Raw genomic sequence first — 54,143 nt, forward strand, 5'->3', positions numbered from 1 at the left:
GCCCGCCTGCCGGGCGGAAATCCGCAAGCGGGCCGGCATCGATCGGACATTCCTCGGCCGCGCGGCCGCCATCCGTGCCGGGCGGCGGCGGCGCTTCACGCCAGACGCGCACATCGAGGCCGTTTTCCGCCAGGAGCCGCGCGACGACGTAACCGTCTCCGCCATTGTTGCCCGGTCCGCACAGGATGTCGTAGCCGGCAGCGTCGGTGAAGCGCGACAGGATCTCGGCCGCCACGGCCGCCCCGGCATTCAGCATGAGCCGGTAACTGTCGCCGTCTTCCGCCGCTAGCCGGTCGGCGATCGCCATTTCGTCGGGCCGGAGAAGCTCGTGCATGAAAAATCATCCCTCAAAAAACATGGGGAGGGATATTGGCGCGCCCCGGCGCTCAGGTAAATGGCGCCATGCCATGCTCATTCCTTTTGCACCGTGCACATTATTTGATCACGCGTTAGAGTGGGCCTGCCGCGCCCGTCTCGCGCGTCGGAGAGATATGCGCGAGGGGTGCCGCCATTCAGACGCCGCCTGAAGGTGGGAAGAGGCGGAATACGGCCCCTCCCGCCGGTTGGCATGGTTCGTGCATATGAAGAGGCGAGCGGGGGGCGCACCCTGCTTTCAAGCAATCGGAGGCCGCCGAAACATGAAGAAGATCGAGGCGATCATCAAACCGTTCAAACTCGACGAAGTGAAGGAAGCGCTTCAGGAAGTCGGGTTGCAGGGCATTACCGTCACCGAGGCCAAGGGCTTCGGGCGGCAGAAAGGCCACACGGAACTCTATCGGGGCGCCGAGTATGTCGTGGATTTCCTGCCGAAGGTGAAGATCGAGGTGGTGCTTTCCGACGACATGGTCGACGCGGCGGTAGATGCCATCCGCAAGGCCGCGCAGACGGGACGGATCGGCGACGGGAAGATTTTCATCACCAATGTCGAGGAAGTCATCCGCATCCGGACGGGCGAAACCGGCCCCGATGCGGTTTGAACCGACCGGCACCGATTGTAGCAATGTGTCAAAGGACAGGATCTGAAAGAAGATGACGACAGCACAGGATATTTTGAAGCAGATCAAGGACAACGACGTGAAATTCGTCGATCTGCGCTTCACCGATCCCAAGGGCAAGCTGCAGCACGTGACGATGGATGTCGTGGCGGTCGACGAGGACATGTTCGCCGACGGCGTCATGTTCGACGGCTCCTCGATCGCCGGTTGGAAGGCGATCAACGAATCCGACATGGTGCTGATGCCGGAGCCTGAGACGGCCCATATGGACCCGTTCTTCGCCCAGTCGACGATGGCCATCGTCTGCGACATCCTCGACCCCGTCTCCGGCGAGGCCTATGGCCGCGACCCGCGCGGCACCGCGAAGAAGGCTGAAGCCTATGTGCGGGCGGAAGGCATCGGCGACCAGGTCTTCGTCGGTCCCGAAGCCGAATTCTTCATTTTCGACGACGTGAAATTCAAGGCCGATCCCTACAACACCGGCTTCAAGCTCGACTCGACCGAGCTTCCCTCCAACGACGACACGGACTACGAGACGGGCAATCTCGGCCACCGTCCGCGCACCAAGGGTGGCTATTTCCCCGTCCCGCCGGTCGACTCGTGCCAGGACATGCGCTCGGAAATGCTGACGGTGCTCACCGAAATGGGCGTCGTCGTCGAGAAGCATCACCACGAGGTCGCCGCCGCCCAGCACGAGCTCGGCATGAAGTTCGACACGCTGACGCGCAACGCCGACAAGCTGCAGATCTACAAGTACGTCGTCCACCAGGTGGCCAATGCCTACGGCAAGACGGCGACTTTCATGCCCAAGCCCGTCTATGGCGACAACGGCTCCGGCATGCATGTCCACCAGTCCATCTGGAAGGACGGCAAGCCGACCTTCGCCGGCAATGAATATGCCGGATTGTCGGAGACCTGCCTCTATTACATCGGCGGCGTCATCAAGCATGCCCGGGCCATCAACGCCTTCACCAACCCGTCCACCAACTCCTACAAGCGTCTGGTGCCGGGCTTCGAGGCGCCGGTCCTGCTTGCCTATTCGGCACGCAACCGTTCGGCTTCCTGCCGCATTCCCTTCGGCTCCTCGCCGAAGTCCAAGCGCGTGGAAGTGCGTTTCCCCGACGCGATGGCAAACCCCTATCTCGCCTTCGCGGCCATGCTGATGGCCGGCCTCGATGGTATCAAGAACAAGATCCATCCGGGCCAGGCCATGGACAAGGATCTCTACGACCTGCCGGCAAAGGAGTTGAAGGAGGTTCCGACCGTCAGCGGCTCGCTGCGTGAGGCGCTGATGAACCTTGACCAGGACCGCGCCTTCCTGAAGGCCGGCGGCGTGTTCGACGACGACCAGATCGACGCCTACATCGAGCTGAAGATGGCAGAGGTGCTGCGCTTCGAGATGACCCCGCATCCGGTCGAGTTCGACATGTACTACTCCGCCTAAAGGCGGCGATCCGCTCATATTGGGGGGCGGCAGCAAACCCCAGGCCTTTTGGGCCCGGGGTTTTTTGATGCGCGGAGGAAGGCGTTTACATCACACCGGCCGACCAGCCGACGATCTCGCCGGCCGCGCTCTGGAAGGCCCGGTTGAGCGCGGCAACGAAGACTTGCGCGCCGCTGCCGGCAACCGGCTCGGTGGCGGTGAAATCTCGCGAGGCGCGCACGACGCCGTTGCGGTCGTTGAGCACGCGTGCGTTGATTTCCACCCACGCCTGGTCACGGCCGGGCCCGAGCCTTATTTCGAAGGCGCGAATCTCGAGGATGATCTGGTAGTCGATGGCAAGACCGTCACCCGGACGGCCGACGCCGCCGAAACGGCCCGAGTCCTGATAGGCCTCGATCATTCTCGCCTGAACGAGCTTCGGAAGCCGGTCCGACCATCGGGCGCCGCCCAGCAGCTGCACCGCGCCGTCCGCCGTACGGATCACCAGATCCTCGCCGTCGAGCAGCCGCAGGGCGGCGGGCTCGGGCACGAGGATCTGCGTGCGGCTCAAGCGCCTGCCCTCGGTGGGCGGCATGGGCGCGCTGATCTCGTAGGCGTCGATCGGCGCCGGCCCGAATCCGGGGACAAGGGCACATCCGCTGAGCAGGGATCCGGCGAGAGCGAGCCCGCAAAGTGATAGCTTCATACGCAACGAAAAGCTCCCGACGGACTGCCCCACTCGTTCCGGTTACTTCTTGCGAAGCCGGCACACGCTTGTCAACGCCGGTTGCGGCCGTCGTAACGGCGAATCGAGCCCTCGCCGCCGGTTATGATGCGCTGCGGATTCTGTTCGAACTGCGTGATGGCGCTTTCGATCCGGCTGATGGACCGGCGGCTCTCGTTGACCAGTGCCTCGATGTCGCGCAGGCCTTGACCGGAAAAGCGGGCAAGCCCGTCGGTGATTGGGCCGACACGGGACTGCAGCGTCTCGGCAACCTCGCGGAACGATTGCAACGTCGCCCGCGCTTCGGCGACGAGATCGTTGCCGTCTCCCGAATCCAGCATGTTGTCGACCTTGGTCAGAACGCCGTCCACGCGCACGGACGCCTGATTAAGTCGGCTCGCCAACTCCCTGGCATCGCTGATGAATTGGTCGATGTCCTCTTCCCGCTCGCTGATCGTCTCGCTGACCCTGGCGATGTCGGCGGAAGCCCGGTCGATCGACGAGCTCGCCTGCTCGAAGTTGCGCACGGCGTCGGCGACAGTCTGTGGATCGACCCCCTCGACGATGTTATCGACCCTGTCGATGGTCTGGTTTGCCTTTTGCGAGAATGAGTTGATCGAGGCAACGGCCTCGTCGACGCCGGCGACGATCGTGTCCAGTTGGTCGCTCGCGCTGGATAGGCGTTGAGTGAAGTTGTCTACATTTTCGAGAATCTCGGCAACCCGGTTCCTATCCACAGAATTTATGAGTTGCTCGGCGGCGGCAAGCGTGGAATCGAGACGACCGGAAACCTCCGAGATCGTCTGCGACAGTCCGCTTACATTCTCCAGGAAGGTGTCGATTCCGTCGGCGTTGCGCGCCAGCCCGTCGGAAAAGCGCTCGACGTTCTGAAAGGTATTGATCAGGGGCTCTCCGGCATCCTCGACGAATCCCTCGAGGCGCCCGATCACCGAATCGGCCCGCGTAAGCAGGCTCTGCGTCGTCTGCAGCAGGTTGGCGATAGGCGACGGGGTGGCCATTATCACGGTGATCTCGCCCTGCTCCTCCGCGAGGTCGAGAAGATTGGGCTCGCCCGGGTCACCGCCCGACAGCTCGATATTGGCCTGCCCCGTCAGCCCGGCCAGGCCCACATCGGCCCTGGTCGAACGGGTGATCGGCGTCGACCGCCGAACGACCGCATCGGCGATGGCTACGCTCGGATTGTTGACATCCAGATGGACGCGGTTGACGTCACCCACCTTCACCCCGTTGAACAAGACCGCGCTGCCGGGACCGAGACCGGCGGCGGAGCCGGGGATGCGAAACTGGATCGGCGCGGTGGCGCCGCGATCTCCGAAGCCGGCAGTCCAGTAGATGAAGGCAAAGGCGGCGAGAATGGCCAAGACCGTGAAGAGACCGACGATGACGTAATTGGCTCTGGTTTCCATGTACTACCGTTCTCTCGATCCGCCTTCGGCTGGGACGATGCGCCGTGCGCGCTTGCCCCTGAAATAGGACTTCACCCACGGCTCCTCGCTGCGCATCATGTCTTCCACGGTACCTTCCACGAGGACCCGCTTCTTGCCAAGCACCGCAATGCGGTCGCATACGGTGAGCAAGCTGTCGAGGTCGTGTGTGACCATGTAGACCGTCAGGCCCATCGTATCACGCATCTTCGCCACAAGTTCGTCGAACTCGGCCGCACCGATGGGGTCGAGACCCGAGGTGGGCTCATCCAGGAACACGATGTCGGGATCGAGCGCCAGCGCCCTCGCCAGGGCCGCACGCTTGATCATGCCGCCGGACAGTTCCGAGGGATACTTGTTCGCCGCGTCACGCGGCAGCCCCACGAGCTCGATCTTGAGCAGCGCCAGTTCGTCCATCAGCCTGCGCGGCAGGTCGATGTATTCGCGCATGGGCACCTGGATGTTCTCCAGCACCGTCAGCGCGGAAAACAGTGCACCCTGCTGGAACAGGACCCCCTGGCGCATGTCGATCAGCAGGCGCTCCTCATCGTCGACCTTCGACAAGTCTTTGCCGAACAGGCGTATCGTTCCGCCCGCCTTCGGCACCAACCCCAGGATGGTGCGCAACAGCACCGACTTGCCGGCGCCCGACGCACCCACGAAACCGAGGATTTCGCCGCGATAGACATCGAGGGATAGATCTTCCAGCACGGTCGTCGTGCCGAAGCGCACGGTCACGTCCTCCGCACGCAGGATGACCTCGCGCTCTCTGGCGTCCCCGGAAGCGCCCTGTCCTTGGAGTTCCGCCGTCATCAGAAATCGATCGCCGCGTAAAAAATGGCGAAGACGCCGTCGACGACGATGACGATGAAGATCGCCTTGACCACCGACGCCGTGACGTGGGTTCCCAGCGACTCGGCGCTGCCGCCCACCTTCATACCCTCGACCGAGGCGATGATACCGATGATCATGGCCATGAAAGGTGCCTTTATCAGTCCCGCGAAGACGCTGGTCAGGTCGATTGCGCCCCGCAACCGGTCGATGAAGGCGGCCGGGGCAATGCCGGAATAGAGCCAGGCCACGCCCATGGCGCCGCCGAGTGCTGCGAAGTTGGCGATGATGGTGAGGCACGGCACGGCAATGACCAGCGCAACGAGGCGTGGAAAGACAAGGACGCCGATCGGATTGAGCCCGATCACGGTCAGTGCATCGACCTCCTCGCGCATCTTCATGGAGCCGATTTCAGCCGTGATCGCGCTGCCGGACCGGCCGGCGATCATGATGGCCGTCATGAGCACACCGAGTTCCCGCATAACGAGGATTCCCACCAGGTCCACGACGAAGATCTCGGCGCCGAAATAGCGCAGCTGGAACGCACCCTGCTGGGCGATGATGGCACCGACGATGGCGGACATGAGGACGATGATGGGAATGGCGCCCACGCCCATACGGTCGATCTGGCTGGTAATGGCGGCGGGATTGACGGCATGCTTACGCCCCAGCTTCATTTGCGCGCCGCTGATGGTGGCACCCAGGATGTTCAGGCCGTAGAGGATGTCGTCGCGTATGTCGTAGACGGAGCGACCTAGGTTCGCCAGGATGCGGACGATCAGGAAGCGGCGCCGCTCTTCCGCCGGGGGCTCAGGCTCCTCGGCGACCGGCTCGACCGCCGCAAGCAGGACCTTGGCCGCCTCCGTTTCTCCCGAAACCTCGGTCACCGCGCCGCGGTGCTGCTGATCGGCGATGAGCCGCCCGATGAGCCATGCCCCGGCGGTGTCCAGTTGGTTGACGTCGGAAAGGTTGACGCGCAGCACTTTCACGCCCTCCCGCTTCAAAAGGTCGCGCACCTGCCGGTCGACGTCCCCGACCGTTCTGGTCGTCCAGTTGCCCGCAAGACGGCAGTCGAGGACGCCCTCCCCGTTCTCCGCCAGGTTGATGCGCGGCCGGTCCGTATCGTCCTGCCCGCTCCTGCCGCGTGCTTGCCTCAATGCTCCGAACACCATAAGCACCATCCATAGAGTGGAGCGACCGCGAAAGAAACCGCTTTTACCGGCAGAACGCGGGTATAGTGGCCGGCAGCGATTTTGTATCCGAGGTGTTCATGACGCGCACGCTGACTGTCAAGATCGAAAGCTTTCCCATCGCCGGGGTCTTCCGCATCGCCCGGGGCGCGAAAACGGAAGCCGCGGTCGTCACCTGCATGATCGGCGAGGCCGGTGCGATCGGCCGTGGCGAATGCGTGCCTTATGCCCGGTACGGCGAAAGCATGGAGAGCGTCTTCGCACAGATCGAGACGATGCGCGGCGAGATCGCCGAAGGGATCGACCGGCAGGCGCTGATGGAGCGCATGCCTGCAGGCGCGGCGCGTAACGCCGTGGACTGTGCCCTTTGGGACCTGGAGGCCAAGCGAACCGGCCGGCGGGTCGAGGATCTCGTCTGCGTCGCGCCTCCGGCTCCTCTCGTCACCGCCCAAACCGTTTCGCTCGGCACGCCGGAGGAGATGGCTGCCCAGGCGCGTGACAGCGCCGGCCCGCTCCTTAAGATCAAGGTCGGCGCCGAGAACGACGCGGCGCGCCTGGCCGCCGTCGCTGCCGCCGCTCCGGACAGCCGCCTGATCGTCGATGCCAATGAAGGCTGGAACGAGGCCAATCTCGAGGAGAACCTGCGCGCGGCGGCGCAAATCGACGTCGCCCTCATCGAGCAGCCGCTGCCCGCCGGCAAGGACGCGATCCTCGGCGAGATCCGCCATCCGGTTCCGATCTGCGCGGACGAGAGCCTGCATACCGCCGACGATCTGCCGAGAATCAAGGATCTTTACGACGCCGTGAACATCAAGCTCGACAAGACCGGCGGGCTCACCGGCGCCATTCTCCTGCGCGACCGGGCGCGCGAGCTCGGGCTTTCGGTGATGGTCGGCTGCATGGTCGGCACGTCGCTCGCAATGGCGCCTGCCGTCCTGCTCGCCCAGGGCGCCGATTTCGTGGATCTCGACGGGCCGTTGCTTCTCAAGCGTGATCGCATCCCGGGTCTCGTCTATGCTGATTCGCACGTCTTTCCGCCCGAGCCCGAGATGTGGGGCTGATCAGGCCGCCTCGGACACCTCTTGCCTGACACGCACCTTCGCTGGCCGGGGTTCGGCCGCGGGCGTGGCGATTCCGGTCCAGGTGACGATGTCGAAACGGCCGTCGAAATCCTCCACCAGCGCGGTGCAGCTTTCCACCCAGTCGCCGGTGTTCATGTAGTCGATCCCGTTGATCTCCTCGATCGCGGCATGGTGGATGTGTCCGCAGATCACGCCGTCGACCTCGGCGCGCGCGGCCTCCTGCGCAAGCACGTTCTGGAAGGAGCTGATGAATTTGACCGCCTTCTTCACCCGCACCTTCGCCCAGGAGGAGAAGGACCAGTAAGGTCGGCGAAAGAGGCGGCGCACGACTCCGATCAGCCGGTTCACGACGATCGCGATGTCATAGGCCTTGTCGCCGAGATAGGCGAGCCAGCGGGCGTTATGGACCACGGCATCGAACTGGTCGCCGTGTACGACGAGGAAGCGCCGCCCGTCTGCGGCCTCGTGAACGGCCCGGTCGGCCACCACGATACCGCCGAAATGCACGCCCTGAAACGACCGCAGGAACTCGTCGTGGTTGCCGGCTATGTAATAGATATTGGTACCCTTGCGCGCCTTGCGCAACAGCTTCTGCACCACGTCGTTGTGCGCCTGCGGCCAGTGCCAGGAGCGTCTGAGCCGCCAGCCGTCGACGATGTCGCCGACCAGATAGATCGTCTCGGCATCGTGATAGCGCAGGAAATCGACGAGGAATTCCGCCTTCGCCGGTCTGGAGCCGAGATGGATGTCGGAAATGAAGATGGTGCGGAAGGTGCGGGGCGCGGCAAGGGGCATCGTGTCTTCCAGACAATGTGCGGTTGCGGTCCCTATGCCCCGATTCATGTCACAACCATGTGACGGTTGCCACGCGAGGTTCCTGCGGGTAGACGATCAGGGCATCTTGCAATCGGGGGTACCGGATGGATCTCGGCATCAAAGGCAAAAACGCCATCATCTGTGCGTCGAGCCGTGGCCTGGGGCGCGGATGCGCCGTGGCGCTGGCTGCGGCCGGCTGCAACGTCGTCATCAACGGGCGTGATGAAAAGACGGTGCGGCAAACGGCACAGGAGATTCGCGACGGCTTCGGCGTCACGGTTCACGAAGTCGCCGCCGACGTGTCGAGCCAGGCGGGGCAGAAGGCCCTGCTCGAGGCCTGCCCGGAGCCGGACATTCTCGTCAACAACAATGGCGGCCCGCCGCGCCGCGATTTCCGCGCGCTTTCGCGCCAGGACATGCTCGACGGCGTGACGCAGAACATGGTCGTGCCGCTCGAGCTCATCCAGGCGACGATCGACGGCATGGCCGAGCGCGGATTCGGGCGCATCGTCAACATCACCTCGCTGTCGGTCTATATGCCGATCGGGGGTCTCGACCTGTCATCGGGCGCACGTGCGGGGCTGACAGCTTTCCTCGCCGGGGTCGCGCGCGGCTTTGCCGGCAAGAACGTCACCATCAACAACCTGCTGCCGGGCAAGATGGATACCGAACGCCTGCAGAGCGGCATCCGCTACGGCGCCGAGAAGACGGGAACCAGCTATGCGGAGCAGGCAGAGCGCCAGGCAGCGGAAGTTCCGGCCAAGCGCTTCGGCACGCCGGAGGAATTTGGCCAAGCCTGCGCCTTCCTTTGCTCGACCCATGCGGGATATATCACCGGTCAGAATCTGCTGATGGATGGCGGCCTCTATACCAGCGCCTTCTGACGATCGCTTCTGCATTCGCATCTGCCGCGAACACTCCGGAAAACGAAGGAGAAGAAATTTGAAACTCTTGCGTTTTGGCAACAAGGGCTCGGAAAAGCCCGCCGTTCTGCACAGCGACGGCACCATACGCGACGTGTCCTCGCTCGTGCAGGACTTCACGCCCGAAACGATCTCCTCGGCCCTCACGCGCATTCTGGGCTCTGCCGACCTCAACAGCCTGCCGGAAGTGCCGGCCTCGGTCCGCATCGGCGCGCCGATCTCCCGCACCGGGCATTTCATCGCCATCGGCCTCAACTACGTCGACCATGCGGAGGAAGCCGGCATGCCGGTCCCGGACGAACCGGTCGTCTTCTCGAAAGCGCCAAGTTCCCTCTCCGGCCCCGATGACGACGTCATGCTGCCCAAGGACTCGGTCAAGACCGACTGGGAGGTCGAGCTTGCCGTCGTCATCGGCGAGCGCTGCGACTACATCAGCAAGGAAGACGCGCTTTCGGCCGTCTTCGGCTATGCGATCTGCAACGACGTCTCCGAGCGCGAATACCAGGCCGAGCGCGGCGGTCAGTGGATCAAGGGCAAGAGCGCACCCACCTTCGGCCCGCTGGGGCCGTGGATCGTCACGACGGATGAGATTCCCGACCCGCAGAACCTGGACATGTTCCTGGACGTCAACGGCGAGCGGCGCCAGACCGGCAACACCAGGACGATGATCTTCACGGTGGCCGAGATCGTCTCGTATCTCTCGCGCTTCATGGTTCTGGAGCCGGGCGATGTCATCACGACCGGCACGCCCCCCGGCGTTGGGCTCGGAATGAAGCCGCAGGTCTATCTCAAGGCCGGAGACGAGATGCGCCTCGGCATTGCCGGTCTCGGCGAACAGCACCAGCGTGTGGTTACCCGCCAGTCATAATCCGGCGGAAAGGGGGAACGGTCATGGCGGAGCGCAAGGAAATGGCGGAGAAGGGTTCGGACCTCGACGAGAGCGCCCTGTTTTTCCATCGCTATCCCATCCCGGGAAAGCTGGAGATCCAACCGACAAAGCCGCTCGGTAACCAGCGCGACCTCGCACTGGCCTATTCGCCGGGCGTCGCCGCGCCTTGTCTAGCCATCAAGGACAACCCCAAAATGGCCGCCGAATACACCTCCCGTGCCAATCTGGTCGCCGTTGTGTCGAACGGCTCCGCCGTGCTCGGCCTGGGCGACATCGGGCCGCTCGCCTCCAAGCCGGTGATGGAGGGCAAGGCTGTCCTCTTTAAGAAATTCGCCGGCATCAACGTCTTCGACATCGAGGTCGATGCCAGCGAGGTCGATGCGCTGGTCAATACGGTAGCAGCGCTCGAGCCCACTTTCGGCGGAATCAATCTCGAGGACATCAAGGCGCCGGAGTGCTTCGAGGTCGAGGAGCGGCTGAAGGAGCGGATGTCCATTCCCGTCTTCCACGACGACCAGCACGGCACCGCCATTATCGTCGCCGCCGGCATCCTCAACGGACTCGAGCTTGCCGGCAAGAACATCGAATCCGCCAAGATCGTCACCTCCGGCGCGGGCGCCGCGGCGATCGCCTGCCTCAACCTCCTCGTGTCGCTCGGCGCCAAGGTCGAGAACATCTGGATTACCGACCGCCACGGCGTGGCGTATCTCGGGCGCACGGAGGAGATGGACCGCTGGAAAGAGCCATACCTGAAGGACACGGACAAGCGTGAATTGGCCGAGGTCATCGGCGGCGCGGACGTCTTCCTCGGGCTGTCGGCCGCCGGCGTCCTGAAGCCGGAAATGCTGGCCGAGATGGCGGAGAAGCCGCTGATCATGGCGCTCGCCAATCCCGTGCCAGAAATCATGCCGGAGGCTGCGCGGGAAGCCCGCCCCGACGCCATGATCTGCACGGGGCGCTCGGACTACCCGAACCAGGTCAATAATGTCCTGTGTTTCCCCTATATCTTCCGCGGCGCGCTCGACGTCGGCGCCTCTGCGATCAACGAGGAGATGAAGCGCGCCGCCGTACAGGCGATCGCCGCCCTTGCCCGGGAGGAGCCTTCCGACGTCGCCGCGCGGGCCTATTCGAGCGAAACACCCATCTTCGGTCCGGAATTCCTGATCCCCTCGCCTTTCGACCCGCGGCTGATTTTGCGCATCGCCCCGGCAGTCGCCAAGGCGGCCATGGAATCAGGCGTCGCGGCGCGGCCGATCGAGGACATGGAAGCCTATCTCGACCGGCTCAACCGCTTTGTCTTCCGCTCGGGCCTGGTGATGAAACCGGTCTTCTCCGCCGCCAAGCAGGCCGGGCGCAAGCGCGTCATCTATGCCGACGGCGAGGACGAGCGGGTGATGCGTGCCGCCCAGGTGGTGCTCGAGGAAGGCATTGCCGAGCCGATCCTGATCGGCCGGCCGAGCGTCGTGGAGACACGGCTGAAGCGCTACGGACTGAAGATCAGGCCGGGCACGGACTTCGAGATCATCAATCCCGAAGATGATCCGCGTTACCGGGCCTATGTCGACCTTCTGATCCGCATCGCCGGCCGCCGCGGCGTGACCACCGAGGTTGCACGCACACTCGTGCGCACGAACACGACGGTGATCGCCGCCCTGGCGATGATGCGCGAGGAAGCCGATGCGATGATCTGCGGCTTGGAGGGCCGCTTCGAGCGCCACTTGCGCTATGTCGACGCGATCATCGGCCGGCGCGAGGGTGTACGCGAGCTTTCCGCCCTCTCGCTCCTGATCACGCAACAGGGCGTGATGTTCTTCACCGACACCTATGTGACCGTCGATCCCTCGGCAGAAGCGATCGCCGAGACCACCATCCTGGCGGCGGAGGAGATCCGCCGTTTCGGCATCGAGCCGAAGGCCGCGCTTCTGTCCCACTCGGATTTCGGCTCGCGCGATTCAAAGAGCGCGCTGAAGATGCGCGAGGCGGTCGCCATCCTCCACCGCATGGCGCCGGACCTAGTGGCCGACGGAGAGATGCATGGCGATTGTGCCTTGTCGGAGAGCTTGCGCCAGCGGGTCTATCCGCACGCGGAACTGCAGGGCGAGGCCAACCTTCTGGTGTTCCCGAACCTTGACGCGGCGAACATCACGCTGACGACCGTCAAGGCGATGACCGATGCCCTGCATGTCGGCCCGATCCTGCTCGGCCCTGCCCGGCCGGCGCACATCCTCACCCCGTCCGTCACCTCGCGCGGTGTCGTCAACATGACGGCCATCGCCGCTGTGGAGGCCCTCCAAAGCCAAAACCGCGCCGCGGCCCTCCCGGCCACCACCTGAAAGGCAGGTCCGGCGCAATCGCGCGGCAGCCTTCACTCGCGCTGCCGCAGCTCCGCCGAGATCGCTTCGGCAACGGCGCGCTTGCGCAGATCGCGGATGACTTCGGCCCAGGCGAAGCGGATCGAGTTTTCGACGATCTCACGGTCGTAGCGCTTGAGGCTTTCCTCGATCGGCGCCCAGCGATAAAGCGCCTTCGGGCTCTCCGTGAAACAGTCGTTTCCTACCGCAAGGTTCTCCCAGAGGATCCCGTCCAGCCGGTTGGAGAAATCGACATGCCAGGAGGCAAGCATCGCTTCATCCTGGAGGTCTTCGCGGTTGGCCGCCAACCCGGCCGCAAAACATTCCTGCGCGATACGGCGCGCGGCGGCCCCTTCGAGCCGCCCATTCCGCATCACGTGCGCGCCCGCGTGCACGGCAATGTCGGACAGGCATGCGGCAAAGACATGCCGCTTGGCAATGTTGATGGACTCCACGAAGACGTCGTCCTCGAACATGCTGGGATAACGCGTCCCGATGCGCGCCTTCAGATATCCGTAAAGTTTCTTCTGGGCGACGAAAGCGGCGCGGGTGTGCGCGAAGTGGCACAGCGCCTCCACGGTCTCGATCGGCCCCGTTTCGCGGCGCACACGCAGCCGCTGAAAGATCTGGTGGGCGAACACTTCCACCCGCCTCCGCCAAGAGGTATTCCCCGCGCTGGAGGGCTCAATTCCACTGGAACTCAACGTTTTGTTCCATTTTTGCGATAAATCGCTCAAAATACACGGTGCATCATTGTGATCGCGATTCGTGTTTCTTGCAATGGTGCAAGACATCGGCTCTGTCCGCTGTCTGGAGGACTTCGGTACTGAAACCGCAGCGGAAGAGGAGGAAGATCATGTCCGCTGAAAATACCGATGTACGAGATCGCTACTGGCATAAGACCAGGAACCTGACAATTCTTGTCTTGGCACTGTGGGCGTTTTTCTCGCTTGTCATCCCCGCAATGGTCGGAACACTCGACAACGTGACATTTCTTGGCTTCCCGCTTGGGTTCTACATGATCGCGCAGGGCTCACTCATCGCCTTTGTCCTGATCATCTGGTTCCAGAACTGGCGCCAGGATGCCATCGACGATGAGTTCGGCTTCGGCGACGAGCAGTAGGGAGGAACCGGCATGGCTCTGATTCAGGGACGTTTCCTAGACAATATCGGTCGTGTCTACGGCATCTATACGGGCGGGTTCATCGCCTTCATCCTTTTGATGGCAGTCCTGGAACAACTGGGTGTCGGCGCCGACACGATCGGAATCCTGTTCGTCGGCTTCACCATAGCCATCTACGCGCTGATCGGCTGGTTGTCGCGCACGATGGAGGTCGACGCCTACTATGTGGCGGGCCGGCAGGTGCCGGCAGTCTATAACGGCATGGCCACCGCTGCCGACTGGATGTCGGGCGCCTCGTTCGTGGCGCTCGCGGGAGGAGTCTATTTCGGCGGCTATGGCTACATGGCCTTCATCATCGGATGGACGGGCGGCTACGTGCTCGTCAATTCGCTGATGGCCCCTTATCTGCGCAAGTTCGGCTGTTACACCGTGCCCGACTTCATCGGCACGCGCTATGGAGGCAATCTGGCACGCTTCTGCGCGGTGGTAGTGCTGGTCGTTGCCTCCTTCACCTATGTGACGGCGCAGATCAACGCGACGGGAACCATCGCGGCACGCGCCCTGCATATCCCCTTCTCATGGGGCGTGTGGTTCGGACTTCTGGGCATCCTGCTGTGCTCGATGCTGGGTGGCATGCGCGCGGTGACCTGGACGCAGGTGGCGCAGTATATCGTGCTGATCATCGCCTATCTGGTGCCGGTGATCTGGATGTCCAACGTGCAGGGCTTCGGGATCGTTCCGCACTTCACCTATGGCGAGGCGGCCGCCAACATGGCGCAATTCGAGGCGCAATACGGGCTCAACCCGCCGGCCGAAGAGATACCGGGACTGTCGGTTCTGACGACACCGCATACCGGTCCCGTCGGCGAACTGGCTCAGTGGAAGTTCATAACCCTGGCACTGTGCATGATGGCGGGAACGGCGTCGCTGCCGCACATCCTGATGCGCTACTTCACGACACCTTCGGTGCGTGCGGCACGCAAATCGGTGGGCTGGTCGCTGCTGTTCATCTTCCTGCTCTATTTCACGGCGCCCGCGCTCGCCACGCTCACCAAGCTGCAGCTTCTCGATCCCAGCCTGCCGACGGCCATCATCGGCAAATCATTCGACGAGGTCGCCTCGCTCGCCTGGATCCAGAACTGGTCCAGCGTGGGCTTCCTGGCAATCGCCGACCAGAACGGGGACAATATCCTGCAGCTCAACGAGTTCTTCATGCGGCCGGATATCGTCGTTCTGGCGACACCGGAGATTGCCGGTCTCCCCTATGTCATCTCCGGCCTGGTGGCCGCCGGTGGCATGGCGGCGGCGATGTCGACGGCGGACGGCCTGCTTCTGGCCATCGCCAACGCGCTCAGCCACGATCTCTACTACAAGATGATCGATCCGAGGGCCGATACCTCGGTCCGGCTGATCGTCGCGCGCATCCTGTTGCTCGGCATCGGCGCGCTGGGTGCGCTGATTGCCTCTCTGCAACTGACCGGCATTCTGGGCGCGGTGGCATGGGCGTTCTGCTTCGCCTGCTCGGGCCTGTTCTTCCCGCTCATGCTGGGCGTGTGGTGGCGAAGAGCCAACCGGGAGGGTGCGATAGCAGGGATGATCGCCGGCTTCGTCGCCGGGACCGCCTACCTCTACTACGTCTACAATGGGGGAACGCCCTGGCTCGGCCTGGATCACCTGCGCTTCGGCATCGTTGGCATGGCAGCGAGCCTGACCGCCATGGTCGTCGTGACGCTTCTGACCCCAGCCCCGGACGAGGAGATCCAGCGCATGGTCGACGACACCCGCGTTCCCGTCGGCCCGCCGATTCTTGGGGCGGCGCACTGACCGGACTGTTGCCAGAATCACCGGGGGCGGGACATTCTCCCGCCCCCGGCACGTGGATGGAGCGGAACTGATCGATGCAGGATGCGCTGGCTGCCCACCCGGTCTGGGTGATCGTCGTCGACTATGTTTTGGGCGCGATTATGTGGACGTTGATCGGGCGGGCGGCGATGAACATCTTCCTGCCCGAGGATTCGAGCTTCTTCTTCATGCGCTTCTTCGTGCGCGCGACCGAACCGGTCCTGCGCCTCTTCCGGCCGGTCACGCCCGGTTTCCTGATCGACTTTCTGGTGCCGATCTACGTGGCGTGGTTCTTCTTCATGATCCGCTTTTATCTGATGCCCTGGTTGCTTGGCTATTCGGTGATGGGCATGCTGTCCTTCCCGCTGGAAAGCGAGATCGCCGCCCTGCTGTACCAGGCGTTCAACCGGTAAGCCCGGGCCGGAAGCGGTCATGGATCACGTTTGACCTCCTAACGAAGACGGCGGGCTGCTTGCAACCCATGCCCGCTTCACGGGCTAATCGTGATCGAGCGCTTCTACGAGCGCGGCCGCGCCGTGCATGTCGCGTTCGCGGGCGGTCCGGCGGGCGGTCGCTTCGGCGTCCTCCCCCCATTGGGAGATGTTCCAGTCTTCGTCGACATGCGCGGCGTTCCAGGCGGCCCCAACGTCGAGCGCCCGGGCCTCCACCGCCAGCGCCAGAAGAGCCGAACCGGTGAGCGACGTCATCACATGCATTGCGGCGATGCGCAGCGGCTCGCGGCGCGGCCGCAGATGGCTCCCGACGGCGGCGATGGTCGCGCGCGGCTGCTCCACATGCATCACGCCCTCGGCGAGCACGAAACGTGCCCCCAGCGTCTGCTCCGCCCAGTCGAGCACCGGGTCCCAGGCTTCCGCCTGAAGCGCAACGAGGCGCTCCGGCCCTTCGGCGCGATAGCACAGGAGGTCGCTCGAGGCGTAGCGCAAAATATCCTCGGCGACGGCCTGGACATCGTTGGCCACGCCGTCGATTGCCGTGTTGGCAAGGCGCGTCACCGGCATTGACATCGGATCGATATGGTCGCCCTGGGCGTCATATTCCGCCCTGACCAGACTTGCGGCCGCAGCGGTGGGCAAAACGAGTTCCGCACCCGCCGGCGTGCGCACGGCACGGCCGTCGAGCAGGATGCGATGTGCTGCGCCTTCGCCGGCCATGTCGACCTTGCCATAAAAGCGCTTGGGCAGCGGCTTGCGCATCTGCTTTTGCGCGCGGCGCATCGGATCGGGGTCGGAAAGGTGACGATGGTCGTCGAGATCGTTCAGGATATCACGCATGGCTCTCATATAGGGGATGGGCGGCGCCCCGTCACCTGACGGCGGAGAAATCAGGCCGCGGGCTCGGCGGTCGCCTCGTCAAAGCCGAGCAGGTTCCAGCTCTGTCGCATATGCGGCGGCAGGTCGGCCGTCACGTCGATGGCGCCGCGGTCGGGGTGCGGGATGACGATCCGTCGTGCATGCAGGTGCAGCCGATTCTGCATCCCGCCGGGAAAGTCCCAGTTCTGGTCCGCCTCGAAGTATTTCGGATCGCCGATGATCGGGCAGCCGAGCGCGACCGCGTGCACGCGCAGCTGATGCATGCGGCCGGTGACCGGCTCCATCTGGAGCCAGGAAAGTGCGGTACCCGCCTGCTCCACGAGGCGGTAAGACGACACGGCGTGATCGGCATCCGGCGTGCCGTGCCGCACGACCCGCATGCGGTCGCCGTCCGGGGTCTGCTCGCGCAGAAGCCAGCTGGAGATACGCCCTTCGCGCTTCTTCGGAACGCCCTTGACCAGCGCCCAGTAGATCTTCTGCGTCTCGCGGCCGCGGAAGGATTCGGTGAGCCGGACCGCCGCCAGCCGCGTGCGCGCCACCACGAGCACGCCGGACGTATCCCGGTCGAGCCGGTGGACCAGGCGCGGCTTCTCGCCCTTCCTGCTGCGCCAGGCCTCCAGCATGCCGTCCACGTGGCGGTTGATGCCGGAGCCGCCCTGCACGGCGAGGCCGGCCGGTTTATTGAAGACGAAGACCTTTTCGTCCTCATAGATGAGCATCTTGGCCAGCACCTCGCCGTCGCCCTGGTCGCGGATGGTGCGCATGGTGGTCGGTCCGGTATCCTTCCGGTCGACGGCCAGCGGCGGCACGCGGATCATCTGGCCGGGCTGCACGCGCGTGTCCGCCTTCGCCCGGCCGCCGTCCACCCGCACCTGGCCGGTACGCAGGAGCTTCTGCAACTGCCCGAAACCGAGCCCCGGATAGTGCACCTTGAACCAGCGGTCGAGCCGCATGCCGGCTTCGTCGCGTTCTACGGAGATTTGCTCTACGCCTGCCATTTCACCACCACCTTCGAGGGCGGCCATACCACTAGAGCATGCTTCTTGCGAGCCACAATCCGGCAAAGAGCGCCAGAATGGAGACGATGACGCTCACCGTAACGTAGGCCGCCGCCGGTCCCGCCGCGCCGCGCTCCCAAAGCACGGCGACATCGAGCGAGAAGGCAGAGAAGGTCGTAAAGCCGCCAAGTAACCCGGTCGCGACGAACAGGCGCAGCTCCTGCGAGGCGTTCAACTTGCGGGCCAGGATTTCGATGAACAGCCCCATGGCGAAGGAGCCGATGATGTTGACCGTCAACGTGCCCCAGGGAAACACCGCACCCAGTGCGCGTGCAGCCGCTATGTTCGTGAAGTGGCGCAGCCCCGCACCGATGGCACCGCCGGCACAGACAAGGATCAGGTGATACATCGCACTCCCGCTACACGCTCGAGGGGCTGATTCCGGCGGGTGCCGATCATCGTCCAGTTCTTGTGGAACATCCGTTTCGCACCATCGACCAGCACCGCAACGTGGAGAGCGCGACCGGCCGGAAACGCGGCCGCAAAAGCAGATCTGGGGAGCGTTCTGGATTGCTTTTCGTCATCGTTTCAAAAAATCTCTGAAAAATCACTCGTCGCGTCCCGACCTCTCGCGGCGGAGTTTCGACCAAAAGTCGAGCCGCTTGCGAATCTCGCGCTCAAACCCCCGCTCCGGGGGATCGTAGAAAATCCTCCGCCCCATGGCTTCAGGAAAATAGTCCTGACCGGAGAAAGCTTCGGGCATATCATGGTCGTATTGATATCCGCCGCCGTAGCCCGTCTCCTTCATCAGCTTGGTCGGCGCGTTGAGGATATGTTTCGGCGGCAGCAGAGATCCGTGCTCTTTCGCCGCCGCCATGGCGGCCTTGAAAGCGGTGTATGCCGCGTTGGATTTGGGCGCGGTGGCGAGATAGATGCAGGCCTGTGCCAAAGCGAGTTCGCCCTCGGGCGAGCCCAGATAATCATACGCGTCCTTCGCCGCATTGGCGACGGCGAGCGCCTGCGGATCGGCGAGGCCAATGTCCTCCACTGCCATGCGCACCAGGCGCCGGCCGATATAGAGCGGATCTTCACCGGCATCGAACATGCGCGCGAGATAGTAGAGCGCTGCGTCGGGATCGGAGCCGCGCACCGATTTGTGGAGCGCGGAGATGAGATTGTAGTGGCCGTCCTGCCCCTTGTCATAGACGGGGGCGCGGCGCTGCACGACGCGCTGCAGGGCTTCGGCGTCGAAGACCTCGCCGTCTCCCGCGGCCCGCCAGACCTCCTCTGCCAGGGTGAGAGCGGCGCGGCCGTCGCCGTCGGCCATGCGCAAAAGGACCGCCCTCGCCTCCTCGTCAAGCGGCAGCGGCCGGCCTTCCGCGCTCTCCGCGCGCTCAAGCAGGCGCTCCAGGCTGTCGCTCTCGAGCGGATGGAAATTGAGCACGCGGGCGCGCGACAAAAGCGCGGCGTTCAGCTCGAAGGACGGGTTCTCTGTGGTGGCGCCGACCAGAACCACCGTGCCGTCTTCCATGACGGGCAGGAAGGAATCCTGCTGGGCCCGGTTGAAACGATGGATTTCGTCCACGAACAGCAGTGTCTGCCGGCCCTGGCTGCGGCGAAGGCGCGCGGCCTCGAACACCTTTTTGAGATCCGCCACGCCGGAGAAGATCGCCGAGATCTGCTCAAAGGCGAGCGATGTCTCGCCGGCCAGAAGTCGTGCGACCGTGGTCTTGCCCGTTCCCGGCGGCCCCCAGAAGACGAGCGAGCCGAGCGCGCCCGAGCGGACCACGCGTGTAAGCGTGCCATCCGCGCCGGTCAGGTGCTCCTGCCCCACGACATCGTCGAGGCGTTGCGGGCGCAGGCGGTCGGCCAGCGGCTTTCCGACCTCCGGGGCGGGTGGTTCGTTGCGGTCGAAAAGGTCGCTCATATGCCGTCAAAACCGCATGGTTTGCGAGATTATGCGTCCGTTCCGGTCGATCGTGAAGCGCCACCAGCGCGTATCCGCTTCCGCCGCCCTCTGCAACTGTTCGACGCTCTCGATCTCCTCCCCATTGAGCGCACGGATGATGTCGCCCGGACGCAGGCCGATGCTGGCGGCAGGCGAGTTGCGCGCCGCCGCCACGACGACGATCCCCTTCTTGCCGATCGGCAGGTTCAACTGCTGCGCAAGCACTGGTGAAAGCGCGGCAACCCGCGCCCCGGCCAACGGCCCCTGCCCGCCTATCTGAACCTCCTCCGTCGCGGTCTCGGGCGCCCGCTCTATGGGCAGCGACAGGCGCTCGCGCCCGCCATCACGCACGATCTCGATTTCCACCGGTTCTCCGACCGGCAGCGTGGCAAGGCGATAGTCGAGCGCTTCCGGAGTATCGACCGCTTTTCCCTTCACCCCGACCACGACGTCGGCCGCCTTCAACCCCGCCCGCGCCGCCGGGCTTTCCGGCGCGACATCGGTGACCAAAGCGCCGGCGGGCCGCTCCATGCCCAACGCCTCGGCGATGTCGGGCGCAACGCGGTCGAAGCTCGCGCCGACATAGGGACGTGCGAAATGATCGGCGCCGCTTTTTGCCGCTTCCACGACAGAGCGCACGACATTGGCCGGAATGGCGAAGCCGATGCCGTTCGAACCGCCGGAGCGGCTGTAGATGGCGGTGTTGATGCCGACCACCTCGCCGCTCATATTGATCAGCGCGCCGCCGGAGTTGCCCGGATTGACGGCGGCGTCCGTCTGGATGAAGAAGCCGAAATCGGAAATGCCGCTGGGCGTGCGCGCAAGCGCGGAAACGATGCCGCTCGTGGTGGTCTGACCCACGCCGAAGGGATTGCCGATGGCAAGGACCAGGTCACCAACCTCGAGCGCTTCCGAATCCCCGAAAAGCGCGGCGGGAAACGGGTCCGCCCCCTCGATCTTCAGGACCGCCAGGTCGAGGCGCTCATCCTTGAGCAGGATCTCGCTTTCGAATTCGCGTCCGTCGGCCAGCGCCACCTTCACCTCGTCGGCTTCGCGGATCACGTGGTAGTTGGTGACGACCAGGCCGGACGGATCCACGAGAACGCCCGACCCGAGGGAGGAACGCACGCGCGGCGGCATCTGCGGAAAGGAGAAGAAGCGCTCGAAGAACGGATCCCCCATGAAAGGTGAGCGCACGTCCACCCGCGCCGAGGCATAGACATTGACCACGGCCGGCGCCGTCTCGCGCACCAGCGGTGCGAAGGAAAGCTGGATCTGGCGCTGCGAGAAGGGAACGCGCCTGGCCGGTGTCTCCGATCCGGTTTCCTGCGAGCCTGTCTGCGTACCGCGCAGAAAGTCGAGCAGCCCATTACCCCCTTCATCCGCCTGCTGGGCGAAGGCGGACGGTGGCGCACCGGCCACAAGGGCGCTCATCAGCAAGGCCGTGCAGAAGCGGACAAAGGGTACGTGTGAAACCATGGCGAATCCGTCCAGACTCCAAAACAATCGGCGCCTTTTCCCAGATGATTGTGCAGTTTAGAAGGCCGCCGCCCCCTTTCCGAAGCACCAACGAAAAAGGGGGCCGCGGCCCCCTTTGAACGATGATGCGAAACTGGTTCAGGCCGCCTCTGTTTCCTCGCCAACGCCTTCCGCCTCGGCGCGGGCGCGGTCGGCCGCACCCCTGGCGGAAGTGTCGCGGTCGACGAACTCGATCACCGCCATGGGCGCATTGTCGCCATGGCGGAAGCCCGCCTTCATGATGCGCGTATAGCCGCCGTTACGCTCCGCATAGCGCGGGGCGACCGTGTCGAACAGGCGGCCCACCAGGGCCTCGTCGCGAACAGCGGCGATCGCCCGGCGACGCGCGGCCAGGTCGCCGCGCTTGCCGAGGGTGACGAGCTTCTCCACGATGGGCCGCAGCTCCTTGGCCTTGGGCAGCGTCGTGACGATCTGCTCATGCTCGATAAGCGAGGCCGCCATGTTGGCGAACATGGCCTTGCGGTGGCTCGATGTCCTGTTCAGCTTGCGGCCGGATTTTCCGTGACGCATTGCTCTGTCTCCTTCACTTCCCCGGGCACCGCCACAAGGGTCAATACTGGTCTTCGTAGCGCTTGGCGAGCTCTTCGATATTGTCCGGCGGCCAGTCCGGCACTTCCATCCCGAGGTGCAGGCCCATGGAGGCCAGAACCTCCTTGATCTCGTTCAACGACTTGCGGCCGAAATTGGGCGTGCGCAGCATCTCGGCTTCCGTCTTCTGGATCAAGTCGCCGATATAGACGATGTTGTCGTTCTTCAGGCAGTTGGCCGAGCGCACGGAAAGCTCGAGCTCGTCGACCTTCTTCAGAAGCGCGGGGTTGAAGGCAAGCTCGGTGACCTGCTCTTCCGGCTGTGCCTTCTGCGGCTCCTCGAAATTGACAAAGAGGCCGAGTTGGTCCTGCAGGATACGGGCGGCGAACGCCACCGCGTCCTCGCCCGAGATGGAGCCGTCCGTCTCGAGGGTCATGGTCAGCTTGTCGTAATCGAGCACCTGCCCCTCACGGGTGTTCTCGACCTTGTAGGAAACCTTCTTGACCGGCGAATAGAGGCTGTCGACGGGAATGAGCCCGATCGGCGCATCCTCGGCGCGGTTGCGGTCAGCCGGCACGTAGCCCTTGCCAGTGTCGACCGTGAACTCCATGCGGATCTCGGCATCCTGGTCGAGCGTGCAGATGACGTGATCAGGATTGAGAACCTCGACATCGCCGACGGTCTGGATATCGCCGGCGGTCACCGCACCGGGCCCCTGCTTGCGCACGACCATGCGCTTGGGCCCGTCGCCTTCCATCTTGATGGCGATTTCCTTGATGTTGAGAACGATATCGGTCACGTCCTCGCGCACGCCGGCAATCGAGGAGAACTCGTGCAGCACGCCGTCGATCTGCACGGCGGTCACAGCCGCACCGCGCAGCGAGGACAGAAGCACGCGGCGCAGGGCGTTGCCGAGAGTGAGGCCGAAGCCACGCTCCAAGGGCTCGGCGACGAGCGACGTCTGTGTGCGGCCCTTGGACGTGAACTCGATCTTGTTCGGCTTGATGAGTTCCTGCCAGTTTTTCTGGATCATGAGCTTTTCCTTCCGTTACCCCACCACCATCCAATCGTGGCAGGCGCTCTGGAAACCGCAGAGGAGCGCCAAGAGCGCTCGTACGGTGTGGATCGGTAGCTAGACGCGGCGCTTCTTGCGCGGACGGCACCCGTTGTGCGGGATCGGCGTCACGTCGCGAATGGAGGTAATGGTGAAACCGGCCGCCTGCAAGGCTCTGAGCGCCGATTCGCGGCCCGAACCGGGACCGGAAACCTCGACCTCGAGCATGCGCATGCCGTGCTCCTGCGCTTTGCGAGCACAATCCTCGGCCGCCACCTGTGCGGCGAAGGGCGTCGACTTGCGCGAACCCTTGAAGCCCTGGGCACCGGCCGAAGACCAGGCAATCGCGTTGCCCTGCGCGTCGGTGATGGTGATCATGGTGTTGTTGAAGGTCGAGTTGACGTGCGCGACACCCGACGAAATGTTCTTGCGTTCACGGCGCTTAACGCGTGCGGCTTCCTTGGCCATGGTCTTCCTTTCAGTCGATCTCTACACCGCCGTAATGCCAGCGGCTCCACCTCGGTGAATGGTGAAGTGGTGAATGGTCGCCGGCCAGGACGTTCGGCCCTCAACCATTCACGATTGACCATTCGCCTGATTACTTCTTCTTGCCCGCGATCGGCTTCGCCGGACCCTTGCGCGTACGCGCATTGGTGTGCGTGCGCTGGCCGCGCACCGGCAGCGAACGGCGATGGCGCAGGCCGCGATAGCAGCCGAGATCCATCAGCCGCTTGATGTTCATCGACGCCTCGCGACGCAGGTCACCTTCGACCTGGTACTCGCGGTCGATCGTCTCGCGAATCTGCAACACCTCGGCGTCGGTCAGCTGATTGACGCGGCGCTCTTGGGGGATGTTCACCTTGGTCACGATGTCACGGGCAAGCTTCGGCCCGATGCCGTGGATATATTGCAGCGCGATCACCACGCGCTTGTTCGTCGGAATGTTGACGCCAGCAATGCGGGCCACGTCGGTCTCCTTGGTTTCTACCGCCTGTCCGGCGGTCTGTTGACCCTCGACCGGACAAGACGAAAGCGCCCGGTCCGGCCATCACTCTTTCGACCGGCACCGACCGCTTTGGGATTCAAGCGAATTGGCGCCGTCTTTGGCGGAATCGCGGGGAAAAGTCAACTCCCCGGCGACATTGTTTCAGCAATGGGCGGCAATCCGGCCAGGCAAGGCACGAGCCGCCGCGCTCCACCGCGCTAAATCGATCTCAAAACCTCTTCGATCCTGGAGGTCACCTCGGAGATGCTCGCCATGCCGTCGACGGTGTGCAGCCTTCCCTTGGCATAGTAATAGCCGGTCAGCGGCGCCGTCTTCTTGTAGTACTCGCGCAGCCGCTCCTCGAAGACCTCCGGATTGTCGTCCTTGCGCACCGGCTGCCCCGCGGATTGGGCCTCCTGCGCGCGCTTGACGATACGGCCGACCAGCGCCTTGTCATCGACCAGAAGCTCGATCACCGCGTCCAGCTTCAGTCCGCGTTCGGCCAGCATGTCCTCCACCGCGTCGGCCTGAGCCAGCGTTCGTGGATAGCCGTCGAGAATGAAGCCGTTCGCGCAGTCAGGCTGGTCGATGCGCTCGGCAACGATGGCGTTGACGATCGCGTCGGACACCAGCTCGCCGGCATCCATGACGGCTTTCGCCCGCATGCCGACCTCGGTTTCCGCCTTCACCGCCGCGCGCAGCATGTCGCCGGTGGAAAGCTGCGGAATGCCGTGCCTTTCGACCAGGATCTGCGCCTGGGTCCCCTTTCCGGCCCCCGGGGGCCCGAGAAGTATCAGCCTCATCTTCCTCTTTTGCCCCCCCGAAGCTTCGATTTCTTGATCAGACCTTCGTACTGATGCGCGATCAGGTGCCCCTGCACCTGCGACACCGTGTCGAGCGTCACGCTGACCACGATGAGCAGCGATGTACCGCCGAGATAGAAGGGCACGCCGGTCGCCGAAATAAGGAACTCGGGCAGCAGGCACACCAGGACGAGATAGATGGCGCCGACCACGGTGATGCGGGTCAGCACGTAATCGATGTATTCAGCGGTCCGCTCGCCCGGTCGATATCCGGGAATGAAGCCGGAATGCTTCTTCAACTGGTCGGCGGTGTCCTTGGGATTGAACACGATCGCCGTGTAGAAGAAGGCGAAGAAGGCGATCAGTGCCGCATAGAGCACCATGAAGAGCGGCTGGCCGTGGCCGAGCGTGGCCAGCACCGTCCCTGCCCAGGCGGGCAGCTGAGACGTGTCGGAGAAGCCTGCCGCCGTCGTCGGCAGAAGCAGCAACGAGGAGGCGAAAATGGGCGGAATGACGCCGGCCGTGTTGAGCTTCAGCGGCAGGTGCGAGGTATCGCCCTGGAACATGCGGTTGCCGACCTGGCGCTTCGGATACTGGATCAGAAGCCGCCGCTGCGCCCGCTCGAAGAAGACGATCACGCCGATCACGGCGATCGCCAGCACGATGATGCCGATGATCAGGCCCGTCGACATGGCACCCGTGCGGCCGAGCTCCAGGGTCCCGCCGATGGCCGAAGGCAGACCCGCAACGATGCCGGAGAAGATGATGAGCGAAATGCCGTTGCCGATGCCGCGCGCGGTGATCTGCTCGCCGAGCCACATCAGGAACATGGTGCCGCCGACCAGCGTGATGACGGCGGAAATGCGGAAGAACCAGCCAGGATCGGTGACGATGTTCGCCCCGCTCTCCAGCCCTATGGCGATGCCGTAGGCCTGTGTCGTAGCGAGCAGGACCGTGCCGTAGCGCGTGTACTGGTTGATGACCTTGCGGCCCTGCTCGCCCTCCTTCTTCAACTGCTCGAGCGACGGGACGACCGAGGTCATGAGCTGCATGATGATGGAGGCGGAGATATAGGGCATGATGCCGAGGGCGAAAATCGCCATGCGCTCGACCGCGCCGCCGGCGAACATGTTGAACATGCCGAGTACGCCGCCGGATTGCTGCTGGAAGGCCTGTGCGAATGCTTCCGGGTTGATGCCCGGCATCGGAATATAGGTACCGAGCCTGTAGACGAGCAGCGCGCCGAGCGTGAACCAGATTCGCTTCTTGAGGTCCTCGGCCTTGGCGAAGGCCGCGAAATTGAGATTGGAAGCAAGTTGCTCGGCTGCCGATGCCATGAAGAATTCTCCGCTTCGTCACGCGCCCACCGCGCGACCAGGAAAGTGAAAACCGGCTGCCTCGGCCGCGCGGGCCAGATTCGCGACGACAGACGTGCCGGACCTCACTTAGGGCGGATCATGTGCCGCGGCGATGATGCCGGGCACATGTGCCGACGCCCGAAATAGGCCCCACCGGGCCGGGATGCAAGCGGCAGATCGTCCCGCCGCCCGCCTCAGGGGCTATTCGGCCGCTTTCTCCGGTACCTTGACCGAACCGCCCGCCTTCTCGATCTTTTCGACGGCGGATTTCGAAGCCCCGGCGACGTCGAGCGTCACCTTGGCCTTCAACTCGCCGCTGCCGAGAACGCGCACGCCATCCTTGGCACGGCGCACCACGCCCGCCTTGATCAGGGCGGCGGTGTCGATGGTCACCGCGCTGTCGAGCTTGCCCGCATCGATAGCCGCCTGGATCCTGCCGACGGAAACCTCGTTGAAGTCCTTGCCAAAGATATTCTTGAAACCGCGCTTCGGCAGGCGCCGGTAGAGCGGCATCTGCCCGCCCTCGAAGCCCTTGATGGCCACGCCCGAACGCGACTTCTGCCCCTTCACGCCGCGGCCGCCGGTCTTGCCGGTGCCCGAACCGATGCCGCGCCCAACACGCTTGCGCGAATGGGTGGCACCTTCCATGTCCCTGAGTTCGTTGATTTTCATCGCTGCTCTCCTCGGGTTCCTCAGGCCTCGTCCACGACGCGCACGAGGTGCCCGACCTTGGCGATCATGCCGCGCACGGAAGGGGTATCCTCCAGCGTCGAACGGCGGTGCATCTTGTTGAGCCCGAGACCGATCAGCGTTGCACGCTGGTCGCCGGGGCGGCGGATGGGGCTACCGATCTGCTCGACCGTGATCGTCTTGCCCTTCTTCTTCTCAGCCATCTTCGTCATTCCTCACAAGAACCGCGGGCGCCTACTCTTCCGCGCCGGCCGCCACCGCACCGCGGCGGGCCTGCAGGGTCGAATACTTGATGCCGCGATGGGCGGCGATGTCCTTCGGATGCATCTGGCTCTTCAGCGCATCGAAGGTAGCGCGCACCATGTTGTAGGGGTTCGCGGAGCCGAGCGACTTGGCGACCACGTCCTGCACCCCGAGCATTTCAAAGACGGCGCGCATGGGGCCGCCGGCAATGATCCCGGTACCGGGCTTGGCGGCGCGCAGATGGACGCGGCCCGCGCCGTGGCGGCCGTCCACGTCGTGATGCAGGGTGCGGCCGGCCCTGAGGGGCACGAAGATCATGTCGCGCTTGGCCGCCTCGGTCGCCTTGCGGATCGCCTCCGGCACCTCGCGGGCCTTGCCGTGGCCGAAACCGACGCGGCCCTTCTGGTCGCCGACGACGACGAGTGCGGCGAAGCCGAAGCGGCGGCCACCCTTGACCACCTTGGCAACGCGGTTGATGTGAACGAGCTTGTCGACGAACTCGCTGTCGCGCTCATCGCGATCGCGGCGGTCGTCCCTGCGGCCTTGTGCCATTGTCCTTGTCCTTGTTCTTTTCCGGTAGCACGGGGTTGAGTTATGTGCCGGACGCAAACGGGCGTCCGGCGGCGGTTAGAAGCTCAGCCCACCCTCGCGGGCGGCGTCGGCCAGCGCCTTGACGCGGCCGTGATACAGATAGGCGCCGCGGTCGAAAACGACGTTCTCGACCCCAGCCTTCTTGGCACGCTCGGCGATCAGCTTACCGATCTCGGTCGCCGCCGACACATCGGCGCCGGTCTTCAGCTTGCCCCGCAAGTCCTTCTCGAGCGTGGAGGCGGCAGCCAGCGTGTGGCCCTTCACGTCGTCGATCACCTGCGCATAGATGTTCTTCGACGAGCGATAGACGGAAAGCCGCGGCCGTCCGTTCGCAACGGCCTTGACCTTCCGGCGAACGCGCCCGGCGCGCCGCGTAACGGATACCTTCGACACCATGATCGCGTTCCCTACTTCTTCTTGCCTTCCTTGCGGATGATGGTTTCACCCGCGTATTTCACGCCCTTGCCCTTGTAGGGCTCGGGGCCACGGAACTCGCGGATTTCCGCCGCAACCTGGCCGACGACCTGCTTGTCGATGCCGCTGACCACGATCTCCGTCGGCTTGGGCACCGTAATGGTGATGCCTTCCGGCGCCTCGTAGTTGACATCGTGGCTGTAGCCCAGCGAAAGCTGCAGCTTCTTGCCCTGCATCGCCGCGCGGTAGCCGACACCGTTGATCTCAAGCCGCTTCTCGAAGCCGTCCTTCACGCCATTGACGATGTTGGCGATCTGCGTGCGCGACATGCCCCATTTCGAGCGGGCCACCTTCGACTGGTCGCGCGGATCAACCGCGATCGCGCCATCTTCGAGCTTCACCAGCACCTCGTCATTGACGACGAATGTCAGTTCGCCCTTGGGCCCCTTGGCTTTGACCATCTGGCCCTCGACTTGCGCCGTCACGCCCTCGGGCAGCGGAACCGGTTTCTTACCTATACGAGACATGGAATCTTGTCCTCGTTCTAATCTCAGAGCTCCGCGGGATCAGAAGATCTGGCAGAGAACCTCTCCGCCGACATTCTGCTCGCGCGCCTCGTGGTCGGCCATCACGCCCTTCGGCGTGGACAGGATGGCGATGCCGAGGCCGTTGGCGACCTGCGGGATCGACCTGACCGAAACATAGACCCGCCGGCCCGGCTTCGAAACGCGGGCGATCTCGCGAATAACCGGGGCGCCATCGAAATACTTCAGCTCGATCTCCAGCTCGGACTTGCCGTTGCCGTAGTCGATCTCGCTGTAATCGCGAATGTAGCCCTCGGACTTCAGCACATCGAGCACCCGGCTGCGCAGCCGCGAAGCGGGCGTGGAGACGGTCGTCTTCTTGCGGCCGATAGCATTGCGGATGCGGGTCAGCATATCGCCAAGTGGATCGTTCATGGACATCTCTCGACCCCTCTCACCAGCTCGACTTCACAAGGCCCGGGATGAGGCCGCTATTGCCCATCTCCCGAAGCGCGATACGCGACAGCCGCAGCTTGCGGTAGTAGGCCCGCGGACGACCGGTGATCTCGCAGCGATTGCGGATACGCGTCTTCGAAGAGTTGCGCGGGAGCTCGGCGAGTTGGAGCTGCGCCTTGAAGCGCTCCTCCATCGGCTGCTGCTGGTCCTTGATGATGGCCTTCAACGCCGCACGCTTGGCAGCGTAGCGATCCACCATCTTCCGGCGCCTCTTGTTCTTCTCGACTGCGCTAACTTTTGCCATTTGGAATCTTCCTTGTGCTCGCCTGCCGTTACTGCCGGAAGGGGAAGTTGAACGCCTTCAGGAGGGCGCGTGCTTCCTCGTCGGTCTCGGCGGTCGTACAGACGATGATGTCCATTCCCCAGATCTGGTCGACCTTGTCGTAATTGATCTCGGGGAACACGATGTGCTCCTTCACGCCCATGGCGAAGTTGCCGTGGCCGTCAAAGCTCTTCGGGCTCAGGCCGCGGAAATCGCGCACCCGCGGCAGCGCCACGTTCACGAGCCGGTCCAGGAACTCGTACATGCGCTCACCGCGCAGCGTCACCTTGGCGCCGAGCGGCATGCCCTCGCGCACCTTGAAGCCGGCGATGGACTTGCGCGCCCGCGTGATGACCGGCTTCTGGCCGGCGATCAGAGCCAGATCCTCGGCGGCGATCGTCGGCTTCTTGGAGTCGCCCGTCGCTTCGCCGACACCCATGTTGACGACGACCTTGTCGATGCGCGGGACCTGCATCTCATTCTTGTACTTGAAGGTGTCGAGCAGCTCTTTGCGCACGACCTCCTCGTACTGCTTCTTAAAGCGCGGCTGGTAATCTGCCTTAGCCATCGATCAATTCTCCCGAGCGCTTCGCCACGCGCAGCTTCTTGCCGTCCTCCTTCAGGCGGAAACCGACGCGGGTCGGCTTGCCGTCCTTGGGGTCGGCCAGCGCCAGATTCGACACGTGAATCGGCGCTTCCTTGGTAATGATGCCGCCTTCGGACTGCGCGGACTGCTTCTGATGCCGGCGCACGATATTGACGCCGCGAACCAGCGCCTTCTCTTCCTTCGGCATCATCTTCAAAACTTCACCGGAACGACCCTTGTCGCGGCCGGCCAGCACGACGACCTTGTCGCCCTTCTTGATCTTCTGCATTTCCGGCCTCCTTCAGAGCACTTCCGGCGCCAGGGAGATGATCTTCATGTGGTTCCTGGCGCGCAGTTCGCGCGGAACCGGTCCGAAGATACGCGTGCCCACCGGCTCTCGCTTATTGTCGACAAGAACGGCCGCATTGTTGTCGAAACGAATGACGCTGCCGTCGGAACGGCGAATGTCCTTCGCCGTGCGCACGACCACCGCCTTCATCACGTCGCCCTTCTTCACCCGGCCGCGCGGGATGGCCTCCTTCACGGAGACGACGATCACGTCCCCCACCGAGGCATATTTCCGCTTCGAGCCGCCGAGCACTTTGATGCACATGACACGACGGGCGCCCGAGTTATCCGCCACGTCGAGGTTTGTTTGCATCTGTATCATGACTGGCCGCCTTCTATTCTTTTCCGGAAGGCCGGCTGCCTTCCGATTCTTCCAACCGTTATTGTGCCTGGGCTTCGTTCACGACGATCCAGCACTTTTCCTTCGAAATCGGGCGCGTCTCCTGGATCAGCACCGTGTCGCCGACCTTGCACGCATTGTTCTCATCATGTGCCTTGTACCGCTTCGAGCGGCGCACCGTCTTCTTCAGGAGCGGATGGGCGAACCGTCGCTCGACACGGACGACGATCGTCTTGTCGCTCTTGTCGCTTACCACGGTGCCTTGCAAAACGCGCTTTGGCATCTTCGTCCTCAGGCCTTCTTGCCGGCCGCTTTATCAGCGGCAATTGTCTTGATGCGCGCAATGTCACGGCGAACATGCTTGACCCGCGCGGTTTTCTCCAACTGCCCCGTCGCCTTCTGGAAACGGAGGTTGAACTGTTCCTTCTTCAACTTGGCCAACTCGTCGTCGAGCTGGTCGGGCGTCATCGCCCTCACGTCTGCGGCCTTCATGGCGTCGTCTCCTACTCTGCGATGCGCTGGATGAAGCGCGTCTTGACCGGGAGCTTGGCTGCGCCCAGGCGCAACGCCTCGCGCGCTATCTCGTCGGAGACGCCGTCGATCTCGAACATGACGCGACCCGGCTTCACCCGGCACGCCCAGTAATCGACCGAGCCCTTGCCCTTGCCCATGCGCACCTCGGTCGGCTTGGAGGTGACCGGCACATCGGGGAAGATGCGGATCCAGACGCGCCCCTGGCGCTTCATGAAACGCGTGATGGCGCGGCGGGCGGCCTCGATCTGGCGCGCGGTGACGCGCTCCGGCTCCATCGCCTTGAGGCCGTAGGAACCGAAGTTCAGCTCCGTTCCGCCCTTGGCGATACCGTGGATACGCCCCTTGAACTGTTTGCGGAACTTCGTGCGCTTTGGCTGCAGCATCTTCTACTCCATTCCGTCAGGCGTTCTCGCGGCGACGGCCGCCGCCCTGTTCGCCTTCGACCGCACGGCGTTCCGACGCCATGGGATCGTGCTCCATGATTTCGCCCTTGAAGACCCACACCTTCACGCCGCAGATCCCGTAGGCGGTCTTCGCCTCGGCCGTGCCGTAATCGATGTCCGCCCGCAGCGTGTGCAGCGGAACGCGGCCTTCGTGATAGCGCTCGACACGCGCGATCTCCGCACCGCCAAGGCGCCCGCCGCACTGGATGCGGATGCCCTCGGCGCCGAGCCGCAGGGCCGACTGCATGGCCCGCTTCATGGCGCGGCGGAAGGCAACGCGGCGCTCGAGCTGCTGGGCGATCGACTGGGCGATCAGCGTCGCATCGATCTCCGGCTTGCGCACCTCGACGATGTTCAAATGCGTCTCGGCATTCGTCATCTGCGAGATCTTGCGGCGCAGCTTCTCGATGTCGGCGCCCTTCTTGCCGATGATCAGCCCCGGGCGCGCCGAGTGAATGGTCACGCGGCACTTCTTGTGCGGACGCTCGATGACGACCTTGGAAACCGCCGCCTGCTTGAGCTCCTTCAGGATGTATTCCCGGATCTTCACATCCTCATGCATCAGATTCCCGTATTCCGCATTGTCCGCGAACCAGCGCGAATCCCAGGTGCGGTTGATGCCGAGCCGGAGACCGGTTGCGTTGACTTTCTGGCCCATTAGGCGGCCTCCACTTGCTCTTCGACTTCTCGAACCACGATCGTCAGGTTCGAGAACGGCTTCTCGATACGGTTGGCGCGGCCGCGGCCACGCGCATGGAAGCGCTTCATGACGATCGACTTTCCGACATAGGCCTCCGCCACCACGAGCGCGTCCACGTCGAGGTCGTGGTTGTTCTCGGCATTGGCGATCGCCGATTCCAGCGTCTTCCTGACGGTGCCGGCGATACGCTTGCGCGAGAACTCCAGGTCGGCGAGCGCATTCGAGACCTTCTTGCCGCGGATCATCGCCGCAACGAGGTTCAGCTTCTGCGGGCTGACGCGAATGGTGCGCAGAACGGCACGCGCCTCGTTGTCCTTGAGCCTGCGTGGCGCTTTGGCCTTGCCCATGGTTACTTCCTCTTTGCCTTCTTGTCCGCCCCGTGGCCGTAATAGGTGCGGGTCGGAGCGAATTCACCCAACTTGTGGCCCACCATCTCTTCCGACACGAGCACCGGAATATGCTTCTGGCCGTTGTAGACGCCGAAGGTCAGCCCCACGAACTGAGGCAGGATGGTGGAGCGGCGGCTCCAGGTCCTGATGACCTCCTTGCGCCCGCTTTCGCGCGACTTGTCGGCCTTCTTCAGCAGGTAGCCGTCGACGAAGGGGCCTTTCCAGACTGATCGGGTCACGGTTCCCTACCTTTCCTTACTTCTTGCGCTGATGACGCGAGCGCATGATGAACTTGTCGGTCGCCTTGTTGGACCGCGTCTTCATGCCCTTGGTGGGCTTGCCCCAGGGCGACACCGGATGGCGGCCGCCCGAGGTGCGGCCTTCACCGCCGCCATGCGGGTGATCGACCGGGTTCATGGTTACGCCGCGGTTGTGCGGGCGCTTGCCCATCCAGCGCTTGCGGCCCGCCTTGCCGAGGCTGACATTGCCGTGATCGGGGTTCGACACGGCGCCGACGGTGGCAAGGCAGCCACCCGGGACGAGGCGCTGCTCGCCGGAATTCAGGCGCAGGATCGCCCTGCCCTGGTCACGGCCCACGAGCTGCGCGTATGCACCGGCGGAACGGGCGATCTGGCCGCCCTTGCCCGGCTTCATCTCCACATTGTGGACGATGGTACCGACGGGCATGACCGCCAGCGGCATGGCATTGCCCGGCTTCACGTCGACGCTCTTCTCCGAGGAGATGACGCGATCGCCCACGGACAGCCGCTGCGGGGCCAGGATGTAGGACAGCTCGCCGTCGTCATAGCGCACGAGCGCAATGAAGCCCGTCCGGTTGGGATCATATTCCAGCCGCTCGACGACGCCGGAAACGTCGAACTTGCGGCGCTTGAAATCGATCAGCCGGTAGGCACGCTTGTGTCCGCCGCCCTGGAATCGCGCGGTGACGCGGCCGGTGTTGTTGCGCCCGCCCTTGCCGGTGAGGCCAACGGTCAGCCCCTTCACCGGCTTGCCCTTGTAAAGGCCGGAGCGGTCGACGATCACCAGCTGGCGCTGGCCCGGCGTGACCGGTTTATAGTTCTTGAGTGCCATATCCTAAATCCTCGCGGCCTCTCAAAGACCCGTCGCGATGTCGATCGAATGGCCCTCGGCCAGGGTGACGACCGCCTTCTTGACGTCGCTCTGCCGACCGATGGTGCCGCGAAAACGCTTCACCTTGCCCTTGCGCACAAGCGTGTTGACGCCCTTGACCTTGACGTTGAACAGCGCTTCCACCGCCGCCTTGATCTCGGGCTTCGTAGCCTTGCGTGCCACGTTGAAGACCACCTGGTTGTTCTCCGCGGCCAATGTCGTTTTCTCGGTGACCGCCGGGCTGACGATCACGTCGTAGTGGCGAAGATCCGTCATTTGAACCGCTCCTCGAGGGCCTCGACCGCGGCCTTGGAAAGCACCAGCTTCCCGCGGCGCAGGATGTCGTAGACGTTGATGCCCTGAATCGGCAGCACGTCGATATTGGGAATGTTCGCCGCCGCGCGCTTGAAGCCGGCGTCGATCTCGGCCCCGCCCACCATGAGCGCGTTGTCGAGACCGAGCTTGGCGAAGTTCTCCACCAGCGCCTTCGTCTTGCCGTCCGCGAGCGCCAACTCGTCAATGACGATGATGTCGTCCGCCTTGGCTTTTGCCGAAAGCGCATGCTTCAGGCCGAGCGCCCGCACCTTCTTCGGCAGTTCGTGGGCATGGCTGCGCACGACCGGACCATGCGCCTTGCCGCCGCCGCGGAACTGCGGCACACGCGCCGAGGAGTGGCGGGCGCGGCCGGTGCCCTTCTGGCGATACATCTTGGCGCCGGTGCGCGCGATCTCCGCGCGGCCCTTGGTCTTGTGCGTGCCCTGCTGGCGCTTGGCGAGCTGCCAGCGCACGACACGATGCAGAATGTCCTCGCGCGGATCCAGTCCGAAGATGGCATCGGAAAGCTTCAGCTTCCCGGCATCCTTGCCCGCGAGGGTCGTTACTTTGAGATCCATTATTCTGCCCCCTCGCTGGCGGCGCCTTCGGCCTTGACGGCATCGTTCTGCGCAGCGGCACGAATGGCGCCGGGCTGCGGCGCGTTGTCCGGAAGCGGCGCCTTCACCGCGTCACGCACCATGATCCATGCACCTTTGGAGCCCGGAACGGCGCCGCGGACCAGAATGAGGCCACGCTCGGTATCGGTGGAAACCACTTCCAGGTTCTGGCTCGTGACACGCCGGGCACCCATGTGGCCGGCCATCTTCTTGCCCTTGAACACCTTTCCGGGATCCTGCCGCTGGCCGGTCGAGCCGTGCGCGCGGTGCGAGACCGAGTTGCCGTGCGTGGCACGACCGCCGCCGAAATTGTGGCGCTTCATGACACCCTGGAAGCCCTTGCCGATCGACGTCCCCGTCACGTCGACCTTCTGGCCGGCGACGAAGTGATCAGCCGTGATCTCCGCTCCCACATCGAGCAGATTGTCGGGCGACACCCGAAACTCGGCCAGCTTGGACTTGGGCTCGACATGAGCGGCGGCAAAGTGACCGCGCAGCGGCTTTGGGGTGTTCTTCACCTTGGCCAGCCCCACGCCGAGCTGAACGGCGGTGTAGCCGTTCTTCTCCTCGGTGCGCTGGGCCACGACCTGGCAATTCTCCATGCGCAGCACCGTGACGGGGATGTGCTCGCCCGCCTCGTTGTAGACCCGCGTCATCCCGATCTTCTGTGCAATAACACCTGAACGCATCGGTTCGATTTCCTTTCAGGCTTCCCGCCGCCCGGCCGCTCGAGGCCCGGCGCGGGGTCCTACCTTGTCTTCCGCCTACAACTTGATCTCGACGTCGACACCAGCGGCGAGATCCAGCTTCATCAGCGCGTCCACCGTCTGCGGCGTCGGATCCACGATATCCAGAAGACGCTTGTGGGTCCGCATCTCGAACTGCTCGCGGCTCTTCTTGTCGATATGCGGCGAGCGGTTCACCGTGAATTTCTCGATCCGCGTCGGCAGCGGGACGGGGCCACGGACATTTGCGCCGGTGCGCTTTGCCGTGGACACGATCTCGCGTGTGGAGGCGTCGAGCACCCGGTGGTCGAACGCCTTGAGGCGGATCCGGATATTCTGTCCGTTCATCTCTCAGTTCCTTGTTGGACCGCGGCGCGGGTCACCCGCGCCGCGCCGGATGCTTGCCCGTTTACTCGGTGATTGCGGCGACGATGCCGGCGCCGACGGTGCGGCCGCCTTCGCGGATGGCGAAGCGCAGGCGCTCCTCCATGGCGATCGGCACGATCAGTTCCACGTCCACCGTGATGTTGTCGCCCGGCATCACCATCTCCGTCCCCTCCGGCAGCGTCACCACCCCCGTCACGTCCGTCGTGCGGAAGTAGAACTGCGGACGGTAGTTCGTGAAGAACGGCGTGTGGCGACCGCCCTCCTCCTTCGTCAGGATGTAGGCCTCCGCCTTGAACTTCGTGTGCGGCGTCACCGAGCCCGGCTTGGCCAGAACCTGGCCGCGCTCGACGCCCTCGCGCTCCACACCGCGCAGAAGCGCGCCGATGTTGTCGCCCGCCTGCCCCTGGTCCAGGAGCTTGCGGAACATCTCGACGCCCGTGCACGTCGTCTTCGACGTCGGCCGGATGCCGACGATCTCGATCTCGTCGCCGACCTTGATCACCCCGCGCTCCACGCGGCCCGTCACAACCGTCCCGCGGCCCGAAATCGAGAACACGTCCTCGATCGGCATCAGGAACGGCTGGTCGATCGGACGCTCCGGCGTCGGGATGTACGCGTCCACCTGCTTCATCAGCTCGCGGACCGCATCCTCGCCGATCTCCTTGTTCGAATCCTCGAGCGCGGCAAGCGCCGAGCCCTTGACGATCGGAATGTCGTCGCCCGGAAACTCGTACGCCGAAAGAAGCTCGCGAACCTCAAGCTCGACAAGCTCCAGAAGCTCCGGATCGTCAACCTGGTCCACCTTGTTCAGGAACACCACGATCGCCGGAACGCCAACCTGGCGCGCCAGAAGAATGTGCTCGCGCGTCTGCGGCATCGGGCCGTCCGCCGCCGAAACAACCAGGATCGCCCCGTCCATCTGCGCCGCGCCCGTGATCATGTTCTTCACGTAGTCCGCGTGCCCCGGGCAGTCGACATGCGCATAGTGCCGCGCATCCGTCTCGTACTCGACATGCGCCGTCGAAATCGTGATCCCGCGCGCCTTCTCCTCAGGCGCAGCGTCAATCTGATCATAGGCCCGGAAGTCGCCGAAAAACTTCGTGATCGCTGCCGTCAGCGTCGTCTTCCCGTGGTCAACGTGACCGACCGTCCCGATGTTCACATGCGGCTTCGTGCGCTCGAATTTACCTTTGGCCATGTGAGGTCTCCGTTATTTTCCGCCTTTTCAGGCCTTTCCTTCCCGTGAGGTCGCCCGACCGGATCACGCGAACTTCTTTTGGATCTCCTGCGCCACCGCGCTGGGAACCGGCTCGTAGTGGTCGAACTGCATCGTGTACTGGGCACGGCCCTGGGACATCGAGCGCAGATTGTCGACATATTTGAACATGTTTGCGAGCGGCACCATGGCGTTGACCACGGTGGCGATGCCGCGCGCCTCGGTGCCCTGAATCTGCCCGCGGCGGGAGTTCAGGTCGCCGATGACGTCGCCCATATACTCTTCAGGCGTCACGACCTCGACCTTCATGATCGGCTCGAGAAGCTGCGCGCCCGCTTTCTGCGCACCTTCGCGGAAGGCCGCCCGGGCGGCGATCTCGAAGGCGAGCACCGAAGAGTCGACATCGTGGTAGGCGCCGTCCACCAGCGTGGCCTTCACGCCCAGCATCGGAAAGCCCGCGACCGGCCCGGAGGACAGGACGCTCTCGATGCCCTTCTGCACACCGGGGATGTACTCCTTCGGCACGGAGCCGCCGACGATCTTGGATTCGAAAACGAAATCCTCGCCTTCCGGATTGGGCTCGAACACCAGCTTGACGCGGGCGAACTGGCCCGATCCACCGGTCTGCTTCTTGTGGGTATAATCCACCTCGGCCGCCTGCGTGATGGTCTCGCGATAAGCCACCTGCGGGGCGCCGACATTGGCCTCGACCTTGAACTCGCGCTTCATGCGATCGATGATGATGTCGAGGTGAAGCTCGCCCATCCCGAAGATGCGCGTCTGGCCCGACTCCTCGTCGCTTTTGACGCGGAAGGAGGGGTCCTCGGCGGCGAGACGATTCAGCGCCAGCGACATCTTCTCCTGGTCGGCCTTGGTCTTCGGCTCAACCGCGATCTCGATGACCGGATCGGGGAACTCCATGCGTTCCAGCACAACCGGCTTCAGCGGGTCGCACAGCGTGTCGCCCGTCGTCGTCTCCTTGAGGCCGGCCAGCGCAACGATGTCGCCGGCATAAGCCACATCGAGGTCGGAGCGCGAGTTGGAGTGCATCTGCAGCATGCGGCCGATGCGCTCGCGCTTGTCCTTCACCGTATTCGCCAGCGACACGCCCTTGTTGAGAACGCCGGAATAGATGCGGCAGAAGGTCAGCGAGCCAACAAAAGGATCGTTCATGATCTTGAAGGCGAGCATGGAGAGCGGCTCGTCGTCGGACGACTTGCGCGCCACTTCCGTCTCGGTCTTCGGGTCAATGCCCTTGATGGGCGGAACTTCGACGGGCGAAGGCAGGAAGTCGACCACCGCGTCGAGCAGCGGCTGCACGCCCTTGTTCTTGAAGGCGGAGCCGCAGAACATGGGGAAGAACTGAACGTTGATCGTGCCCTTGCGGATCAGCGCACGCAGTTCGTCGTTGGACGGCATCTCGCCCTCGAGATAGCGCTCCATCGCGCCCTCATCGATCTCGACCGCCGTCTCGACGAGCTTCTCGCGATACTCCTCGGCCTGCGCCTTGAGATCATCGGGAATCTCCAGGATGTCCCAGGCTGCACCCAGGTTCTCCGAGCGCCAGACCAGCGCCTTCATCTCGATGAGATCGACCACGCCGGCGAAATCGCTCTCGGCGCCGATGGGCAGCTGCATGACGAGCGGCGTTGCGCCAAGCCGCGTCTTGACCATCTCGGCAGAGCGGAAGAAGTCGGCGCCGATCTTGTCCATCTTGTTGCAGAAGATCATGCGCGGGACGTGATACTTGTCTGCCTGACGCCAGACGGTCTCGGTCTGCGGCTCCACACCGGCATTGGCGTCGAGCAGCGCAATCGCACCGTCAAGCACGCGCAGCGAGCGCTCGACCTCGATAGTGAAGTCGACGTGCCCGGGCGTGTCGATGATGTTGAAGCGACGCTTCTTGCCGTCGCGGCCTTCCCAGAAGGTGGTGGTGGCAGCCGAGGTGATTGTGATGCCCCGCTCCTGCTCCTGCTCCATCCAGTCCATGGTGGCCGCGCCGTCATGGACTTCGCCGATCTTGTGCGACTTGCCCGTATAGAACAGGACACGCTCGGTCGTCGTCGTCTTGCCGGCGTCGATATGCGCCATGATACCGAAATTGCGGTAATCTTCGATTTTGTAGTCGCGGGCCATGTCAGCTCACCTCTTCAATCCGGCGCCCGGGCGTTACCAGCGGTAGTGCGAGAACGCACGGTTGGCCTCGGCCATCTTGTGCGTGTCCTCGCGCTTCTTCACAGCCGTGCCGCGATTGTTCGACGCATCCATCAACTCGCCCGAAAGGCGCTCGACCATTGTCGTCTCGTTACGGTTGCGCGCAGCCGCGATCAACCAGCGGATGGCCAGCGCCTGGCGGCGCTCCGGACGCACGTCGACCGGCACCTGGTAAGTCGCGCCACCCACGCGCCGCGAGCGAACCTCGAGGTGCGGCGAGACGTTTTCCAGCGCCTGATGAAAGACCGCCACCGGCTCCTGCTTGGTCTTGTCATGGACCTGATCGAGCGCGCCGTAAACGATCCGCTCGGCGACGGACTTCTTACCGTCAAGCATGATGGCGTTCATGAACTTGGTCACAACCATGTCCCCAAACTTCGGGTCCGGGTTGATCTCACGCTTTTCTGCACGGTGACGTCGGGACATCTTCTTCGTCTCTCACCTTCATGGCCCGGCGCCACATAAAAAGCGCCGAAGCCGGGAAACCCTTACTTCGGACGCTTAGCGCCATACTTGGAGCGGCGCTGCTTGCGGCTTTTCACACCCTGCGTGTCGAGCACGCCGCGGATGATGTGATAGCGAACGCCGGGCAGATCCTTCACGCGGCCGCCGCGGATCATCACCACGGAGTGTTCCTGAAGGTTATGCCCCTCGCCCGGGATGTAGCCGATCACTTCGAAGCCATTGGCGAGCCGGATCTTCGCCACCTTGCGCATGGCCGAGTTCGGCTTCTTCGGCGACGTCGTATAGACGCGCGTACAAACACCCCGCTTCTGCGGGTTGGCCTGCATGGCCGGCACCTTGTTACGCTTCACCGGCGCCTTGCGCGGCTTGTTGATCAGCTGGTTTACGGTCGGCATCAAACCTTCCCTTTTTACAATCTCGTGCCTCAGACCCAGGTCCGCTCACGCGAACGGCCTTCCATACGTAAATTCGGGCACCAAAACCGCTCGCCCGCGGTCCTGCCCGAATACATGCAGAGGAAGCGGCTCACCGCTTCATGCCCCGGAAGTCTGTCGCTCGTTAAAACGAACCCTGTTTGAGGCCAGCTCCGGCGCGCGTCGCTCCGGAAGGAAAAGCCTCACATCGGCTCAGACGCGGCGGGTAATACGCGCAACGCGGGCCACCGTCAACCCCGGACCGGCCATTATCTTGCATTGCCCGGCAGATAGACCCCGGCGCACCGTCGCAAACGATCATCCAGCGCCGATATAGGAGGTACGCACCGCGTTTTCCAGGCTTGCCCTGTCCCTGCGGCGGCATAAATGCGACATTGAAGCGGTGTATCGCTGCAGTGCGCCGAAGAGATGGAACAGGAACACGCGATGAACGACAATGAGGAACGGCCCGTGACGATCATCACCGGGCGGGTCTGGCGCGAATCGGGCGCCGCCAGCGAGGGCGTGCATGTGATGCTCGTCGCGCCGGACGACGATTCGGCGGTGCGCATGGCGCTGGAGGCGCTGGCGCAGGAGGGATATGCCGAAGCCGAGCTCGACCAGATCGGCGAAATGGAAGGAGCGCCCGACGAGGAGCCGCACCTTTCCGCCTGGCAAGGCGCCACGGAAGGCGAGATTGCCGTCGTAACCTTCGACGAGCCGGAATAAGATCAGTTCACCGTCTCACGGAAACGGTGACCTGACCAGCCATTTGATTCCACGCAATTCCGGACGGAAACCCGGCTTCAACTTTTCCTGCCTAGCCGCCGATCCTTCAGTAGAAAAGGAAAGCCGCCGGGTCTCCCCGGCGGCTTTTTGCATTGGGTCCGGAAAAGCGGCCGGTTACTCGGCCGGCTGTCCCGACATGTCGGCAAGCGCCCGGTCCATCTCCGAGCCGGACTCCTTGCGCTGCTCGTCGAGGATGAGATCGTCCCGCGAGCGGGCGATGCGCCGGATCTGGGTCATCGCGCCGCCCGTGCCGGCCGGGATGAGGCGGCCGACGATCACGTTCTCCTTCAGCCCCTGCAGCGTGTCGATCTTGCCCGCCACGGCGGCCTCGGTCAGCACACGCGTCGTCTCCTGGAAGGAGGCGGCGGAGATGAAGGACGGCGTCTGCAACGAAGCCTTGGTGATGCCGAGTAGCACCGGCTGGCCTTCCGCAGGCTTCTTGCCCTCCTCGACCAGGCGGTCGTTGACCTCGTCGAACTCGACCTCATCCACATGGTCGCCGGGGATGTAGGTCGAATCGCCCTGAGCGGTGATCTCGATCTTCTGCAGCATCTGGCGGACGATCACCTCGATGTGCTTGTCGTTGATCAACACGCCCTGCAGCCGGTAGACCTCCTGGATCTCGTTGACGAGATAGGAGGCCAGCGCCTCCACGCCCTTGATCGCCAGGATGTCGTGCGGTGCCGGATTGCCGTCGAGGATGAAGTCGCCCTTCTCGATGACGTCGCCGTCCTGAAGGTGGAACGGCTTGCCCTTCGGGATGAGATACTCCACCGGCTCCATGGTCGAGTCGTGCGGCTCGATGACGATGCGGCGCTTGTTCTTGTAGTCGCGGCCGAAACGCACCGTGCCGTCGATCTCGGCGATGATGGCGTGGTCCTTCGGACGCCGCGCTTCGAAGAGTTCGGCCACCCGCGGCAGACCGCCGGTGATGTCCTTGGTGCGCGCACTCTCGGTCGGAATACGGGCGATCACGTCGCCGGGCTTCACCTTGGCGCCCGGCTCGGTCGACAGCACCGCCTCGACAGAGAGCAGGAAGCGCGCTTCACCACCGCGGGCAAGCTTGGCGACCTTGCCGTTGGAGTCGAGGATCGTGATGGCCGGCTTCAGGTCCGAGCCGCGCGGCGTGGACCGCCAGTCGACGACCTCGCGCTTGGTGATGCCGGTCGACTCGTCGGTCGCCTCCTGCACCGACACGCCATCCACCAGGTCCTCGAACGCCACCGTGCCTTCCACCTCGGTGAGCATGGGACGCGTGTACGGGTCCCACTCGGCGATCCGCTGGCCGCGCTTCACCTTATCGCCGTCGTCGACATAGATACGGGCGCCGTAGGTCATGCGATGCGAGGCGCGCTCGTTGCCCCCCTCATCCAGGATCAGCACTGCCATGTTGCGGCCCATGACGACCAGATGACCGTCGGAGTTGCGCACCACGTTGCGGTTGCGGATCTTGACCGTGCCCTCGAAGGAAGCCTCCAGGAAGGACTGGTCGACCACCTGCGCCGTGCCGCCCATATGGAAGGTGCGCATGGTGAGCTGGGTGCCCGGCTCGCCGATCGACTGGGCGGCGATGACCCCGACCGCCTCGCCGATATTGACCGGCGTGCCGCGCGCCAGATCGCGCCCGTAGCAGACCGCGCAGACGCCGTTGCGCACCTCGCAGGTGAGCGCGGAGCGAATACGCACCGTCTGGATGCCGGCGGCCTCGATGGCTTCCACGTCGCGCTCGTCGATGAGGCGCCCGGCAGACACGATCACCTCGTCCGTCGCCGGATCAACCACGTCCTCGAGAGCGGTGCGGCCCAGCACTCGCTGGCCGATGGATGCCACCACCTGACCGGCATCGACGATGGGCTGCATGGTGAGGCCCTTGTCGGTGCCGCAGTCGGACACCGTGACGATGCAGTCCTGCGCCACGTCGACGAGACGGCGGGTCAGATAGCCGGAGTTGGCCGTCTTCAGCGCCGTGTCGGCGAGGCCCTTGCGCGCGCCGTGGGTGGAGTTGAAGTACTCCATCACGGTCAGGCCTTCCTTGAAGTTCGAGATGATCGGCGTCTCGATGATGGAGCCGTCCGGACGCGCCATCAGGCCGCGCATGCCGGCAAGCTGGCGCATCTGCGCCGGCGAGCCGCGGGCGCCCGAATGGGACATCATGTAGATCGAGTTCATCGGCTTCTGCCGCTCGTTCTCGTCGAACTCGATCGCCTTGATGCGCTTCATCATCTCGTCGGCGACCTTCTCGGAGCACTTGGCCCACGCGTCGACGACCTTGTTGTACTTCTCGCCCTGGGTGATCAGGCCGTCATTGTACTGCTGCTCGTATTCCTTGGCGAGCGCCTCGGTCTCGGCGATCAGTTTCTCCTTGCTGTCGGGGATCAGCATGTCGTCCTTGCCGAAGGAGATGCCTGCCTTGCACGCCTGGCCGAAACCGAGCGCCATGATCCGGTCGCAGAAGATCACCGTCTCCTTCTGCCCGCAGTGGCGATAGACCGTGTCGATCATCTTGGAGATGTTCTTCTTGGTCAGCTCCTGGTTGCAGATGTCGAACGGCACGTTCGGGTTCTTCGGCAGAAGCTCGCCGACGATCATGCGGCCCGGCGTCGTCTGGTGGATCTCGGAAACCGGCTTGCCCTCGTGATCGACGGTCTTGAAGCGGCCCCTGATCTTGGTGTGCAACGTGACGACCTTGTTTTCGAGCGCATGGTGCAGCTCGCCCATATCGGCGAACACCATCCCCTCGCCCGGCTCGTTCTGATTCATGATGGACAGGTAATAGAGTCCGAGAACCATGTCCTGCGACGGCACGATGATCGGTGCGCCGGAGGCCGGGTGCAGGATGTTGTTGGTCGACATCATGAGCACGCGCGCCTCGAGCTGGGCTTCCAGCGACAAGGGCACGTGCACAGCCATCTGATCGCCGTCGAAGTCGGCGTTGAAGGCCGTGCAGACCAGCGGGTGAAGCTGGATCGCCTTGCCTTCGATCAGCGTGGGTTCGAACGCCTGGATGCCGAGGCGGTGCAGCGTCGGCGCACGGTTCAGAAGCACCGGGTGCTCGCGGATCACCTCGTCGAGGATGTCCCAGACCTCCGGACGCTCCTTCTCGACCAGCTTCTTCGCCTGCTTGACGGTGGACGAATAGCCCTTGGCGTCGAGACGGGCGTAGATGAAGGGCTTGAAGAGCTCCAGCGCCATCTTCTTCGGCAGGCCGCACTGGTGCAGCTTGAGCTCGGGACCCGTCACGATCACGGAGCGGCCGGAATAGTCGACGCGCTTGCCGAGCAGGTTCTGGCGGAAGCGGCCCTGCTTGCCTTTCAGCATGTCCGACAGCGACTTCAGCGGACGCTTGTTGGCGCCGGTGATCACACGGCCGCGGCGGCCATTGTCGAACAGCGCGTCGACAGCCTCCTGCAGCATGCGCTTCTCGTTGCGGATGATGATGCCCGGCGCCCTGAGCTCGATCAGCCGCTTCAGGCGATTGTTGCGGTTGATGACGCGGCGGTAGAGGTCGTTCAAATCCGACGTCGCGAAGCGGCCGCCGTCAAGCGGTACCAGCGGACGAAGGTCCGGCGGGATCACCGGGACGACCTTCATGATCATCCATTCCGGACGGTTGCCGGATTCCAGGAAATTCTCCACCACCTTGAGCCGCTTCAGAAGCTTCTTCTGCTTCAGCTCGGACGTGGTCGAAGCGAGATCGGAGCGCAGATCACCGGCGATCTTTTCGAGGTCCATCGCCTCGAGCAGGTGGTGGATCGCCTCGGCGCCGATCATGGCGGTGAAGGAATCCTCGCCATACTCGTCGACGGCCATCATGTACTCCTCTTCGGAGAGGAGCTGGTTTTCCTTGAGCGCCGTCAGGCCCGGCTCGGTCACGATGTAGTTCTCGAAGTAGAGAACCCGCTCGATGTCCTTGAGCGTCATGTCGAGCAGCGTGCCGATGCGGGAAGGCAGCGACTTCAAAAACCAGATGTGGGCGACCGGAGCGGCCAGCTCGATGTGGCCCATGCGTTCGCGGCGCACGCGCGAGAGCGTAACCTCGACGCCGCACTTCTCGCAGATGACGCCCTTGTACTTCATGCGCTTGTATTTGCCGCACAGGCACTCGTAGTCCTTGATGGGACCGAAAATGCGCGCGCAGAACAGGCCGTCACGCTCCGGCTTGAAGGTGCGGTAGTTGATCGTCTCCGGCTTCTTGATCTCACCGTAGGACCAGGACAGGATCTTTTCCGGGCTGGCCAGCGAAATCCGGATGGAATCGAAGGTCTGTGCCGGCGCCTGAGGGTTGAACAGGTTCATGACCTCTTGGTTCATGCCGATCTCCTTTGCGGGGCCACATCGCCCCTTGAATCTCTTGCGGTCCCGGCGGGCTTCTCGTGGCGACGGCACCTCGTGCCGTTTTATCGCCGTCCCGCCTTCACCTGGCGCGCGCCGCGGTCCTCCGCGGCGCGCTTCATTCCGTCACTCGGCTGCTTCGGGCAACTGGGTCGGCGGCGGCGAGTCGAGCCGCGAGTTCTCCAGCTCCACGTTGAGGCCGAGTGAGCGCATCTCCTTGACCAGGACGTTGAAGCTCTCCGGAATACCCGCCTCGAAGGTGTCGTCGCCGCGCACGATGGCCTCGTAGACCTTGGTGCGGCCGGCCACGTCGTCCGATTTGACGGTGAGCATCTCCTGCAGCGTGTAAGCGGCGCCGTAGGCTTCCAGAGCCCAGACCTCCATCTCGCCGAAGCGCTGACCGCCGAACTGCGCCTTGCCGCCCAGCGGCTGCTGGGTGACGAGCGAGTACGGGCCGATGGAGCGGGCATGGATCTTGTCATCCACCAGGTGGTGCAGCTTGAGCATGTATATGTAGCCCACCGTCACCTGACGATCGAAAGACTCGCCCGTGCGTCCGTCGTAGAGCGTCGCCTGGCCGCTCGACTCGAGACCCGCCTCCTCCAGCATCTTGTTGATGTCGGATTCGTGCGCGCCGTCGAAGACGGGCGTGGCGATCGACACGCCGCGGCGCATCTGTTCACCGAGCTGGATCACGCTTTCGTCGTCATATTCGCGGACAGGCTCGTTGCGCTCATTGTCCGGGATCAGCTTCTCGATCGTCGACCGGAGTGGCTTGATGTCGCTATTCTCCTTGTAGGCTTCGATCATTTCACCGATCTGGCGGCCCATGCCCGCGCAGGCCCAGCCGAGATGCGTCTCCAGGATCTGGCCGACATTCATGCGGCTCGGCACGCCCAGCGGGTTCAAGACGATGTCCACATGCGTGCCGTCCTCGAGGAACGGCATGTCCTCGACGGGCACGATCTTCGAGACGACACCCTTGTTGCCGTGCCGGCCGGCCATCTTGTCTCCCGGCTGCATCTTGCGCTTCACGGCGACGAAGACCTTGACCATCTTCATCACGCCGGGCGGCATTTCGTCGCCACGCTGCACCTTCTCGACCTTGTCCATGAAGCGGCTTTCCAGCGCCCCCTTGGACTCGTCGTACTGAGCGCGCAAGCTCTCCAGCTCGCTCTGCAGCTTCTCGTCATCGACGGCGAACTGCCACCATTGCGAACGGGGATACTCGTCAAGAAGTTCCGCCGTAAGCGTCGCGCCCTTCTTAAAGCCCTTCGGTCCCGCGATCGCATCCTTCCCGATAAGCATCTCGGACAGGCGCGCATAGACGTTGCGGTCGAGGATCGACTGCTCGTCGTCGCGGTCCTTGGCCAGGCGCTCGATCTCCTCGCGCTCGATGGCCATGGCACGCTCGTCCTTCTCCACGCCATGGCGATTGAAGACACGCACCTCGACCACTGTTCCGTAGGTGCCGGGCGGCATGCGCATGGAGGTATCGCGCACATCCGATGCCTTCTCGCCGAAGATGGCGCGCAGCAGCTTCTCCTCCGGCGTCATCGGGCTTTCGCCCTTCGGCGTGATCTTGCCGACCAGGATGTCGCCCGGCTGGACCTCGGCGCCGATATAGACGATGCCGGCCTCGTCGAGGTTCTTCAGCGCCTCTTCCGAAACGTTCGGAATGTCGCGCGTGATCTCCTCCGGCCCGAGCTTGGTGTCGCGCGCCATGACCTCGAACTCCTCGATATGGATCGAGGTGAAGACGTCGTCACGCACGATGCGCTCGGAAAGCAGGATGGAGTCCTCGTAGTTGTAGCCGTTCCAGGGCATGAAGGCGACGAGCACATTGCGGCCGAGCGCCAGATCGCCGAGATCCGTCGACGGGCCGTCGGCGATGATGTCGCCCTTGTTGATCTGGTCGCCGATACGCACCAGCGGCCGCTGGTTGATGCAGGTGTTCTGGTTCGAACGCTGGAACTTCTGCAGCCGGTAGATGTCGACGCCCGACTGGGACGCATCCACGTCCTCCGTCGCGCGGATGACGATACGCGTCGCATCCACCTGGTCGACGATGCCGGTGCGGCGCGCGGCGATGGCCGCCCCGGAGTCGCGCGCCACCACCGGCTCCATGCCGGTGCCGACGAACGGAGCCTCGGCGCGCACCAGCGGCACGGCCTGACGCTGCATATTCGAGCCCATCAGCGCGCGGTTGGCGTCGTCGTTCTCCAGGAACGGGATGAGTGCTGCGGCAACCGAGACGAGCTGCTTCGGCGAAACGTCCATCAGGTCGACGTTCTCACGCGGCGCGAGCATCACCTCGCCGGCGTGGCGGCAGACGACGAACTCGTCGGCGAACCGCCCGTCCTCGTCGATCTGCGCATTGGCCTGGGCCACATAGTGCTTGGCCTCTTCCATCGCCGACAGGTAGATGACGTCCTCGGATATCTTGCCGTCCACGATCTTGCGGTACGGCGTCTCGATGAAGCCGTACTTGTTCACACGCGCGAAGGTGGCGAGCGAGTTGATCAGGCCGATATTCGGGCCTTCCGGCGTCTCGATCGGGCAGATGCGGCCGTAATGCGTGGGGTGCACGTCGCGCACCTCGAAGCCGGCACGCTCACGGGTAAGACCGCCCGGGCCGAGCGCCGACAGGCGCCGCTTGTGGGTGATCTCCGACAGCGGGTTCGTCTGGTCCATGAACTGCGAGAGCTGCGAGGAGCCGAAGAACTCGCGCACGGCCGCCGCCGCCGGCTTGGCGTTGATCAGATCCTGGGGCATGACCGTGTCGATCTCGATCGACGACATGCGCTCCTTGATGGCGCGCTCCATGCGCAGCAGGCCGACGCGGTACTGGTTCTCCATCAATTCGCCGACGGAGCGCACGCGGCGGTTGCCGAGATTGTCGATGTCGTCGATCTCGCCCTTGCCGTCGCGCAATTCGACCAAGGTCTTGACCACGGCGACGATGTCTTCCTTGCGCAGGACGCGCACCGTGTCCTCGGCGTCGAGCTCCAGACGCATATTCATCTTCACCCGCCCGACGGCCGAAAGGTCGTAGCGCTCGGGATCGAAGAACAGCGAGTGGAACATGGCCTCCGCCGTCTCCAGCGTCGGCGGCTCGCCCGGGCGCATGACCCGGTAGATGTCGAACAGGGCATCCTGCCGGCTCTCGTTCTTATCGGCCACAAGCGTGTTGCGGATGTAGCCGCCGATATTGACGTGGTCGATATCGAGGAAGTGCACCTCGTCGACCCCCGCCTCCATGAGCACCTTCAGGGTCTTTTCGTCGATCTCGTCGCCGGCTTCGAGGAAGATCTCGCCCGTGGCCATGTTGACGATGTCCTCGGCGAGATAGTTGCCGAGCAGATCGTCTTCCGTCGCACGGATCGCCTTCAGGCCCTTGTCTGCGAGCTGGCGCGCCTGCCGGGCGGTGATCTTCTTGCCCGCCTCGACGACGACCTCACCGGAATCGGCGTCGATGATGTCGGACGTCGCCTTCATGCCACGGAAACGCTCTGTGGAGAACGGAACGCGCCAGTTGTCGCCGTCGCGGATATAGGTCAGCTTGTTGTAGAAGGTCGACAGGATCTCCTCGCTGTCCATGCCGAGCGCCATCAACAGTGAGGTGGCTGGAAGCTTGCGCCGCCGGTCGATGCGCGCATAGACGATGTCCTTGGCGTCGAACTCGATGTCGAGCCAGGAACCGCGATAGGGAATGACGCGCGCCGCAAAGAGCAGCTTGCCGGACGAGTGGGACTTGCCCTTGTCGTGATCGAAGAAGACGCCCGGCGAACGGTGCATCTGCGAAACGATCACACGCTCCGTGCCGTTGACGATAAAGGTGCCGTTGTCCGTCATGAGCGGCATGTCGCCCATGTAGACGTCCTGCTCCTTGATGTCCTTGATGGATTTGGAACCCGTATCCTCGTCCACGTCGAAGACGATCAGGCGCAGCGTCACCTTCAGCGGCGCCGCATAGGTGAGGTCGCGCTGCCGGCACTCCTCGACATCGAACTTCGGCGCCTCGAACTCGTAGCTGACGAATTCGAGCATCGCCGTGCCGGCGAAATCCTGGATCGGGAACACCGACTTGAAAACCGCCTGCAGCCCCTCGTCGGGCCGCCCGCCCCGCGGTTCCTCAACCATGAGAAACTGATCATAGGATGCTTTCTGAACCTCGATGAGGTTCGGCATCTCCGCAACTTCCGGAATCTTCCCGAAAAACTTGCGTACGCGCCTGCGACCGTTGAAAGTCTGGGTCTGGGCCATCGTCGCTCCTTGCCTGCCGCTTACCTGCCAATATGGTCCGCCCTCCTGCGCCTGTCGAAGGGACGTCCAATCCAAACGGATGAAAACCCGTTTCCTGAAAGCCGGTTTCCGGCCTTCAGGAAAAAGGTTTTCCTGACTTCAGCCTCGCTCGCTCCGGACCGCGGACGGCATCCGTCCGCGGTCCAAAGGCGATGCTGCTACTTCAGCTCGACCTTGGCGCCGGCTCCCTCGAGCTGCGCCTTGATCTTGTCGGCCTCGTCCTTCGCCACGCCTTCCTTGACCGGCTTCGGCGCGGCCTCGACCAGGTCCTTGGCCTCCTTCAGGCCGAGACCGGTGATGGCACGCACTTCCTTGATCACGTTGATCTTCTGTGCGCCGGCATCGGCCAGAACGACGTCGAACTCGGTCTGCTCTTCAGCCGCCTCGGCAGGGGCCGCCGCACCGCCGGCAGCGGCCACGGCAACGGGAGCGGCCGCGGAGACGCCCCACTTCTCTTCCAGCATCTTCGAAAGCTCGGCCGCCTCGAGGACGGTGAGGTTCGAAAGGTCATCAACGATCTTCGCAAGATCAGCCATTGTTCATTTCCTTACATGTTCGAACTGTGTTGTTGGTCAAAAACGGCCTCACGCCGCCTCGTCCTTCCGGGCATAGGCGCCGACGACCCGGGCCACTTGGCCCGCCGGTGCGTTGACGACCTGCGCGATCCGGGTTGCCGGCGTCGAGATCATGCCGACGATCTTCGCTCTCAACTCGTCCAGCGACGGCAGCGAGGCAAGTGCCTTCACGCCGTCGGCGTCGAGTGCGGTCGCGCCCATCACGCCGCCGAGAATGACAAGCTTGTCGTTCCCCTTGGCGAAATCGTTGGCGACCTTCGGAGCGACAACCGGATCGTCCGAATAGGCAATCAGCGTCTGCCCCTCGAAGAGGGACTGAATGCCTTCGGACTGGGTGCCCTGAAGAGCGATCTTGGCGAGGCGGTTCTTCGCGACCTTCACCGTTCCGCCCGCTTCACGCATCTTCGACCTGAGGTCGTTCATCTGCGCGACGGTCAGGCCGGTGTAATGCGCCACGACGACGGACCCGGTGCTTTCGAACACCTGGTTCAGACCCGCGACGAATTCGCGCTTTTCCGCTCTGTCCACAGCCTTTCTCCAGTTGGCGGCGCCCTTGTCAGGGCCTTCCGCCGGTTTGCCTTTTGCCGGCCGGGCCACCCACGATTGCGGATCACCCGAACGACGCTCGAGGATCCTGCCCCCTTTCGCCATGCCGGAAACCGGCGACGGACAAAAGGCCAACACGGTTCGAACCTTCCACAGGCTGCCTTGCGGCATGCCTTTGTCGGCTCTTCCCCGTCTCATGCAGGCCCTGAAAAGGAATTAAGGCGAGCCACCTGCAATCTCGGACAGGATTGCCGGAAGTTTCCCTCCGGCTTCCAGGTCGTTTCCGGCCCGGAATGGATGTGCCGGGGAGATGCCTCCCCGGCTTCATTTCACGACGCCGACAAGGTCGAGGCGTCGATCTTGAGCCCCGGCCCCATGGTCGAGGTGAGCGCCACTCGCTTCACGTAATTGCCTTTGGCGCCCGCCGGCTTGGCCTTGATCACCGCATCGGCGAAGGCGCGCACGTTCTCGGCGATGGCGTTGGCGTCGAAGGAGACCTTGCCGACGCCGGCATGCACGATGCCCGCCTTCTCGACGCGGAACTCGACGGCGCCGCCCTTGGAGGCCTTCACCGCCGCGGCAACGTCGGCGGTGACCGTGCCCACCTTCGGGTTCGGCATCAGCCCGCGCGGACCGAGCACCTTGCCCAGGCGGCCAACCAGCGGCATCATGTCGGGCGTGGCGATGCAGCGGTCGAAATTGATCTCGCCCTTCTGCACGGCCTCGACCAGATCCTCGGCACCAACCAGATCGGCGCCGGCGGCCTTCGCCTCGTCGGCCTTGTCGCCCTTGGCGAACACCGCCACACGCACGGTGCGGCCCGTGCCGTTCGGCAGGTTAACCACGCCGCGCACCATCTGGTCGGCATGACGCGGATCGACGCCGAGATTCATCGCCACTTCGATCGTCTCGTCGAACTTGGCGTTCGCCCGCTCCTTCAGGAGGCTCACCGCCTCATCGAGCGCATACTGCTTGTTGCGGTCGAGGCCCTCGCGGCTCTGGGCCACGCGCTTGGAAAGTTTCGTCGCCATATCGTCAGCCCACCACTTCCAGGCCCATGGAGCGGGCCGAGCCTTCGACCATGCGCACCGCGGCATCCACGTCGTACGCGTTCAGATCCTTCATCTTCGCCTCGGCGATCTGGCGCACCTTGTCGCGCGAGATCTTCCCGACGGTCTGCTTGCCGGGCTCCTTGGCGCCGGACTTCAGCTTCGCTTCCTTCTTCAGGAAGAAGCTCACCGGCGGCGTCTTCATGGTGAAGGTGAAGGACTTGTCCTGGTAGTAGGTGATCACTACCGGGATGGGCGAGCCCTTCTCCATCTCCTGGGTCTGGGCGTTGAACGCCTTGCAGAACTCCATGATGTTGATGCCGCGCTGACCAAGCGCCGGCCCGATCGGCGGCGACGGCGTCGCCGACCCCGCTGGGACCTGGAGCTTGAGCTGGCCTGCGATCTTCTTAGCCATCTCTCATCTGCCTTTCCTGATGCCGGAAACTCCGGCGGTTGCAGTTCGGTGGTGCGGAACGGGCGGCCGGCTACGCCGCCTTTTCCTTCCACCCATTTGTTCCGGAAACCGGAACCCCGGTCAGCCCTTCTCGACCTGACCGAATTCCAGATCGACGGGCACCGCGCGCCCGAAGATTGAGACCTCCACCTTGAGCCGCGAGCGCTCCTCGTCCACTTCCTGCACGAAGCCGTTGAAGGAAGCGAACGGGCCGTCGGAGACGCGTACCTGCTCGCCGATTTCGAAGGTAACGGAAGGCTTCGGCCGCTCCACACCCTCCTGGACCTGCACCAGGATGCGCTCGGCTTCCGCTTCCGTGATCGGCACCGGACGCGAGTCGCCCAGGAACCCGGTCACCTTCGGCGTGTTCTTGATCAAACTGAAAACGGGATCCGTCAGATTGGCCTTGACCAGCACGTAACCGGGAAAGAACTTGCGCTCGGCATCGACCTTGCGGCCGCGGCGCACTTCGACGACCTTCTCGGTCGGCACCACCACCTGCTCGATGTTATCTGCCAGCCCCTTCTGGCGCGCCTGCTCCTCGATCGATTCGGCAACCTTCTTCTCGAAATTCGAATAGGCGTGGACGATGTACCACCGCGCAGTCATCTCAAAAATTCTCCCTGTGCCGCCGCTGTCAGACGCCGATCTGCAAGATCAGTTCGATGGCCCACGCCATCACTTGGTCGGCGGCGAAAAAGAACAGCGCGGCCAAGGCAACAAAGGCGAGCACCATGACGGTGGAAATCAGGGTTTCGCGCCGCGAAGGCCACGTCACCTTCGCGGTCTCGGCCCGCACCTGCTGCAAAAAGGTGAAAGGATTTGTGGTCTTCGCCGCCATCTGCCGCTCTTTTTAAAAATTTCTTGAGCACCCGGGAATCCGGACTCTATTCGTCCCGGCCCGACCCGGGAATTGCCTGGATCCGGCGCGAATCGCCACCTATCTCCAGACACACGACAAAGGCGCGTAAAGCCTCATCCAGGCTCCACGCACCGTCCGTCTACGGCCCTACATAGTTCCGAATTCGCATTCGCGCAAGTGTCTTTATCCGGACGCGCTTGACATGCTGGCAGGGGCAGAGGGGCTCGAACCCCCGACCTGCGGTTTTGGAGACCGCCGCTCTACCAACTGAGCTATACCCCTATACGGCCTGCAGCCCGCCCGACGCTTCTAATGCCTGACCACGCAGGCTTCAAGCATAAACCCCGTCGAATCGGCGCCCGCCTGTCCAGATATGCATCCGGCGGCACGATTGCGACATCGCCGCCGGATTTCGGCCGGCGGCAGGGTCCACGCCCTGCCCGCCTTTCCTTTACTCGGTGATTGCGGCGACGATGCCGGCGCCAACGGTGCGGCCGCCTTCGCGGATGGCGAAGCGCAGGCGCTCCTCCATGGCGATCGGCACGATCAGTTCCACGTCCATCGCGATGTTGTCACCCGGCATCACCATCTCCGTGCCCTCCGGCAGCGTCACCACCCCCGTCACGTCCGTCGTGCGGAAGTAGAACTGCGGACGGTAGTTCGTGAAGAACGGCGTGTGGCGACCGCCCTCCTCCTTCGTCAGGATGTAGGCTTCCGCCTTGAACTTCGTGTGCGGCGTCACCGAGCCCGGCTTGGCCAGAACCTGGCCGCGCTCGACGCCCTCGCGCTCCACACCGCGCAGAAGCGCGCCGATGTTGTCGCCCGCCTGCCCCTGGTCCAGGAGCTTGCGGAACATCTCGACGCCCGTGCACGTCGTCTTCGACGTCGGCCGGATGCCGACGATCTCGATCTCGTCGCCGACCTTGATCACCCCGCGCTCCACGCGGCCCGTCACAACCGTCCCGCGGCCCGAAATCGAGAACACGTCCT

62 protein-coding genes and 1 tRNA gene (1 of these 63 running past the window's edge) are annotated in these 54,143 nt (G+C 63.9%); 10 read left to right on the forward strand and 53 right to left on the reverse strand.

The features are described from left to right. The coding region (locus ACFP9U_RS05395) for an NAD(P)H-hydrate epimerase (RefSeq protein WP_378619636.1) at positions 1-334 on the reverse strand (334 nt) is incomplete at its 3' end. 304 nt (positions 335-638) lie between these two features. Between ACFP9U_RS05395 and ACFP9U_RS05400 the strand changes: the two genes are divergently transcribed. After that, positions 639-977: a P-II family nitrogen regulator gene (locus ACFP9U_RS05400; protein WP_378619638.1), complete on the forward strand. Its 339-nt coding sequence runs from the start codon at positions 639-641 to the stop codon at positions 975-977. A gap of 52 nt (positions 978-1,029) precedes the next feature. After that, positions 1,030-2,439, forward strand: coding sequence for a type I glutamate--ammonia ligase (glnA, locus tag ACFP9U_RS05405; protein WP_322451461.1), 1,410 nt, complete (start codon positions 1,030-1,032; stop codon positions 2,437-2,439). Positions 2,440-2,524: 85 nt separating this feature from the next. Here the strand turns inward: glnA and ACFP9U_RS05410 are convergent, their stop codons facing one another. From ACFP9U_RS05410 to ACFP9U_RS05425, 4 genes are all read right to left on the reverse strand, one after another. Continuing rightward, positions 2,525-3,124: an ABC-type transport auxiliary lipoprotein family protein gene (locus ACFP9U_RS05410; RefSeq protein WP_378619640.1), complete on the reverse strand. Its 600-nt coding sequence runs from the start codon at positions 3,122-3,124 to the stop codon at positions 2,525-2,527. Between the two features lie 71 nt (positions 3,125-3,195). Further along, positions 3,196-4,569 (reverse strand): MlaD family protein, encoded by a 1,374-nt coding sequence (locus ACFP9U_RS05415; protein ID WP_378619641.1) that lies wholly within the window; start codon positions 4,567-4,569, stop codon positions 3,196-3,198. Between the two features lie 3 nt (positions 4,570-4,572). Beyond that, positions 4,573-5,400, reverse strand: a complete 828-nt coding sequence (locus tag ACFP9U_RS05420; RefSeq protein WP_378619643.1) for an ABC transporter ATP-binding protein — start codon at positions 5,398-5,400, stop codon at positions 4,573-4,575. Continuing rightward, complete coding sequence (locus tag ACFP9U_RS05425) at positions 5,400-6,590, reverse strand: ABC transporter permease (protein WP_378619644.1); 1,191 nt, start codon at positions 6,588-6,590, stop codon at positions 5,400-5,402. The genes ACFP9U_RS05420 and ACFP9U_RS05425 overlap by 1 nt, the downstream gene beginning before the upstream one ends. A 98-nt stretch (positions 6,591-6,688) precedes the next feature. Between ACFP9U_RS05425 and dgcA the strand changes: the two genes are divergently transcribed. Continuing rightward, positions 6,689-7,669, forward strand: coding sequence for an N-acetyl-D-Glu racemase DgcA (gene dgcA, locus ACFP9U_RS05430; protein WP_378619645.1), 981 nt, complete (start codon positions 6,689-6,691; stop codon positions 7,667-7,669). Here the strand turns inward: dgcA and ACFP9U_RS05435 are convergent, their stop codons facing one another. After that, the gene (locus ACFP9U_RS05435; RefSeq protein ID WP_378619646.1) at positions 7,670-8,485 is read right to left on the reverse strand and encodes a UDP-2,3-diacylglucosamine diphosphatase; all 816 of its coding nucleotides are present in this window, start codon (positions 8,483-8,485) and stop codon (positions 7,670-7,672) included. A 125-nt stretch (positions 8,486-8,610) separates the two neighbouring features. Here ACFP9U_RS05435 and ACFP9U_RS05440 point away from each other — a divergent pair, with 125 nt between their 5' ends. The 3 genes from ACFP9U_RS05440 to ACFP9U_RS05450 are packed head-to-tail and all read left to right on the forward strand — an operon-like array spanning position 8,611 to position 12,651. Continuing rightward, the gene (locus ACFP9U_RS05440) at positions 8,611-9,390 is read left to right on the forward strand and encodes an SDR family oxidoreductase (RefSeq protein WP_378619647.1); all 780 of its coding nucleotides are present in this window, start codon (positions 8,611-8,613) and stop codon (positions 9,388-9,390) included. Between the two features lie 58 nt (positions 9,391-9,448). Next, positions 9,449-10,297, forward strand: a complete 849-nt coding sequence (locus tag ACFP9U_RS05445) for a fumarylacetoacetate hydrolase family protein (protein WP_378619649.1) — start codon at positions 9,449-9,451, stop codon at positions 10,295-10,297. A 23-nt stretch (positions 10,298-10,320) separates the two neighbouring features. After that, complete coding sequence (locus ACFP9U_RS05450) at positions 10,321-12,651, forward strand: NADP-dependent malic enzyme (protein ID WP_378619651.1); 2,331 nt, start codon at positions 10,321-10,323, stop codon at positions 12,649-12,651. 32 nt (positions 12,652-12,683) lie between these two features. Here the strand turns inward: ACFP9U_RS05450 and ACFP9U_RS05455 are convergent, their stop codons facing one another. Beyond that, entirely contained in the window at positions 12,684-13,316 is a 633-nt protein-coding gene (locus tag ACFP9U_RS05455) for a hypothetical protein (protein WP_378619653.1), read from the reverse strand. Positions 13,317-13,525: 209 nt separating this feature from the next. Here ACFP9U_RS05455 and ACFP9U_RS05460 point away from each other — a divergent pair, with 209 nt between their 5' ends. From ACFP9U_RS05460 to ACFP9U_RS05470, 3 genes are all read left to right on the forward strand, one after another. Further along, complete coding sequence (locus ACFP9U_RS05460) at positions 13,526-13,792, forward strand: DUF4212 domain-containing protein (RefSeq protein ID WP_378619654.1); 267 nt, start codon at positions 13,526-13,528, stop codon at positions 13,790-13,792. Positions 13,793-13,804: 12 nt separating this feature from the next. Next, positions 13,805-15,616 (forward strand): sodium:solute symporter family protein, encoded by a 1,812-nt coding sequence (locus ACFP9U_RS05465; protein ID WP_378619656.1) that lies wholly within the window; start codon positions 13,805-13,807, stop codon positions 15,614-15,616. A 74-nt stretch (positions 15,617-15,690) separates the two neighbouring features. Further along, positions 15,691-16,047 carry a YggT family protein gene (locus ACFP9U_RS05470; RefSeq protein ID WP_378619658.1) on the forward strand — a complete coding sequence of 119 codons (357 nt, stop codon included), beginning with the start codon at positions 15,691-15,693 and terminating at the stop codon, positions 16,045-16,047. 84 nt (positions 16,048-16,131) lie between these two features. On the opposite strand, the gene ACFP9U_RS05475 is transcribed toward ACFP9U_RS05470, so the two are convergent. The 36 genes from ACFP9U_RS05475 to rpsL form a co-directional block, all read right to left on the reverse strand. After that, complete coding sequence (locus tag ACFP9U_RS05475; protein ID WP_378619659.1) at positions 16,132-16,926, reverse strand: ATP12 family chaperone protein; 795 nt, start codon at positions 16,924-16,926, stop codon at positions 16,132-16,134. Positions 16,927-16,976: 50 nt separating this feature from the next. Further along, positions 16,977-17,963: an RluA family pseudouridine synthase gene (locus ACFP9U_RS05480; RefSeq protein ID WP_378619661.1), complete on the reverse strand. Its 987-nt coding sequence runs from the start codon at positions 17,961-17,963 to the stop codon at positions 16,977-16,979. Positions 17,964-17,994: 31 nt separating this feature from the next. Beyond that, entirely contained in the window at positions 17,995-18,372 is a 378-nt protein-coding gene (gene crcB, locus ACFP9U_RS05485; protein ID WP_378619663.1) for a fluoride efflux transporter CrcB, read from the reverse strand. 198 nt (positions 18,373-18,570) lie between these two features. After that, positions 18,571-19,890, reverse strand: a complete 1,320-nt coding sequence (locus ACFP9U_RS05490; protein ID WP_378619664.1) for a replication-associated recombination protein A — start codon at positions 19,888-19,890, stop codon at positions 18,571-18,573. A 6-nt stretch (positions 19,891-19,896) separates the two neighbouring features. After that, on the reverse strand, positions 19,897-21,390 hold the full coding sequence (locus tag ACFP9U_RS05495) for a DegQ family serine endoprotease (protein ID WP_378619666.1): 1,494 nt from the start codon (positions 21,388-21,390) through the stop codon (positions 19,897-19,899). Between the two features lie 138 nt (positions 21,391-21,528). Further along, entirely contained in the window at positions 21,529-21,960 is a 432-nt protein-coding gene (rplQ, locus tag ACFP9U_RS05500) for a 50S ribosomal protein L17 (RefSeq protein WP_378619667.1), read from the reverse strand. 40 nt (positions 21,961-22,000) lie between these two features. Further along, on the reverse strand, positions 22,001-23,011 hold the full coding sequence (locus ACFP9U_RS05505; RefSeq protein WP_322451441.1) for a DNA-directed RNA polymerase subunit alpha: 1,011 nt from the start codon (positions 23,009-23,011) through the stop codon (positions 22,001-22,003). A gap of 99 nt (positions 23,012-23,110) precedes the next feature. Further along, positions 23,111-23,500 (reverse strand): 30S ribosomal protein S11, encoded by a 390-nt coding sequence (rpsK, locus tag ACFP9U_RS05510; protein ID WP_322451440.1) that lies wholly within the window; start codon positions 23,498-23,500, stop codon positions 23,111-23,113. Positions 23,501-23,630: 130 nt separating this feature from the next. Beyond that, on the reverse strand, positions 23,631-23,999 hold the full coding sequence (rpsM, locus tag ACFP9U_RS05515; RefSeq protein WP_378619670.1) for a 30S ribosomal protein S13: 369 nt from the start codon (positions 23,997-23,999) through the stop codon (positions 23,631-23,633). 236 nt (positions 24,000-24,235) lie between these two features. Continuing rightward, positions 24,236-24,820 carry an adenylate kinase gene (locus ACFP9U_RS05520; protein WP_378619671.1) on the reverse strand — a complete coding sequence of 195 codons (585 nt, stop codon included), beginning with the start codon at positions 24,818-24,820 and terminating at the stop codon, positions 24,236-24,238. Then, positions 24,817-26,157 carry a preprotein translocase subunit SecY gene (gene secY / locus ACFP9U_RS05525; protein ID WP_322451438.1) on the reverse strand — a complete coding sequence of 447 codons (1,341 nt, stop codon included), beginning with the start codon at positions 26,155-26,157 and terminating at the stop codon, positions 24,817-24,819. The genes ACFP9U_RS05520 and secY overlap by 4 nt, the downstream gene beginning before the upstream one ends. A 222-nt stretch (positions 26,158-26,379) precedes the next feature. Further along, positions 26,380-26,850 carry a 50S ribosomal protein L15 gene (gene rplO, locus ACFP9U_RS05530; protein WP_378619673.1) on the reverse strand — a complete coding sequence of 157 codons (471 nt, stop codon included), beginning with the start codon at positions 26,848-26,850 and terminating at the stop codon, positions 26,380-26,382. A gap of 20 nt (positions 26,851-26,870) precedes the next feature. Further along, positions 26,871-27,071 carry a 50S ribosomal protein L30 gene (rpmD, locus tag ACFP9U_RS05535; RefSeq protein ID WP_378619674.1) on the reverse strand — a complete coding sequence of 67 codons (201 nt, stop codon included), beginning with the start codon at positions 27,069-27,071 and terminating at the stop codon, positions 26,871-26,873. Positions 27,072-27,102: 31 nt separating this feature from the next. Then, entirely contained in the window at positions 27,103-27,663 is a 561-nt protein-coding gene (rpsE, locus tag ACFP9U_RS05540; protein ID WP_378619676.1) for a 30S ribosomal protein S5, read from the reverse strand. 75 nt (positions 27,664-27,738) lie between these two features. Beyond that, complete coding sequence (rplR, locus tag ACFP9U_RS05545; protein ID WP_322451434.1) at positions 27,739-28,098, reverse strand: 50S ribosomal protein L18; 360 nt, start codon at positions 28,096-28,098, stop codon at positions 27,739-27,741. 11 nt (positions 28,099-28,109) lie between these two features. Then, complete coding sequence (gene rplF, locus ACFP9U_RS05550; RefSeq protein ID WP_378619678.1) at positions 28,110-28,643, reverse strand: 50S ribosomal protein L6; 534 nt, start codon at positions 28,641-28,643, stop codon at positions 28,110-28,112. A gap of 39 nt (positions 28,644-28,682) precedes the next feature. Next, entirely contained in the window at positions 28,683-29,081 is a 399-nt protein-coding gene (gene rpsH / locus ACFP9U_RS05555; protein WP_378619679.1) for a 30S ribosomal protein S8, read from the reverse strand. A gap of 13 nt (positions 29,082-29,094) precedes the next feature. Then, entirely contained in the window at positions 29,095-29,400 is a 306-nt protein-coding gene (gene rpsN / locus ACFP9U_RS05560; protein WP_322451431.1) for a 30S ribosomal protein S14, read from the reverse strand. 28 nt (positions 29,401-29,428) lie between these two features. Then, complete coding sequence (rplE, locus tag ACFP9U_RS05565; protein WP_378619681.1) at positions 29,429-29,986, reverse strand: 50S ribosomal protein L5; 558 nt, start codon at positions 29,984-29,986, stop codon at positions 29,429-29,431. Further along, positions 29,979-30,293, reverse strand: coding sequence for a 50S ribosomal protein L24 (gene rplX / locus ACFP9U_RS05570; protein ID WP_378619683.1), 315 nt, complete (start codon positions 30,291-30,293; stop codon positions 29,979-29,981). Before rplX ends, rplE begins: the two co-directional genes overlap by 8 nt. A 12-nt stretch (positions 30,294-30,305) precedes the next feature. Beyond that, complete coding sequence (gene rplN / locus ACFP9U_RS05575) at positions 30,306-30,674, reverse strand: 50S ribosomal protein L14 (RefSeq protein ID WP_322451428.1); 369 nt, start codon at positions 30,672-30,674, stop codon at positions 30,306-30,308. Positions 30,675-30,732: 58 nt separating this feature from the next. Then, positions 30,733-30,975, reverse strand: a complete 243-nt coding sequence (gene rpsQ, locus ACFP9U_RS05580) for a 30S ribosomal protein S17 (RefSeq protein WP_322451427.1) — start codon at positions 30,973-30,975, stop codon at positions 30,733-30,735. A gap of 8 nt (positions 30,976-30,983) precedes the next feature. After that, positions 30,984-31,184 carry a 50S ribosomal protein L29 gene (gene rpmC, locus ACFP9U_RS05585; protein ID WP_322451426.1) on the reverse strand — a complete coding sequence of 67 codons (201 nt, stop codon included), beginning with the start codon at positions 31,182-31,184 and terminating at the stop codon, positions 30,984-30,986. A gap of 11 nt (positions 31,185-31,195) precedes the next feature. Then, positions 31,196-31,609 carry a 50S ribosomal protein L16 gene (gene rplP / locus ACFP9U_RS05590; RefSeq protein WP_322451425.1) on the reverse strand — a complete coding sequence of 138 codons (414 nt, stop codon included), beginning with the start codon at positions 31,607-31,609 and terminating at the stop codon, positions 31,196-31,198. Between the two features lie 16 nt (positions 31,610-31,625). Next, on the reverse strand, positions 31,626-32,327 hold the full coding sequence (gene rpsC, locus ACFP9U_RS05595; RefSeq protein WP_378619685.1) for a 30S ribosomal protein S3: 702 nt from the start codon (positions 32,325-32,327) through the stop codon (positions 31,626-31,628). After that, positions 32,327-32,716 (reverse strand): 50S ribosomal protein L22, encoded by a 390-nt coding sequence (gene rplV, locus ACFP9U_RS05600; protein ID WP_322451423.1) that lies wholly within the window; start codon positions 32,714-32,716, stop codon positions 32,327-32,329. Before rplV ends, rpsC begins: the two co-directional genes overlap by 1 nt. Positions 32,717-32,718: 2 nt before the next feature. After that, positions 32,719-32,997, reverse strand: a complete 279-nt coding sequence (gene rpsS / locus ACFP9U_RS05605) for a 30S ribosomal protein S19 (protein WP_322451422.1) — start codon at positions 32,995-32,997, stop codon at positions 32,719-32,721. Positions 32,998-33,013: 16 nt separating this feature from the next. Continuing rightward, a complete protein-coding gene (gene rplB, locus ACFP9U_RS05610; protein WP_378619687.1) occupies positions 33,014-33,850 on the reverse strand; it encodes a 50S ribosomal protein L2 in 837 nt (278 codons plus the stop codon). Positions 33,851-33,871: 21 nt separating this feature from the next. Next, the gene (locus tag ACFP9U_RS05615; protein ID WP_322451420.1) at positions 33,872-34,165 is read right to left on the reverse strand and encodes a 50S ribosomal protein L23; all 294 of its coding nucleotides are present in this window, start codon (positions 34,163-34,165) and stop codon (positions 33,872-33,874) included. Continuing rightward, entirely contained in the window at positions 34,162-34,782 is a 621-nt protein-coding gene (gene rplD / locus ACFP9U_RS05620; protein WP_378619689.1) for a 50S ribosomal protein L4, read from the reverse strand. The genes ACFP9U_RS05615 and rplD overlap by 4 nt, the downstream gene beginning before the upstream one ends. Continuing rightward, positions 34,782-35,510 (reverse strand): 50S ribosomal protein L3, encoded by a 729-nt coding sequence (gene rplC / locus ACFP9U_RS05625; protein ID WP_322451418.1) that lies wholly within the window; start codon positions 35,508-35,510, stop codon positions 34,782-34,784. The genes rplD and rplC overlap by 1 nt, the downstream gene beginning before the upstream one ends. A 75-nt stretch (positions 35,511-35,585) precedes the next feature. After that, complete coding sequence (gene rpsJ / locus ACFP9U_RS05630; RefSeq protein ID WP_007009511.1) at positions 35,586-35,894, reverse strand: 30S ribosomal protein S10; 309 nt, start codon at positions 35,892-35,894, stop codon at positions 35,586-35,588. Positions 35,895-35,955: 61 nt separating this feature from the next. Then, positions 35,956-37,131: an elongation factor Tu gene (gene tuf / locus ACFP9U_RS05635; RefSeq protein ID WP_378619691.1), complete on the reverse strand. Its 1,176-nt coding sequence runs from the start codon at positions 37,129-37,131 to the stop codon at positions 35,956-35,958. Between the two features lie 63 nt (positions 37,132-37,194). Next, entirely contained in the window at positions 37,195-39,285 is a 2,091-nt protein-coding gene (fusA, locus tag ACFP9U_RS05640; RefSeq protein ID WP_378619693.1) for an elongation factor G, read from the reverse strand. A 33-nt stretch (positions 39,286-39,318) separates the two neighbouring features. Then, positions 39,319-39,789, reverse strand: coding sequence for a 30S ribosomal protein S7 (rpsG, locus tag ACFP9U_RS05645; RefSeq protein WP_322451407.1), 471 nt, complete (start codon positions 39,787-39,789; stop codon positions 39,319-39,321). Between the two features lie 62 nt (positions 39,790-39,851). Then, the gene (gene rpsL / locus ACFP9U_RS05650; RefSeq protein WP_159593254.1) at positions 39,852-40,223 is read right to left on the reverse strand and encodes a 30S ribosomal protein S12; all 372 of its coding nucleotides are present in this window, start codon (positions 40,221-40,223) and stop codon (positions 39,852-39,854) included. Between the two features lie 465 nt (positions 40,224-40,688). Here rpsL and ACFP9U_RS05655 point away from each other — a divergent pair, with 465 nt between their 5' ends. Next, the gene (locus tag ACFP9U_RS05655; RefSeq protein WP_322451408.1) at positions 40,689-40,970 is read left to right on the forward strand and encodes a transcriptional regulator; all 282 of its coding nucleotides are present in this window, start codon (positions 40,689-40,691) and stop codon (positions 40,968-40,970) included. Positions 40,971-41,144: 174 nt separating this feature from the next. Here the strand turns inward: ACFP9U_RS05655 and rpoC are convergent, their stop codons facing one another. The 10 genes from rpoC to tuf (ACFP9U_RS05705) form a co-directional block, all read right to left on the reverse strand. Further along, entirely contained in the window at positions 41,145-45,341 is a 4,197-nt protein-coding gene (rpoC, locus tag ACFP9U_RS05660) for a DNA-directed RNA polymerase subunit beta' (RefSeq protein ID WP_378619694.1), read from the reverse strand. A gap of 147 nt (positions 45,342-45,488) precedes the next feature. Then, positions 45,489-49,628, reverse strand: a complete 4,140-nt coding sequence (gene rpoB, locus ACFP9U_RS05665) for a DNA-directed RNA polymerase subunit beta (RefSeq protein WP_378619695.1) — start codon at positions 49,626-49,628, stop codon at positions 45,489-45,491. A 197-nt stretch (positions 49,629-49,825) separates the two neighbouring features. After that, complete coding sequence (rplL, locus tag ACFP9U_RS05670; RefSeq protein ID WP_378619696.1) at positions 49,826-50,203, reverse strand: 50S ribosomal protein L7/L12; 378 nt, start codon at positions 50,201-50,203, stop codon at positions 49,826-49,828. Positions 50,204-50,251: 48 nt separating this feature from the next. Then, the gene (gene rplJ / locus ACFP9U_RS05675) at positions 50,252-50,770 is read right to left on the reverse strand and encodes a 50S ribosomal protein L10 (protein ID WP_378619697.1); all 519 of its coding nucleotides are present in this window, start codon (positions 50,768-50,770) and stop codon (positions 50,252-50,254) included. Positions 50,771-51,117: 347 nt separating this feature from the next. Further along, entirely contained in the window at positions 51,118-51,819 is a 702-nt protein-coding gene (gene rplA, locus ACFP9U_RS05680) for a 50S ribosomal protein L1 (protein ID WP_378619698.1), read from the reverse strand. Positions 51,820-51,823: 4 nt separating this feature from the next. Next, positions 51,824-52,252, reverse strand: coding sequence for a 50S ribosomal protein L11 (rplK, locus tag ACFP9U_RS05685; protein WP_378619699.1), 429 nt, complete (start codon positions 52,250-52,252; stop codon positions 51,824-51,826). A gap of 120 nt (positions 52,253-52,372) precedes the next feature. Beyond that, complete coding sequence (gene nusG, locus ACFP9U_RS05690; protein ID WP_378619700.1) at positions 52,373-52,900, reverse strand: transcription termination/antitermination protein NusG; 528 nt, start codon at positions 52,898-52,900, stop codon at positions 52,373-52,375. A 28-nt stretch (positions 52,901-52,928) separates the two neighbouring features. Next, positions 52,929-53,132 carry a preprotein translocase subunit SecE gene (gene secE, locus ACFP9U_RS05695; protein WP_322451416.1) on the reverse strand — a complete coding sequence of 68 codons (204 nt, stop codon included), beginning with the start codon at positions 53,130-53,132 and terminating at the stop codon, positions 52,929-52,931. Positions 53,133-53,359: 227 nt separating this feature from the next. Further along, positions 53,360-53,435: transfer RNA gene (locus tag ACFP9U_RS05700), tRNA-Trp, on the reverse strand. A 169-nt stretch (positions 53,436-53,604) separates the two neighbouring features. Further along, a protein-coding gene (gene tuf, locus ACFP9U_RS05705; RefSeq protein ID WP_378619701.1) for an elongation factor Tu crosses the window boundary here: on the reverse strand, positions 53,605-54,143 show its 3' end. It continues 637 nt past the right edge of the window; the window shows 539 of its 1,176 coding nt (coding positions 638-1,176); the start codon falls outside the window, past its right edge — the gene reads right to left on this strand; its stop codon occupies positions 53,605-53,607.

Source organism: Nitratireductor sp. GCM10026969, assembly GCF_042660605.1.
GTDB lineage: Bacteria > Pseudomonadota > Alphaproteobacteria > Rhizobiales > Rhizobiaceae > Chelativorans.

What these genes read in the sequence shown, in the direction of transcription:
- ACFP9U_RS05400 (WP_378619638.1), top strand. Translation starts at nt 639, where the DNA reads ATGAAGAAGATCGAGGCGATCATCAAACCGTTCAAACTCGACGAAGTG.
- glnA (WP_322451461.1), top strand. Translation starts at nt 1,030, where the DNA reads ATGACGACAGCACAGGATATTTTGAAGCAGATCAAGGACAACGACGTG.
- ACFP9U_RS05410 (WP_378619640.1), bottom strand. Translation starts at nt 3,124, where the DNA reads ATGAAGCTATCACTTTGCGGGCTCGCTCTCGCCGGATCCCTGCTCAGC.
- ACFP9U_RS05415 (WP_378619641.1), bottom strand. Translation starts at nt 4,569, where the DNA reads ATGGAAACCAGAGCCAATTACGTCATCGTCGGTCTCTTCACGGTCTTG.
- ACFP9U_RS05420 (WP_378619643.1), bottom strand. Translation starts at nt 5,400, where the DNA reads ATGACGGCGGAACTCCAAGGACAGGGCGCTTCCGGGGACGCCAGAGAG.
- ACFP9U_RS05425 (WP_378619644.1), bottom strand. Translation starts at nt 6,590, where the DNA reads ATGGTGTTCGGAGCATTGAGGCAAGCACGCGGCAGGAGCGGGCAGGAC.
- dgcA (WP_378619645.1), top strand. Translation starts at nt 6,689, where the DNA reads ATGACGCGCACGCTGACTGTCAAGATCGAAAGCTTTCCCATCGCCGGG.
- ACFP9U_RS05435 (WP_378619646.1), bottom strand. Translation starts at nt 8,485, where the DNA reads ATGCCCCTTGCCGCGCCCCGCACCTTCCGCACCATCTTCATTTCCGAC.
- ACFP9U_RS05440 (WP_378619647.1), top strand. Translation starts at nt 8,611, where the DNA reads ATGGATCTCGGCATCAAAGGCAAAAACGCCATCATCTGTGCGTCGAGC.
- ACFP9U_RS05450 (WP_378619651.1), top strand. Translation starts at nt 10,321, where the DNA reads ATGGCGGAGCGCAAGGAAATGGCGGAGAAGGGTTCGGACCTCGACGAG.
- ACFP9U_RS05460 (WP_378619654.1), top strand. Translation starts at nt 13,526, where the DNA reads ATGTCCGCTGAAAATACCGATGTACGAGATCGCTACTGGCATAAGACC.
- ACFP9U_RS05465 (WP_378619656.1), top strand. Translation starts at nt 13,805, where the DNA reads ATGGCTCTGATTCAGGGACGTTTCCTAGACAATATCGGTCGTGTCTAC.
- ACFP9U_RS05470 (WP_378619658.1), top strand. Translation starts at nt 15,691, where the DNA reads ATGCAGGATGCGCTGGCTGCCCACCCGGTCTGGGTGATCGTCGTCGAC.
- ACFP9U_RS05475 (WP_378619659.1), bottom strand. Translation starts at nt 16,926, where the DNA reads ATGCGTGATATCCTGAACGATCTCGACGACCATCGTCACCTTTCCGAC.
- ACFP9U_RS05480 (WP_378619661.1), bottom strand. Translation starts at nt 17,963, where the DNA reads ATGGCAGGCGTAGAGCAAATCTCCGTAGAACGCGACGAAGCCGGCATG.
- crcB (WP_378619663.1), bottom strand. Translation starts at nt 18,372, where the DNA reads ATGTATCACCTGATCCTTGTCTGTGCCGGCGGTGCCATCGGTGCGGGG.
- ACFP9U_RS05490 (WP_378619664.1), bottom strand. Translation starts at nt 19,890, where the DNA reads ATGAGCGACCTTTTCGACCGCAACGAACCACCCGCCCCGGAGGTCGGA.
- ACFP9U_RS05495 (WP_378619666.1), bottom strand. Translation starts at nt 21,390, where the DNA reads ATGGTTTCACACGTACCCTTTGTCCGCTTCTGCACGGCCTTGCTGATG.
- rplQ (WP_378619667.1), bottom strand. Translation starts at nt 21,960, where the DNA reads ATGCGTCACGGAAAATCCGGCCGCAAGCTGAACAGGACATCGAGCCAC.
- ACFP9U_RS05505 (WP_322451441.1), bottom strand. Translation starts at nt 23,011, where the DNA reads ATGATCCAGAAAAACTGGCAGGAACTCATCAAGCCGAACAAGATCGAG.
- rpsK (WP_322451440.1), bottom strand. Translation starts at nt 23,500, where the DNA reads ATGGCCAAGGAAGCCGCACGCGTTAAGCGCCGTGAACGCAAGAACATT.
- ACFP9U_RS05520 (WP_378619671.1), bottom strand. Translation starts at nt 24,820, where the DNA reads ATGAGGCTGATACTTCTCGGGCCCCCGGGGGCCGGAAAGGGGACCCAG.
- secY (WP_322451438.1), bottom strand. Translation starts at nt 26,157, where the DNA reads ATGGCATCGGCAGCCGAGCAACTTGCTTCCAATCTCAATTTCGCGGCC.
- rplO (WP_378619673.1), bottom strand. Translation starts at nt 26,850, where the DNA reads ATGAAAATCAACGAACTCAGGGACATGGAAGGTGCCACCCATTCGCGC.
- rpmD (WP_378619674.1), bottom strand. Translation starts at nt 27,071, where the DNA reads ATGGCTGAGAAGAAGAAGGGCAAGACGATCACGGTCGAGCAGATCGGT.
- rpsE (WP_378619676.1), bottom strand. Translation starts at nt 27,663, where the DNA reads ATGGCACAAGGCCGCAGGGACGACCGCCGCGATCGCGATGAGCGCGAC.
- rplR (WP_322451434.1), bottom strand. Translation starts at nt 28,098, where the DNA reads ATGGTGTCGAAGGTATCCGTTACGCGGCGCGCCGGGCGCGTTCGCCGG.
- rplF (WP_378619678.1), bottom strand. Translation starts at nt 28,643, where the DNA reads ATGTCTCGTATAGGTAAGAAACCGGTTCCGCTGCCCGAGGGCGTGACG.
- rpsH (WP_378619679.1), bottom strand. Translation starts at nt 29,081, where the DNA reads ATGTCCATGAACGATCCACTTGGCGATATGCTGACCCGCATCCGCAAT.
- rpsN (WP_322451431.1), bottom strand. Translation starts at nt 29,400, where the DNA reads ATGGCAAAAGTTAGCGCAGTCGAGAAGAACAAGAGGCGCCGGAAGATG.
- rplE (WP_378619681.1), bottom strand. Translation starts at nt 29,986, where the DNA reads ATGGCTAAGGCAGATTACCAGCCGCGCTTTAAGAAGCAGTACGAGGAG.
- rplX (WP_378619683.1), bottom strand. Translation starts at nt 30,293, where the DNA reads ATGCAGAAGATCAAGAAGGGCGACAAGGTCGTCGTGCTGGCCGGCCGC.
- rplN (WP_322451428.1), bottom strand. Translation starts at nt 30,674, where the DNA reads ATGATACAGATGCAAACAAACCTCGACGTGGCGGATAACTCGGGCGCC.
- rpsQ (WP_322451427.1), bottom strand. Translation starts at nt 30,975, where the DNA reads ATGCCAAAGCGCGTTTTGCAAGGCACCGTGGTAAGCGACAAGAGCGAC.
- rpmC (WP_322451426.1), bottom strand. Translation starts at nt 31,184, where the DNA reads ATGAAGGCCGCAGACGTGAGGGCGATGACGCCCGACCAGCTCGACGAC.
- rplP (WP_322451425.1), bottom strand. Translation starts at nt 31,609, where the DNA reads ATGCTGCAGCCAAAGCGCACGAAGTTCCGCAAACAGTTCAAGGGGCGT.
- rpsC (WP_378619685.1), bottom strand. Translation starts at nt 32,327, where the DNA reads ATGGGCCAGAAAGTCAACGCAACCGGTCTCCGGCTCGGCATCAACCGC.
- rplV (WP_322451423.1), bottom strand. Translation starts at nt 32,716, where the DNA reads ATGGGCAAGGCCAAAGCGCCACGCAGGCTCAAGGACAACGAGGCGCGT.
- rplB (WP_378619687.1), bottom strand. Translation starts at nt 33,850, where the DNA reads ATGGCACTCAAGAACTATAAACCGGTCACGCCGGGCCAGCGCCAGCTG.
- ACFP9U_RS05615 (WP_322451420.1), bottom strand. Translation starts at nt 34,165, where the DNA reads ATGACGGATCTTCGCCACTACGACGTGATCGTCAGCCCGGCGGTCACC.
- rplD (WP_378619689.1), bottom strand. Translation starts at nt 34,782, where the DNA reads ATGGATCTCAAAGTAACGACCCTCGCGGGCAAGGATGCCGGGAAGCTG.
- rplC (WP_322451418.1), bottom strand. Translation starts at nt 35,510, where the DNA reads ATGCGTTCAGGTGTTATTGCACAGAAGATCGGGATGACGCGGGTCTAC.
- rpsJ (WP_007009511.1), bottom strand. Translation starts at nt 35,894, where the DNA reads ATGAACGGACAGAATATCCGGATCCGCCTCAAGGCGTTCGACCACCGG.
- tuf (WP_378619691.1), bottom strand. Translation starts at nt 37,131, where the DNA reads ATGGCCAAAGGTAAATTCGAGCGCACGAAGCCGCATGTGAACATCGGG.
- fusA (WP_378619693.1), bottom strand. Translation starts at nt 39,285, where the DNA reads ATGGCCCGCGACTACAAAATCGAAGATTACCGCAATTTCGGTATCATG.
- rpsG (WP_322451407.1), bottom strand. Translation starts at nt 39,789, where the DNA reads ATGTCCCGACGTCACCGTGCAGAAAAGCGTGAGATCAACCCGGACCCG.
- rpsL (WP_159593254.1), bottom strand. Translation starts at nt 40,223, where the DNA reads ATGCCGACCGTAAACCAGCTGATCAACAAGCCGCGCAAGGCGCCGGTG.
- ACFP9U_RS05655 (WP_322451408.1), top strand. Translation starts at nt 40,689, where the DNA reads ATGAACGACAATGAGGAACGGCCCGTGACGATCATCACCGGGCGGGTC.
- rpoC (WP_378619694.1), bottom strand. Translation starts at nt 45,341, where the DNA reads ATGAACCAAGAGGTCATGAACCTGTTCAACCCTCAGGCGCCGGCACAG.
- rpoB (WP_378619695.1), bottom strand. Translation starts at nt 49,628, where the DNA reads ATGGCCCAGACCCAGACTTTCAACGGTCGCAGGCGCGTACGCAAGTTT.
- rplL (WP_378619696.1), bottom strand. Translation starts at nt 50,203, where the DNA reads ATGGCTGATCTTGCGAAGATCGTTGATGACCTTTCGAACCTCACCGTC.
- rplA (WP_378619698.1), bottom strand. Translation starts at nt 51,819, where the DNA reads ATGGCGACGAAACTTTCCAAGCGCGTGGCCCAGAGCCGCGAGGGCCTC.
- rplK (WP_378619699.1), bottom strand. Translation starts at nt 52,252, where the DNA reads ATGGCTAAGAAGATCGCAGGCCAGCTCAAGCTCCAGGTCCCAGCGGGG.
- nusG (WP_378619700.1), bottom strand. Translation starts at nt 52,900, where the DNA reads ATGACTGCGCGGTGGTACATCGTCCACGCCTATTCGAATTTCGAGAAG.
- secE (WP_322451416.1), bottom strand. Translation starts at nt 53,132, where the DNA reads ATGGCGGCGAAGACCACAAATCCTTTCACCTTTTTGCAGCAGGTGCGG.